General features: G+C 40.7%; 43 protein-coding genes and 5 tRNA genes (2 of these 48 only partly in view). 20 read left to right on the forward strand and 28 right to left on the reverse strand.

What is annotated here, in order from left to right:
• The 9 genes from RT138_RS09125 to RT138_RS09165 form a co-directional block, all read left to right on the forward strand.
• Nucleotides 1-542: the 3' end of a Gfo/Idh/MocA family oxidoreductase gene (locus RT138_RS09125; protein WP_313190423.1), read on the forward strand. Its footprint begins 619 nt before the window's first position; 542 of the gene's 1,161 nt are visible here — the last part of the coding sequence; its start codon lies beyond the left edge, outside the window; its stop codon occupies nt 540-542.
• An 18-nt stretch (nt 543-560) separates the two neighbouring features.
• Nucleotides 561-1,358, forward strand: coding sequence for a DUF1080 domain-containing protein (locus RT138_RS09130; protein WP_313190424.1), 798 nt, complete (start codon nt 561-563; stop codon nt 1,356-1,358).
• 19 nt (nt 1,359-1,377) lie between these two features.
• Nucleotides 1,378-2,097 carry an EboA domain-containing protein gene (locus RT138_RS09135; protein ID WP_313190425.1) on the forward strand — a complete coding sequence of 240 codons (720 nt, stop codon included), beginning with the start codon at nt 1,378-1,380 and terminating at the stop codon, nt 2,095-2,097.
• Between the two features lie 12 nt (nt 2,098-2,109).
• Nucleotides 2,110-3,090: a TatD family hydrolase gene (locus RT138_RS09140; RefSeq protein ID WP_313190426.1), complete on the forward strand. Its 981-nt coding sequence runs from the start codon at nt 2,110-2,112 to the stop codon at nt 3,088-3,090.
• Nucleotides 3,091-3,101: 11 nt separating this feature from the next.
• Nucleotides 3,102-3,974 carry a UbiA-like protein EboC gene (gene eboC / locus RT138_RS09145; RefSeq protein ID WP_313190427.1) on the forward strand — a complete coding sequence of 291 codons (873 nt, stop codon included), beginning with the start codon at nt 3,102-3,104 and terminating at the stop codon, nt 3,972-3,974.
• Nucleotides 3,975-3,986: 12 nt separating this feature from the next.
• The gene (locus tag RT138_RS09150; RefSeq protein ID WP_313190428.1) at nt 3,987-5,168 is read left to right on the forward strand and encodes a 3-dehydroquinate synthase; all 1,182 of its coding nucleotides are present in this window, start codon (nt 3,987-3,989) and stop codon (nt 5,166-5,168) included.
• The gene (gene eboE, locus RT138_RS09155; RefSeq protein ID WP_313190429.1) at nt 5,155-6,369 is read left to right on the forward strand and encodes a metabolite traffic protein EboE; all 1,215 of its coding nucleotides are present in this window, start codon (nt 5,155-5,157) and stop codon (nt 6,367-6,369) included. Before RT138_RS09150 ends, eboE begins: the two co-directional genes overlap by 14 nt.
• Nucleotides 6,370-6,371: 2 nt before the next feature.
• Nucleotides 6,372-7,757 (forward strand): alkaline phosphatase family protein, encoded by a 1,386-nt coding sequence (locus tag RT138_RS09160; protein ID WP_313190430.1) that lies wholly within the window; start codon nt 6,372-6,374, stop codon nt 7,755-7,757.
• Nucleotides 7,758-7,850: 93 nt separating this feature from the next.
• On the forward strand, nt 7,851-9,389 hold the full coding sequence (locus RT138_RS09165) for a hypothetical protein (protein WP_313190431.1): 1,539 nt from the start codon (nt 7,851-7,853) through the stop codon (nt 9,387-9,389).
• Between the two features lie 281 nt (nt 9,390-9,670).
• On the opposite strand, the gene RT138_RS09170 is transcribed toward RT138_RS09165, so the two are convergent.
• Genes RT138_RS09170 through RT138_RS09180 form a run of 3 tightly spaced genes read right to left on the reverse strand, consistent with a single transcriptional unit; the run spans nt 9,671 to nt 13,136 of the window.
• Nucleotides 9,671-11,113, reverse strand: a complete 1,443-nt coding sequence (locus RT138_RS09170) for an MFS transporter (RefSeq protein ID WP_313190432.1) — start codon at nt 11,111-11,113, stop codon at nt 9,671-9,673.
• Between the two features lie 30 nt (nt 11,114-11,143).
• Nucleotides 11,144-12,313 (reverse strand): mannonate dehydratase, encoded by a 1,170-nt coding sequence (uxuA, locus tag RT138_RS09175; protein WP_313190433.1) that lies wholly within the window; start codon nt 12,311-12,313, stop codon nt 11,144-11,146.
• 1 nt (nt 12,314) lies between these two features.
• The gene (locus RT138_RS09180; protein ID WP_313190434.1) at nt 12,315-13,136 is read right to left on the reverse strand and encodes an SDR family oxidoreductase; all 822 of its coding nucleotides are present in this window, start codon (nt 13,134-13,136) and stop codon (nt 12,315-12,317) included.
• A 141-nt stretch (nt 13,137-13,277) separates the two neighbouring features.
• Here RT138_RS09180 and RT138_RS09185 point away from each other — a divergent pair, with 141 nt between their 5' ends.
• Both RT138_RS09185 and RT138_RS09190 read left to right on the forward strand, forming a co-directional pair.
• The gene (locus RT138_RS09185; RefSeq protein WP_313190435.1) at nt 13,278-14,270 is read left to right on the forward strand and encodes a sugar kinase; all 993 of its coding nucleotides are present in this window, start codon (nt 13,278-13,280) and stop codon (nt 14,268-14,270) included.
• A gap of 1 nt (nt 14,271) precedes the next feature.
• A complete protein-coding gene (locus RT138_RS09190; protein ID WP_313190436.1) occupies nt 14,272-14,922 on the forward strand; it encodes a bifunctional 4-hydroxy-2-oxoglutarate aldolase/2-dehydro-3-deoxy-phosphogluconate aldolase in 651 nt (216 codons plus the stop codon).
• A 4-nt stretch (nt 14,923-14,926) separates the two neighbouring features.
• On the opposite strand, the gene RT138_RS09195 is transcribed toward RT138_RS09190, so the two are convergent.
• The 20 genes from RT138_RS09195 to RT138_RS09290 form a co-directional block, all read right to left on the reverse strand.
• Complete coding sequence (locus RT138_RS09195) at nt 14,927-15,607, reverse strand: MgtC/SapB family protein (protein ID WP_313190437.1); 681 nt, start codon at nt 15,605-15,607, stop codon at nt 14,927-14,929.
• A gap of 132 nt (nt 15,608-15,739) precedes the next feature.
• Nucleotides 15,740-20,017 carry a DNA-directed RNA polymerase subunit beta' gene (rpoC, locus tag RT138_RS09200; RefSeq protein ID WP_313190438.1) on the reverse strand — a complete coding sequence of 1,426 codons (4,278 nt, stop codon included), beginning with the start codon at nt 20,015-20,017 and terminating at the stop codon, nt 15,740-15,742.
• Between the two features lie 73 nt (nt 20,018-20,090).
• Nucleotides 20,091-23,900: a DNA-directed RNA polymerase subunit beta gene (gene rpoB, locus RT138_RS09205; protein ID WP_185211030.1), complete on the reverse strand. Its 3,810-nt coding sequence runs from the start codon at nt 23,898-23,900 to the stop codon at nt 20,091-20,093.
• 163 nt (nt 23,901-24,063) lie between these two features.
• Complete coding sequence (gene rplL / locus RT138_RS09210) at nt 24,064-24,444, reverse strand: 50S ribosomal protein L7/L12 (RefSeq protein WP_093098564.1); 381 nt, start codon at nt 24,442-24,444, stop codon at nt 24,064-24,066.
• An 82-nt stretch (nt 24,445-24,526) separates the two neighbouring features.
• Nucleotides 24,527-25,045: a 50S ribosomal protein L10 gene (gene rplJ, locus RT138_RS09215; RefSeq protein WP_093098563.1), complete on the reverse strand. Its 519-nt coding sequence runs from the start codon at nt 25,043-25,045 to the stop codon at nt 24,527-24,529.
• 2 nt (nt 25,046-25,047) lie between these two features.
• Nucleotides 25,048-25,746 (reverse strand): 50S ribosomal protein L1, encoded by a 699-nt coding sequence (gene rplA, locus RT138_RS09220; protein WP_093098561.1) that lies wholly within the window; start codon nt 25,744-25,746, stop codon nt 25,048-25,050.
• A gap of 22 nt (nt 25,747-25,768) precedes the next feature.
• Nucleotides 25,769-26,212, reverse strand: a complete 444-nt coding sequence (gene rplK, locus RT138_RS09225) for a 50S ribosomal protein L11 (protein ID WP_185211031.1) — start codon at nt 26,210-26,212, stop codon at nt 25,769-25,771.
• Nucleotides 26,213-26,365: 153 nt separating this feature from the next.
• Nucleotides 26,366-27,589, reverse strand: coding sequence for a VCBS repeat-containing protein (locus RT138_RS09230; RefSeq protein WP_313190439.1), 1,224 nt, complete (start codon nt 27,587-27,589; stop codon nt 26,366-26,368).
• Nucleotides 27,590-27,673: 84 nt separating this feature from the next.
• Nucleotides 27,674-28,690: a glycoside hydrolase family 18 protein gene (locus RT138_RS09235; RefSeq protein ID WP_313190440.1), complete on the reverse strand. Its 1,017-nt coding sequence runs from the start codon at nt 28,688-28,690 to the stop codon at nt 27,674-27,676.
• Between the two features lie 12 nt (nt 28,691-28,702).
• Nucleotides 28,703-29,923 carry a DUF5009 domain-containing protein gene (locus tag RT138_RS09240; protein ID WP_313190441.1) on the reverse strand — a complete coding sequence of 407 codons (1,221 nt, stop codon included), beginning with the start codon at nt 29,921-29,923 and terminating at the stop codon, nt 28,703-28,705.
• A gap of 185 nt (nt 29,924-30,108) precedes the next feature.
• Entirely contained in the window at nt 30,109-30,261 is a 153-nt protein-coding gene (locus RT138_RS09245) for a hypothetical protein (protein WP_313190442.1), read from the reverse strand.
• 148 nt (nt 30,262-30,409) lie between these two features.
• The gene (locus RT138_RS09250) at nt 30,410-30,715 is read right to left on the reverse strand and encodes a hypothetical protein (RefSeq protein WP_313190443.1); all 306 of its coding nucleotides are present in this window, start codon (nt 30,713-30,715) and stop codon (nt 30,410-30,412) included.
• Between the two features lie 77 nt (nt 30,716-30,792).
• On the reverse strand, nt 30,793-31,338 hold the full coding sequence (nusG, locus tag RT138_RS09255) for a transcription termination/antitermination protein NusG (protein WP_093098554.1): 546 nt from the start codon (nt 31,336-31,338) through the stop codon (nt 30,793-30,795).
• A gap of 20 nt (nt 31,339-31,358) precedes the next feature.
• Nucleotides 31,359-31,553, reverse strand: coding sequence for a preprotein translocase subunit SecE (gene secE / locus RT138_RS09260; RefSeq protein WP_094255409.1), 195 nt, complete (start codon nt 31,551-31,553; stop codon nt 31,359-31,361).
• A gap of 24 nt (nt 31,554-31,577) precedes the next feature.
• Nucleotides 31,578-31,648 (reverse strand) — tRNA-Trp (locus RT138_RS09265).
• 233 nt (nt 31,649-31,881) lie between these two features.
• On the reverse strand, nt 31,882-33,069 hold the full coding sequence (gene tuf / locus RT138_RS09270; RefSeq protein ID WP_093098550.1) for an elongation factor Tu: 1,188 nt from the start codon (nt 33,067-33,069) through the stop codon (nt 31,882-31,884).
• A gap of 72 nt (nt 33,070-33,141) precedes the next feature.
• Nucleotides 33,142-33,213: transfer RNA gene (locus tag RT138_RS09275), tRNA-Thr, on the reverse strand.
• A gap of 90 nt (nt 33,214-33,303) precedes the next feature.
• Nucleotides 33,304-33,376: transfer RNA gene (locus RT138_RS09280), tRNA-Gly, on the reverse strand.
• 58 nt (nt 33,377-33,434) lie between these two features.
• Nucleotides 33,435-33,518: transfer RNA gene (locus RT138_RS09285), tRNA-Tyr, on the reverse strand.
• A 25-nt stretch (nt 33,519-33,543) separates the two neighbouring features.
• Nucleotides 33,544-33,616 (reverse strand) — tRNA-Thr (locus RT138_RS09290).
• Nucleotides 33,617-33,921: 305 nt separating this feature from the next.
• Here RT138_RS09290 and RT138_RS09295 point away from each other — a divergent pair.
• Complete coding sequence (locus RT138_RS09295; protein WP_313190444.1) at nt 33,922-35,073, forward strand: BamA/TamA family outer membrane protein; 1,152 nt, start codon at nt 33,922-33,924, stop codon at nt 35,071-35,073.
• Nucleotides 35,074-35,128: 55 nt separating this feature from the next.
• On the opposite strand, the gene RT138_RS09300 is transcribed toward RT138_RS09295, so the two are convergent.
• The 4 genes from RT138_RS09300 to RT138_RS09315 are packed head-to-tail and all read right to left on the reverse strand — an operon-like array spanning nt 35,129 to nt 39,612.
• Nucleotides 35,129-35,587, reverse strand: a complete 459-nt coding sequence (locus tag RT138_RS09300) for a hypothetical protein (protein ID WP_313190445.1) — start codon at nt 35,585-35,587, stop codon at nt 35,129-35,131.
• A 24-nt stretch (nt 35,588-35,611) separates the two neighbouring features.
• On the reverse strand, nt 35,612-36,931 hold the full coding sequence (locus RT138_RS09305; RefSeq protein ID WP_313190446.1) for a HAMP domain-containing sensor histidine kinase: 1,320 nt from the start codon (nt 36,929-36,931) through the stop codon (nt 35,612-35,614).
• 2 nt (nt 36,932-36,933) lie between these two features.
• A complete protein-coding gene (locus RT138_RS09310) occupies nt 36,934-38,289 on the reverse strand; it encodes a sigma-54 dependent transcriptional regulator (RefSeq protein WP_313190447.1) in 1,356 nt (451 codons plus the stop codon).
• A gap of 15 nt (nt 38,290-38,304) precedes the next feature.
• The gene (locus tag RT138_RS09315) at nt 38,305-39,612 is read right to left on the reverse strand and encodes a TolC family protein (RefSeq protein WP_313190448.1); all 1,308 of its coding nucleotides are present in this window, start codon (nt 39,610-39,612) and stop codon (nt 38,305-38,307) included.
• A 569-nt stretch (nt 39,613-40,181) separates the two neighbouring features.
• Here RT138_RS09315 and RT138_RS09320 point away from each other — a divergent pair.
• From RT138_RS09320 to RT138_RS09345, 6 genes are all read left to right on the forward strand, one after another.
• Nucleotides 40,182-41,435, forward strand: coding sequence for an efflux RND transporter periplasmic adaptor subunit (locus RT138_RS09320; RefSeq protein WP_313190449.1), 1,254 nt, complete (start codon nt 40,182-40,184; stop codon nt 41,433-41,435).
• Nucleotides 41,436-41,817: 382 nt separating this feature from the next.
• Nucleotides 41,818-42,498, forward strand: coding sequence for an ABC transporter ATP-binding protein (locus tag RT138_RS09325; protein WP_093098540.1), 681 nt, complete (start codon nt 41,818-41,820; stop codon nt 42,496-42,498).
• Nucleotides 42,499-43,717: 1,219 nt separating this feature from the next.
• Complete coding sequence (locus RT138_RS09330) at nt 43,718-44,089, forward strand: hypothetical protein (RefSeq protein ID WP_313190450.1); 372 nt, start codon at nt 43,718-43,720, stop codon at nt 44,087-44,089.
• A 1-nt stretch (nt 44,090) separates the two neighbouring features.
• On the forward strand, nt 44,091-46,451 hold the full coding sequence (locus RT138_RS09335; RefSeq protein ID WP_313190451.1) for an ABC transporter permease: 2,361 nt from the start codon (nt 44,091-44,093) through the stop codon (nt 46,449-46,451).
• Between the two features lie 436 nt (nt 46,452-46,887).
• Nucleotides 46,888-49,272 carry an ABC transporter permease gene (locus tag RT138_RS09340; protein ID WP_313190452.1) on the forward strand — a complete coding sequence of 795 codons (2,385 nt, stop codon included), beginning with the start codon at nt 46,888-46,890 and terminating at the stop codon, nt 49,270-49,272.
• 175 nt (nt 49,273-49,447) lie between these two features.
• Nucleotides 49,448-51,859 carry an FtsX-like permease family protein gene (locus tag RT138_RS09345; RefSeq protein WP_313190453.1) on the forward strand — a complete coding sequence of 804 codons (2,412 nt, stop codon included), beginning with the start codon at nt 49,448-49,450 and terminating at the stop codon, nt 51,857-51,859.
• Nucleotides 51,860-52,387: 528 nt separating this feature from the next.
• Here the strand turns inward: RT138_RS09345 and RT138_RS09350 are convergent.
• On the reverse strand, nt 52,388-52,567 hold the full coding sequence (locus RT138_RS09350; RefSeq protein WP_313190454.1) for a hypothetical protein: 180 nt from the start codon (nt 52,565-52,567) through the stop codon (nt 52,388-52,390).
• A 293-nt stretch (nt 52,568-52,860) separates the two neighbouring features.
• Here RT138_RS09350 and RT138_RS09355 point away from each other — a divergent pair, with 293 nt between their 5' ends.
• Nucleotides 52,861-55,254, forward strand: coding sequence for an ABC transporter permease (locus RT138_RS09355; RefSeq protein WP_313190455.1), 2,394 nt, complete (start codon nt 52,861-52,863; stop codon nt 55,252-55,254).
• Between the two features lie 138 nt (nt 55,255-55,392).
• A protein-coding gene (locus tag RT138_RS09360) for an ABC transporter permease (RefSeq protein WP_313190456.1) crosses the window boundary here: on the forward strand, nt 55,393-57,671 show its 5' portion. Its footprint extends 169 nt past the window's final position; the window shows 2,279 of its 2,448 coding nt (coding positions 1-2,279); the start codon lies at nt 55,393-55,395; its stop codon lies beyond the right edge, outside the window.

The raw sequence follows: 57,671 nt of genomic DNA on the forward strand, positions 1-57,671 counted from the left end.
TCAATGGAGGTATCAAGGATGTATCGGCCATGACGGAAATCTTCGTGAAGCAGCGTATGCATGAAGAGACCGGTAAAATGGAAGATGTCAAGATCGATGATGCCTGTATATTCCATTGTCATTTTGATAATGAGTCATTAGGACTGTTTGAATCTACGCGCTATGCACGTGGTCACAAAGCCTTGTTTACCTTTGAGATCAATGGTGAGAAGGGATCCTTAAAATGGGATTTGCATGATATGAACCGACTGGAATACTTTAACAATGCCGATGATTCCATCGTCAAGGGATGGCGCTCAATCCATGTTACAGATGGCGACCAACCCTATATGGATAAGTGGTGGGTTCCAGGTCTGTCTTTGGGATACGAACATTCCTTTGTACACCAAGTAGCAGATTTTTTACAAACCCTGGAAACAGGCGAAGAATGCCACCCAACTTTTAGGGATGCACTGGAAACACAGAAGGTCTGCGAGGCTGTCATCAACTCTGCAAAAAACAGAAAATGGGAAGATACCCATGTAGAGTGGAAGAACAAATAAGCATTAGAGAAATCCATTATGAAAAAATTATTCAAATATAGCTGTATCTACCTCAGTGCTACTATTTTACTAGGTTCTTGCAATGGAACCAATGCAGAACAAAACAACAAACAGGACAGTGCAGCTACGGATACCATAGGGTTAGAAGACGGTTATATCGCGATGTTTGAGCGCAATTCCCTATCCGGTTGGGAAGGTGACACGACCTATTGGAAAATGGAAAACGGGATCCTTTCAGGCGAGATCAGGGAGGACCAAGAGCCATTAAAAAACAATACATTTTTGATCTGGAACGGCGGTGATGTTGCTGACTTTTCGCTGAAAACTAAATTTAAAATTTCCGAAAATGGAAATAGTGGTGTAAATTACAGAAGCGATCGTTTCACAGAGGTGCCGAATGCCCTAAGAGGTTATCAGGCAGACATTGATGGAAAGAATAATTACACTGGTCAAAACTATGAGGAACGAAAGCGAACAACCTTAGCATACCGTGGTCAGCGAACTGAAATATTGAACCCTGCAGATGGAAATAAAGGCGAGTCGAAAGGCAATGCCTGGACAAACATGAAGGTAATCGATTCAGTAGCTACCGATGAACAATTAAAGACCCTAGTAAAACCCAATGATTGGAATGAACTGGAAATCGTTGCTGAAGGCAATAAATTAACACATTTTATCAATGGAAAGGTAATCGCTGAGGTGATTGACAATGATCCTGAAAACCGCAAGGAGAAAGGATTGATTGGTGTTCAAGTGCATGTTGGTCCACCAATGAAAGTAGAGTACAAAGACATGCAGATAAAAGTTTTAAAGTAATTATAATATAAACCGCAATATGGAATGGAAAGAACAAGTGAGAAATACCTTATTCGAACTGCTGACCGCAGAGGAGAAAAGCTATTTAGAGGAATGTGAAAGAAATATTGCAGATAATTATTCTACAAGTTTTGTAAGGATATTTTCCTCATTGAGCAGGAAATTAAATACCAGCAAGGATAAAACAGTAAGTATGGTCCAAGAGGATAGCAATCCGCTGATTGTTGACCATTGGACCGTACTTAGACTTGCAAGAGTTTACCTATTGGGTTTGATCGAAGATCAGCAAGAACCCTATTTTACCTTTATCGAGAAGCTGTTCAACTATGCAGACATGCAGGAGCTAGAGGCCCTGTATTCGGCTTTGAACATCTTCCAGTTCCCAAGAATCTGGATCGACCGTTGCCAAGAGGGTATTCGGAATAATATTGGGCTGGTTCAAGGCGCTATCATGGAGCAGAATAAGTTTCCTGCTACCTATCTAAATGAAGAGGCCTGGAACCAAATGATTTTAAAAAGCTTTTTTACCGGCAAGGACATCGAGAAGATCTACGGTCTGTACGACCGCAACAATATCCATCTTGCAAACTCCATTGTCGACTATATTTATGAACGCGATTCTGCCAATCGAGAGATACATCCCATGTTATGGGTTTTGGCGAAGGATCACTTACCTCCTCGCGCTAAAGAAATCTTGAAGCAGCAAAACAATAGCCCAGAATTATTAGAGAAAAATTAAAAACAGACAGGAATGTGCACAGAATTAAATAGAGACCTGGCAAGCATGGGGAAACCAATGCCGCTAGACTTTGAATTAATTAAAGGGATGAAATTTGTGGACCCACATATTCATATGGTTTCACGAACGACGGATGATTACCAAGCGCTGTTTGATGCGGGAGTCCTATTACTGATCGAACCCGCTTTTTGGGTTGGACAGCCTAGAACTGGAATAGATACCTTTAAAGATTATTATAGTAGCCTGATTGGTTGGGAAAGATTTAGAGCTTCCCAATTTGGTATAAGACACTTCTGTACCATTGGGCTCAATTCTAGAGAAGCTAACAATGAAGCTTTAGCAGAACAAGTCATGGAATTACTTCCTCATTTCATTTACAAGGAAGGGGTTCTCGGAATTGGAGAAATTGGTTTCGATGACCAGACTCCTGCTGAAGATAAATATTATAGAGCTCAACTTGAGCTTGCTAAAGAAGCTGGACTTCCCGTTCAGGTTCATACCCCACACCGCGATAAAACACGTGGTACGACCCGAAGTATGGATATTGCCATTGAACATGGCCTCGATCCCCAAACGGTGATCATTGACCATAACTCCGAAGAAACGGTAAAAGAAGTATTGGACCGTGGCTTTTACGCCGGCTTTACCATTTATCCATTTACCAAGATGGGAAATGAACGCATGGTGGACATCGTGAAGGAATACGGCTCGGAAAGGATCATGGTCAATTCAGCAGCTGATTGGGGAATTTCAGACCCCTTGGCGGTTCCTAAAACTGCTGCCCTGATGCTGCAATATGGTGTTTCCAGAGAAGATGTGGAAAAGGTGACCTATCAGAATGCATTGGATGCCTTCCAAGTCAGCAAGCATCTTGACCTAAGCACTTTGGACAAGACCTTATTTGCAGATCCGAATGAGAAATTTGAAGGTAATACAATCCTTCGGGGTGGTCAACAACCTAGGTTAAATAAGGATTCTATTATTATTTCTTAATACCGTTGCGTATGTTGAAACCATGGATCCAAATCATCAGGCCGTCCAATGTTTTAACAGCCATATCTGATGTTTTAGCTGGTGTCGCTTTAGCCTGCTTGTTTCTGCAACAAGATTTGCCGCAGGTCAATCCATTGATCTGGATTACCATTTCCAGTATGTTGCTATATACTGGGGGCATAGTCTTCAATGATGTGTTTGATGCTGCACTGGATAAAGTGGAGCGTCCGGAACGACCTATCCCTTCGGGCAGGATAAAAAAATCCGCTGCCAGTATCTTGGGTACATTAGCCTTTGCAATTGGATGCTTTTTGGCCTTTCAGGTCAATATGACGGCATTCTATATTTCATTGGCCATCGTCCTGATGTGCCTACTGTACAATGGTCAAGCAAAACATCATTTTTTAGCCGGCCCAATCGTCATGGGAGGCTGTAGAGGTCTGAACCTATTATTGGGAATGGCCGTTTTACCAGATTCATTGAGCTACTGGTACATTGCCATCATCCCGATTATCTATATCGCTTCAGTAACAAACATAAGCCGTGGAGAAGTATATGGCAGCAACAAAACAGCCTTACTGGTATCCATAGGTCTATATTCTATTGTTATCTTAACACTCCTTTATTTCACCTACAGCAGCAAGAATTACTTGGCCCTGGTCTTTATCCTGCTTTTCAGTCTTATGATCGGTTCGCCGGTTTCCAAAGCCTTGAAAACCTTACAGCCACAGGATGTCAGGAAAGCCGTGAAATTTGGAGTGCTCGCACTGATTTTAATGAATGCTAGCTGGATTGCCATTGCTGGCCATTGGCTGTTAGCATTGGCCGTATGTGCCATATTACCGGTTTCGATCTTCTTAGCCAAGAAATTTGCCGTAACCTAAACCCTATTTAGAATGGAACGTGTATTAGAACAAAAATTCACTATTGAATATCAATATAACATCTTTTTCACCAAAGGTCTTTTCACTGTAGGCAATAACCTATTAAAGGACTTTCTAGCCAAGAACAGCAATCCCGGTTTCAAACAGAAGATCCTGTTTGTCATTGATGCTGGATTTATGGATAAACATCCCGGTCTGACAGAACAGATCTTTATCTATTTTATGGAAATGGAAGATTTTTTCCTGGCGAGTGAACCTTTGGTCATTCCCGGTGGTGAAATCTGCAAGAATGACACAAGCTGCTTAGACGCCATTATCCAGGCAGTGGACCAATACGGTATAGATAGACATTCCTATGTGATCGGCATTGGCGGTGGAGCAATTTTAGACCTTGTTGGCTATGCTGCTGCGATCTCACACCGTGGGATCAAGCATGTCCGTATTCCAACTACGGTCCTATCTCAAAATGACTCTGGAGTTGGAGTTAAAAACTCCGTAAACTATAAAGGGAAAAAGAACTTTTTAGGAACTTTTACACCAGCAAAGGCTGTTTTCAATGATTATGAATTCTTGCAAACTCTAGACGAAAGGTCTTGGGTTGCGGGGGTATCGGAGGCTATAAAAGTGGCCCTGATCAAGGATTTATCTTTCTATGAATGGATAGAAAAAAATGCCAGCAAGATCAAGGAAAGGAATTCCGAAGAAATGGAAGATTTGATCTACCGATGTGCCGATAAGCACCTAGAACATATCCGTAATGGAGATCCATTCGAATTAGGTTCTTCAAGACCATTGGATTTTGGCCATTGGAGTGCCCATAAATTGGAACAGATGACCGACTTCCAAGTGTTGCATGGCGAAGCTGTTGCCATTGGAATCGCCATGGACGTTTTATATTCTTATTTAATTGGCAATATTTCAGAAGAAGAGGCTACTCGAGTAGTCAGCTTGATCCGCAATCTTGGACTTCCGATTTATCACCCCATCCTAGATTCCGAAGAGGCGAGGTTTATTTTACTATCAGGTTTGCTGGATTTTCAAGAGCATCTTGGCGGAAAATTGACCGTGGTCCTTTTGGAAAAAATGGGAAAAGGCAAAGATTATCACCAATTAGATTATGACCTGATTATCCAAGCTATGGATTTCCTAAAGAACTTTAGCCAAAATCAAAACCCTTTCTATGAAGCTAGCTAATTCACATCTTTCTTATTGTAGCAATATCCATCCTGGCGAAGCCTGGAAAGACCATTTTCAAGAGCTAAAAGACAATCTACCGAAGATAAAAGCGGCCGTATCTGCTGAACAGGACTTTGGATTGGGATTGCGACTTTCCGCTCAAGCAGCCAAAGAACTAAGTCAGCCGCAAGCTTTAAAAGATTTTCAGGATTGGTTGAAACAGAACCATATCTACATCTTCACCATGAATGGGTTCCCTTATGGTGATTTCCATATCAAGGAGGTCAAGGACAAAGTGCATGCACCGGATTGGACAAGCACAGAACGCTTTGAATATACCAAGAACCTTTTCGATATCTTAGCTCAATTATTACCAGAAGGCCAGGAAGGTGGAATCTCCACTTCGCCTCTATCCTACCGTTTTTGGCATGAACAGCACACCCCGGAATGGCAACAAAAGCGGGATATCTGTACAAAACATATTCTCTTGATTGCTGAGCACCTATATCAAAAAGAAGTGAACAGCTCTGTTTATATGCACTTGGATATCGAACCTGAACCCGATGGTATGTTGGAGGATTCAAGGGAATTTATCGCTTGGTACAGCCAAGAGTTGATCCCAATGGCCAGCGAGTTCTTTAAGGAAAAATATAAACTGGATGAAGACCAAGCCAAGGCAATCATCAATCGTTATATCTGTCTATGTTATGATGTCTGCCATTTTGCCCTGGAATATGAAGACCATCAACAGAGCATGGATGAATTGGAAAAACTGAACATCAAAATTGGCAAATTCCAAGTCAGTTCAGCCTTAAAAGTAGCACTTTCGGAGGATCCAGATAAAAGAGCCATCCAAAAAAACAAGCTGAAAGAATTTAATGAGCCGATCTATTTACATCAGGTCATTGCAAAAGACAGCGAGGGTAACCTGATCAAATATAAGGATCTTCCTGACGCATTAAATGACAGCAATGATGAAAACCATGTGGAATGGAGAAGCCATTTTCATGTCCCTATCTTTTTGGAAAGTTATGGTGAGCTGGATTCTACCCAAGGGGATATCTTAAAGGTCATTGAACTGCATAAAGAAAAGCAAAGAACAAATCATATCGAGGTAGAGACATATACCTGGGGCGTATTGCCAAAATCCTTGCAGGCTCCAATTGAAGAGTCAATTGCAAGGGAACTGAATTGGTTATTGAATAAATTAAGGAATTAAATATGAAGAGAATTGCTGTAATTGATATTGTTGGGCTTTCAAGTTCCGTAATTGGAGAACATACCCCGTTCATTGAGAAATTCATAAAACAGAATAGATTACGTAAGATCAAACCGGTACTTCCGGCATTGACCACCTCGGCGCAGACCACCTATTTGACCGGGGTCGCTCCGAGTGAACATGGGATCGTTGGTAACGGATGGTATGACCATACCGATTCTGAAATAAAATTCTGGAAACAATCCAACAAATTGGTCCAAGGCGAGAATATCTGGGTTACCGGAAAGAAACAGAATCCGGCCTTTACCTGTGCACAGATGTTCTGGTGGTACAACATGTACAATGATGCAGATTTCTCGGCCACACCAAGACCAAATTACTTGGCCGACGGCAGAAAGATGCCGGATTGTTATGCTTATCCCAGCAGCCTTCGCGATGAATTGACCGAAAAATTCGGAAAATTCCCTCTATTTAACTTCTGGGGTCCCAACGCCAATATCACCTCTTCCAATTGGATAGCCGATTCGGCCATGTATGTGGAGGAGAAACATCAACCGACCCTAAATCTGATATATCTTCCACATTTGGATTATTGCTTACAGAAATACGGTCCTAAAGGAGAAAGTGTCGCAGCGGAGTTGAAACAGATCGACCAGTTGGTTGAAAAACTTACGACATTCTTCCAAAAAAGAAATGTGGAAGTAGTCCTATTATCGGAATATGGTATTGGACCAGTCGATCAACCTATCCATATCAACAGGATCTTACGTAAAGAAGGCCTGATCGATATCCGGATTGAAAGAGGACTGGAACTATTGGATGCAGGAGCTTCAGAGGCATTTGCTGTTTCTGATCACCAGATTGCACATGTATATGCCAAAACACAAGAAACCCGAGATAAACTTAAAACCTTGTTGTCCAAGGTCGCTGGTGTGGCCAAGGTATTGGACAAAGAGGAACAGAAGGCCTATAAAATCGACCATGAGCGTTCTGGTGATTTGGTGCTTCTAGCCAACCCTAATGCTTGGTTCACCTATTACTTCTGGGAAGATGATGCTGTTGCACCAGACTATGCCAGAATGGTAGATATCCACAAGAAACCGGGCTACGATCCGGTGGAAATGTTTATGACCTCCAAGTCTAGGGCAATCGGCAAACTCATCTTGAAGAAAATAGGTTTTGCAGCTGTTCTGGATATTACTCCATTAGATGCATCATTGGTGAAAGGTTCACATGGCATTGTAGATGTAGACCCTGATTACTACCCGATCTTAATTGGTGATTTTGATGGATTGGACGAAAACGTGGAACCTACTTCCATCAAGCAAATTCTCCTCAACAAGATCTTTGTAGATAAAAAAGTGCAGGAAACTGTTGTTTCTCAATAAATGTAGATAATATGTAAATAGTCTGCATATGTTTAGTTAAAGATCAATAGGATAATCTTTTGCATCTTTAATTCATACAAATACAGCGCTATTATGTCATATCATGCTATAGAAAATTTGGTTGAAGATGCAGTTCACCTTCTGGAAAGATCTGATCTTTCTGTCGCGGAACAACGTAAAATCATTTTTAATATCTATCAATTCCAAAATCGGTTTGATACGAGCTATACTGTTTTACGTTGTTTCCCGTATTTGGAAAAAATCGGCTTTATCAAGAAGCTTCCCATTGATCAACATCCTGACTATAAAAAGAACCCCGATTATTTCAAAAACCTAGAAGATTCCGACTGGCTTCTCAGTGATGTCAACAATGAGGAGGCTGATGTTGTCTTTCAGGAGGACGGCTATTTTTTCCCTGAGTATGGTTCTGAAGCCTGGAAAAGATTGCTGGCTGCTGGACAATGGAAAGAAGCTCCCGAAGAAGTAGCGCATATTTCCATTCCACAATTGATCGCTGAAATGATTGACCTATCGGAAAAGCAAGGCAACAAGCAGCTGATGCATAATTTTTATCTTGCTTTTGTCAATGCCTATCTAGAAGCAGATATTGGCACAGAGGAAGGCTTGTCAAAAGATTTCGAGCAATGGGTAAATAATCCTGATTTGATCAGGTTACATGAACTCCTCAGCCAACATGATTTACTAAAGTTCAAAAAGAAGGAAACAGATTTTGAAGTCCCTAGACTTTCAGATGAATTGTCCGGTCTGATAGACCCTGATGAAAGAGCCAAGGTCAGTATGTTGATGGACCCCAAAAAATCTGTCGAAAAAATATATGCCAGCTACCTCAAGGAAAAAAAGGCAGCAGTGGAGTTACCTCAACATATCGCGATGATCTCAACCATGGTCAAGGAGAAGATGGAAATAAGTTCATGGATATTCTTGGAGGAAATGGTTGAACAACCCTTGGATAAATACAAGTGGGTTTGGTACAAAGATCTATCAGATGGTGTTAGAACAAGTCGTCTCTTTACGGAAATATGCTTAGAGGTAAATTTAAGTTCTATTTTCGCCATCCAATATGTACAGCATGGTTTGCTACTGGAATGGCAGGAGAAGTCGCTGAGCACGAACTTGGAAGACGCTCAGTTTAAGACCAATCCTTTCGAACTTATTGACAATGATGATGTCGAAAAGAATCTCAACTTTTTAGGCTTATGGGTTCTGCCGTTAAAATCTTCAGGAAAAAGGATCGCTACATCTACCGAACATTTCTTGCAATACTTAGATGCTGTGGGGACAGGTTATTTTGACAGGATCAATAAAGAGTTTCCTAAACCTTTCTTCGCTAAGCCATTTAATTCATATATTAAAATATTTGAATCCATGGAACCGATAAGCGATTTTTTATTGTTCAATGATCTGTATTCCATTAGTGAGATATTCATCCACAACCTCATTCATCAAGGCAAGGAAAAAGAAGCTCTGAAGATCTATGATACCATGGAAGGTCGATTGACGGATCGTTTTCGGGAAAATATACCTTGGTATAAGAATGAATTTTTACCCTTTATCAAGGCCATCAAAGCAGGTAAAAAACCAGCCTTGCCAGGTTTGTTCAAAAAGGATTAGTGACCTATCAACAAATTGTTCGTGGCATTTTAAACTACTTTTTGGATGCTCCCCCTTTTCCATTCCTTCGTTTGAACCAGGATGCCCATCGGCATCGCTCAGGGTACAGGATGAGAGGATGGACCAAGATCATAGTTGAGGACCTGTTGAAACACTTCTTAAACAACGGCACTGAACCATTGAATTTCGGAGATAATTATGGCAGTCTTATTCGGGTCTTATTCGAGACACATTCGGAAAATTCGGAATGTGTCTCGAATAAGGTCAATCGAAAAAGGCAATTATGAAAGATGAATAAGTTTCATTTTTGGAACCAATATTCTCATGATGGTCCAAGCCAATAGATAGGCTATCGAACACACGGCAAAGATGATAAAGTATCCAGATTCAATTCCTTCAAATCCAAAAACTTTCATATTGGTTTGTTCTGCATAGTCAAACAGAACGCCCGAAATTTTATTGATCAAGAAAGAGCCAACCCCACCAGCTAGACCACTTATACCGGTCACTGTCGCAATCGCCTTCTTTGGAAACATATCACCTACGGCCGAGAATATATTGGCAGACCATGATTGGTGCGCCGCTGCACTGATACCGATCAGGATAACCGGAAACCAATACGAATATTCGCCCAAGGGCTGTGCAAAGAGTATCAATAAAGGGAAGAACGCAAAGATCAGCATGGCTCTCATTCGTCCTGCATAAACCTCCATACCTTTCTTTTCTACAAAATAGGTCGGTAACCAGCCTCCGATGATGGACAACATGGTAATGGCATAGAGTACAAAGATGGCAATTTGTCCTTCAATATCAGAAGATTTAATATCATATACGGAACTTAAATAGGCCGGGAACCAAAACAAAAGAAACCACCATACCCCATCGGTCAGGAACTTCCCGAAGATCAATGCCCAGGTCTGTTTGAATTTTAAGCATTCACGGATGGAGACTTTTGCTTTCACAGTTTTATCGGCCTCTGCAACCTCTCCATGATCCACATCCTGCTTGATATAGGCGAGTTCAGCTGCATTCACGTGCGGGTTTTCTTCTGGCTTCTTGTACATAAACTGCCAGAATCCCATCCAAATGAAACCTAAGGCCCCAATAATAATGAATGACATTTCCCAACCGTATTTGGCTGCAATCACGGGAATAATCAATGGCGCTAAAAGTGCTCCAATGGTCGTCCCAGAGTTAAAGATGGAAGTAGAAAATGCCCGGTCCTTCTTTGGAAAGTATTCTACACAGGCTTTCATGGCTGCCGGAAAGTTTCCACCCTCCCCCAATGCCAGGATGATGCGTGCAAAAATAAAGACAGTGACAGAAATGTTAACCACCTTGGTTACATCTTCAATCCCGGCAATGATTTCCTTGGCCTGACCAAAACTGACCAACCATTCGCCTGCGAGCACACCGGAAGTGATCATGCCACAGAAAGCATGCAGGATAGCGCCTACCGACCAGATCGCGATTGCCCATAGATAGCCTTTTTTTGTTCCTAGCTTGTCGATAAAACGACCAGATAACAACATGGAAATGGCATAGACAATAGAGAATATGGCCGCAACATTACCATAGTCATTGTTTGTCCAATGGAATTCTGGGGCAATAAAATCTTTCCAGGTTAAGGAAAGGACTTGCCGATCCAGGTAATTGATGGTCGTTGCGAAAAATATCAGTGCACAAACTGTCCACCTATATTTCGTAGGTTTACTCGTATCCATAATTTGTTGTTTATGTTGGTAGATCCTTGGTTAAGATCTCAAAATTCCTAATTCCAAACCCCTTAATTCGGCCAGACCACGAAGTCTTCCAATTGCTGAATAACCAGGATTGGTCACTTTATCGATATCATCAAGCATTTGATGCCCATGGTCAGGTCTAAATGGAATAGCCAATGCTCTGCGTTGGTTTTCTTCACTCAAGCCCTTTACGATGGCATACATATCCACATCCCCATCCAAGTGATCTGCCTCATAAAAGCTTCCAATGGCATCACGTTTTACATTTCGCAGATGGGCAAAATGCACACGATGTTTCACTTTGTCCAGGATCTGAGGAAGGTTGTTTTTTGGACCAGCGCCCAAAGAACCCGTACAGAAACAGATTCCGTTGAATTCCCGTGGTTGTTCGGAAATAATATAGACTAAATCTTCTTCGTTGCTAACCACCCTAGGAAGCCCTAGGATTGCATACGGAGGATCGTCAGGGTGAATGGTCATCTTGATTCCATTGGCCTCACAGGTGTCCGCAATGGCCCCCAAGAAATAAAGCAAGTTCTGTTTCAAACCTTCCCGACCAATACTTTTGTAGATATTGATGCTATTTTGTAGGGATTCCAAGGTAATATCACCTTCACCTGGAATTCCCATCAGGATATTGAATTGTAGATCTGTTTTCTCTTCCGTAGACATCTTGTTGTACTTCTCCTCAGCTAGCTGTTGAATTTCTTGGGAATAGTCCTGCGCAGCTGCTTCTCTCTTTAGGATATAAATATCAAAGATAGCCAGGTCGATCCAATCAAAGTACAGCGCTTTGGAACCATCCTTCATGGTTAGGTCCAACTGGGTCCTTGTCCAATCCAGAACAGGCATAAAATTATAGCAGATCGTCTTGATACCACAAGCTGCTAAATTCTGCAACGATTGCTTATAGCGCTCAATATATTGGTCAGCCTCGGCAGATCTTGTTTTGATGGCTTCGTGGACAGGAACGGATTCTACAACCGACCAAGTCAATCCTGCTTCTTCAATTATCTTTTTCCTTTCCTGTATGTCCTCCAACGGCCATACTTCACCATGTGGGATATGATGCAAAGCCGAAACTATGCCAGTAGCCCCAGCTTGCTTCACATCTTGCAATGATACCGGATCATTAGGTCCGTACCATCGCCAAGTTTGTTCTAAGAATTTTTTGTTTTCCATGTTATACGCCACACCAAGAGTTAAAGCCACCATCGACAAAAATGATCTCGCCAGAAACAAATGCCGAAGCATCGCTTAAGAGATAAACTAAGGTTCCTTCCAATTCAGACGGGTCACCCAATCTTCGATATGGTGTCCCATTGATAAACTTCTGTGCCCTGTCGGTATAACTGCCATCTGTATTGGTCAATAGGGTCTTGTTTTGCTCCGTTAAGAAGACACCCGGCGCAATAGCATTGACACGCACTTTGTCTCCATAACGCAAAGCTAATTCAGTGGACATCCATTTGGTGAAGCCATCAATGGCATGCTTGGCTACGGTATAGCCCAGCACACGGGTCAAGGGTCTTGATGCTGCCAAGGAAGAAATATTGATAATGGAACCCTTGCCCTTGTTAGCAATAAGTTCCCCAAAAATCAAGGTCGGGATTATGGTTCCATAAAGGTTAAGCTCGATTGCTTTTATGGTATCCTGGATTTTATTGTCAAATAGGTTTTGATCATCAGCGATCGTTGCACCAGGGATGTTTCCTCCCACGGCATTGATCAGGCCATCGATGCTACCATAACGGTTCACGATCTGTTGTTTGGCATCCTTGACCGACTGCTCATCCATCACATCGGCAACAATACCTATGGCTTCTGCCCCGAGGTCATTGGCCATGCTGATACGTTCATTGATTTTTTCTTGGTTTCTCCCGATAATACAGATTTTAGCGCCCGCTTCAGCTAATGCCTTTACGAAGGATTTGCCCAAAATTCCGGTGCCTCCTGTAATAACGATAACTTTATCTTTTAGGGAGAATTTATCTAGAATAGTCATAGTTTATAGTTGATTATTATCCAATAATACAGAAATTAAAGGGAAAAATCGGCATGGAAATCAGGATTATTACTTAAACGTTTTCGTAAAATCGCTGCAACAATCCATCAAAAACTATTATATTGTTGTTCAGTTTGACCTATGCCACAGATATTAACATTCGGAGAAGTATTGTATCGCCTTCAAAGCCTCAGTGAGTCGATTTTTGAGGGTGGAAATAATCGTTTAAAAATTTTTCCAGGGGGTTCGGAAGCCAATGTTGCTGTTGGCTTGGCCCAAATGGGGGATCAGGTCCAGTTCTATTCGGCCTTTCCTGAGAATACCCTCGCAAAGGAGCTGCTGGAGAGTATACAACATGTAGGTGTGGATTGTTCCAAGGCTATCCGTATTGGGGATCGCATCGGCAGCTATATCCTCCTTTCGGCAAATGGCCTGAGCAGTGGCGAGGTGGTATATGATAGAAAGTATTCTAGTTTCAGCCTGTTAAAACCTGAGGATATCGATTTTGACCTTCTTTTCCAAGATGTGGATTGGTTCCATTGGTCAGCATTGACCCCAGCACTTTCCGCAGACATGGCAATCCTGATGGAAACGGTACTGAAGGAGGCCGATCAAAGGGGGATCACGATATCTGTGGACCTCAATTTCCGGAGCAAACTCTGGAAATATGGTAAAGAACCTCTGGAAATCATGCCAGATTTGGTCGCTTATTGTGATGTTATTATGGGGAATATCTGGGCGGCACAAAACATGCTGGATAGCCCTGTGGAAATAGGACTAAATCGCCAGACAACCAAAGAAATTTATTTCAATAGTTCCCAAATCTCAGCAAAGCATATTTTTGAGGCTTTCCCGAAAGCGAAACATATCGCCAATACCTTCAGGTTCATGGACCATCCAAAACATAATCTGTTTTATGGCACATACCATAACAGAAACGAGGACAGCATTTCAGCCACTTTTGAAACAGAAGCTGTAATCGATAGGATCGGTAGTGGGGATGCGTTTATGGCGGGGCTGATCCATGCCCTAAGGCAAGGTTTGCCTGCACAGGAAACCATAGACTTCGCAACAGGAGCTGGTTATCAAAAATTATTTGTAGAAGGAGATTTTGGAAATGGAAAAGCCAACTAAGATGAAAGAAGAAATTATCAAAGAAATCATTCGAAATCCAGTCTTACCTGTTTTTTATGATGATGACGTCAATACATGCATTCAGGCCCTACAAAGCTGCTATGAAGGCGGTATTAGGGTTTTTGAATTTGTAAATCGTGGTGCGGAAGCGGAACAGAATTTCAAAGCTTTGCGTAACTATAAGGAAGAGCACTTCCCCGATCTGAAACTGGGGATAGGAACCATCATGCATGCGGATGATGCAGACCGTTTTATTGAACTGGGAGCAGACTTTTTGGTGAGTCCTATTTTTTCGGAATGTGTTGCGAGTTCTGCCAAGAAGAATAACATCCTTTGGATACCGGGCTGCATGACGCCTACTGAAATTGCGGATGCCCAATTGGCTGGTTGTACTTTCGTGAAACTATTTCCCGGCGATACCTTAGGTCCTGGATTTCTGAAAAGCATCAAACCGATCTTCCCAAATTTACGGTTTATGCCGACGGGTGGCGTAGACTGTACGCAGGAAAGCATCAACAAATGGTTTGAAGCCGGCGTCAGTGCTGTGGGACTTGGCTCGAAACTGTTCGTGAAAGTCAATGGAAAGTATGAATTTGGGCAGATTGCTGAAAATTGCAGAAACCTATTAAATTGGGCAAAAAGAGGGGCTTGATCTGCTACAGACTGATCTCGACCAATTGTTTGTTTTCAAGAATAGATCTTTCAAACTTGCGGATATTCCGCTTATCGATCAGCACCTCAAGCTCGATGGTCAATAAATCGGCAGACATGGTCTGCTTTTTTATTTTCACATGCTTAGAAAGCGGCCTGATATCTGTCAGCAACTGATCCTTGGCATCCAGGTCCTCCCTTTTCATACTGACACTCACCAAGCGCACGATGTTGTGGATCACATATTTGTTCAATAAGGGTCCCGAAACAATAATGGCAAAACATGCGAGCAAGAAAATGGCCGCAATGACATAGACTCCAAAACCGATGGCCATTCCAATGGCTGCTGACATCCAGATAATACTGGCGGTAGTCAATCCATTCACATTCACCCCATCTTTGAAGATTACCCCAGCACCTAGGAAACCAATCCCTGAAACCACGTACGAGGCTATCCGAGTGGCATCCTCCGATTCTCCAGCACCCAATTTAAAGGATAGCAAGGAAAACAGGGTACTCCCCAGACAGATAATGGAAATGGTCTTGAAACCAGCCGACTTATCCTTCCACTCGCGCTCAAATCCCAATACAAATCCGGCACAAAGTGATAATACGGCTTTCAACAAGTCATTCCAATCCCATACAAGTTGAGTGATGATAAAGTCGATAGATGCGATGTCAGTCATAATCAGAGGAACAAATATAATATGAAATTGTTAATAAAAATCTTTAATTCTCCCAAAAACAAAAAAGCTCGGCTACAGGAGCCGAGCTTTTTATATATCCTTTAGGAAGGTTAATTCCTAAATCTTTCGATATTAATCTTCTTCTTTAGAAGCCAACAACTGATCGTATTCTTCACGAGAACCTACGATGATGTTGCTGTATTGGCGTAAACCTGTTCCTGAAGGGATTAAGTGACCAACAATTACGTTTTCTTTCAATCCTAACAAGTTATCACGTTTACCTGCGATAGCAGCTTCGTTCAATACTTTGGTAGTTTCCTGGAAGGAAGCAGCAGAGATAAATGACTTCGTACCTAATGAAGCTCTGGTAATACCTTGCAACAATGGACTAGAGGTAGCTGGAATAGCATCACGCACTTCCACTAATTTCAAGTCTTGACGTTTCAAGCTAGAGTTTTCTTCACGTAATTTACGAAGGTTTACGATCTGTCCTGGACGCAATGATTTAGAATCACCTGCATCTACAACCACTTTCTTGTCGTAAAGTGAATCGTTTTCTTCCATGAAATCCCATTTGTTAACAGCTTCTTTTTCTAAGAAACGAGTATCTCCTGGATCTTCGATATTCACTTTCTGCATCATTTGGTGAACGATGGTTTCGAAGTGTTTATCGTTGATTTTCACACCTTGTAGACGGTAAACCTCTTGGATACCATTTACAATGTATTCCTGAACTGCAGAAGGACCTTTGATCGATAAGATGTCCGAAGGGGAAATCTGACCGTCTGAAAGTGGCATACCCGCTTTGATAAAGTCATTATCCTGTACCAAGATGTGTTTAGAAAGTGGTACTAAGTATTTCTTCACTTGTCCGTCACGGGACTCGATCGAAATCTCACGGTTACCACGCTTAACACCACCTAAAGTTACAACACCGTCAATTTCAGTAACAACCGCTGGGTTTGAAGGATTACGAGCCTCGAACAACTCTGTTACACGAGGAAGACCACCCGTAATATCTCGGGTCTTACCTGTAGAACGAGGGATCTTAACTAAGATCGCACCTTCTTTCACTTTTTGGCCATCAGATACCGAAACGTGTGCTCCTACTGGAATGTTGTATGAACGAATGATTTCGCCTTTGTTATCCAATACTTTGATCGTAGGGTTTTTAGTCTTATCACGAGTCTCGATGATCACCTTCTCTTTGTGTCCAGTTTGTTCATCAGATTCCTCACGGTAAGTAATACCTTCGATAATCGCATCAAATTCTACCTTACCTGCAAATTCAGAGATAATTACAGCGTTGTATGGATCCCAGTCTACCAACTTGGTTCCTTTATCCACTTTCTCTCCTTCTTTCACGTATAGGTTCGATCCGTAAGGGATGATTTGTTGGTAAAGGACTTTCTTATCGTCATTTACAACCTTAATCTCTCCTGAACGACCCAATACAACTTGGTAAGGACCGAATTCACCTTCTTTTTCTACTGTACGAACGTTCTCAAATTCGATTTTACCATCGTATTTAGAGATGATCGAAGATTCAGCAGCAATGTTAGATGCCGTACCACCGACGTGGAATGTACGAAGTGTCAACTGTGTACCTGGCTCACCGATTGACTGAGCAGCAATTACACCAACAGCTTCACCTAATTGAACACGTTTACCTGACGCTAAGTTACGTCCGTAACAACATGCACAAACTCCACGCTTAGACTCACAAGTTAATACAGAACGGATTTCAACTCCTTCAATTCCTGCATTCTCGATTGCCTCAGCAACTTCTTCCGTGATATCATCATTTGCAGCAACGATCAATTCGTTAGTCTCCGGATGAACAACATCGTTCAATGGCGTACGTCCTAAAATACGGTCGTACAATGGTTCAACGATATCATCATTATCCTTAAGCGCTGTAGTATAGATACCGCGTAAACCGTTACAGTCTTGCTCAACAACAATCATATCCTGAGCAACATCATGTAAACGACGAGTTAAGTAACCCGCATCGGCTGTTTTCAACGCTGTATCGGCAAGACCTTTACGAGCACCGTGGGTAGAGATAAAGTACTCCAATACCGACAAACCTTCTTTGAAGTTTGAAAGGATCGGGTTTTCAATAATCTCACCACCTGAAGTACCAGATTTCTGAGGTTTCGCCATCAAACCACGCATACCGCATAACTGACGGATCTGCTCTTTCGATCCACGAGCTCCAGAATCCAACATCATGTATACAGAGTTGAAACCTTGGTTATCGTTCGAAAGGATATCCATAACGTGCGCAGTCAACTTGTTGTTGATACGTGTCCAGATATCGATGATTTGGTTATAACGTTCGTTGTTCGTAATGAAACCCATGTTATAGTTGTTCATTACTTCTTCAACTTCGTTTGTAGCTTGAGTGATCAAATCAGCTTTCGCAGCAGGAATGTTCAAATCTTGAAGGTTGAACGATAGACCACCTTTGAATGCTGTTTGGAATCCTAATTCTTTCATGTCATCCAAGAATTTCGCTGCACGAGCCATACCCGTGTTCTTCACGATCTCTCCAATGACATTACGAAGTGACTTCTTGGTCAATAGTTCATTGATGTATCCTACCTCTTCTGGAACGATTTGGTTGAAGATCACACGACCTACAGTCGTTTCAATGATTTGATCTTTGAACTCTCCTTCTTTAGTCTTAACGCGAGCTTTAACCTTGATAAAGGAGTGAAGATCTACTTTTGCTTCGTTCAAGGCAATGATTACCTCTTCTGCTGAATAGAAAGTACTTCCTTCACCTTTCATCACAAGCTTGTCATCAGTCTTACGGCCTTTGGTAATATAGTAAAGACCCAATACCATGTCTTGAGATGGTACTGTAACTGGTGAACCGTTTGCAGGGTTAAGAATGTTGTGTGCTGCCAACATCAAGATTTGGGCTTCCAAAATTGCAGCATTACCTAATGGTAAGTGAACTGCCATCTGGTCACCGTCGAAATCGGCGTTGAACGCTGTACACACTAATGGGTGTAATTGGATCGCTTTACCCTCAACTAAGGTTGGTTGGAAAGCCTGAATACCCAAACGGTGAAGCGTAGGTGCACGGTTTAGTAATACTGGGTGACCTTTCAACACGTTCTCAAGGATATCCCATACTACTGGATCTTTGCGATCTACGATTTTCTTCGCTGACTTAACTGTCTTTACGATTCCCCTTTCGATCATCTTACGGATGATAAACGGTTTGTAAAGCTCAGCAGCCATATCTTTAGGAAGACCACACTCGTGTAATTTCAAGTGAGGACCAACGACGATTACCGAACGAGCCGAGTAGTCAACACGCTTACCTAATAAGTTCTGACGGAAACGACCTTGCTTACCTTTAAGGATATCCGATAAAGATTTTAAAGCACGGTTACCTTCAGTCTTAACAGCATTTACCTTACGTGAGTTATCGAATAACGAGTCAACAGCTTCTTGAAGCATACGTTTCTCGTTACGTAAGATTACCTCTGGAGCTTTGATCTCGATCAAACGCTTCAAACGGTTGTTACGGATAATTACACGACGGTAAAGGTCATTTAAGTCTGAAGTCGCAAAACGACCACCATCCAAAGGAACTAAAGGACGTAACTCTGGTGGGATAATAGGTACGATCTTAACGATCATCCATTCCGGACGGTTTTCGATATGATCATTAGCACCACGGAAAGCCTCAACAACATGAAGACGTTTCAACGCCTCATTCTTACGTTGCTGTGAAGTTTCGTTCGCTGCTTGGTGACGAAGATCGTATGACAATTGGTCTAAGTCTAGACGTTTCAACAAATCTTCCAATGCCTCTGCACCCATCTTAGCGATGAATTTCTGAGGATCATTGTCATCCAAGTATTGGTTTTCTTTTGGAAGGGTATCCAAGATATCTAGATATTCCTCTTCTGTCAAGAAATCCATGTATGAAATACCATCTTCTTCTTTGATACCAGCTTGGATAACCACGTATCTCTCGTAGTAGATGATCATATCCAACTTCTTCGTTGGAAGGCCTAATAAATAACCAATTTTGTTAGGTAGAGAACGGAAGTACCAGATATGAGCAACCGGAACCACCAAGTTGATGTGTCCCATACGCTCACGACGTACTTTCTTCTCTGTAACTTCAACACCACAACGGTCACAAACGATCCCTTTATAACGGATACGCTTGTACTTACCACAGTGACATTCGTAGTCTTTTACTGGACCGAAAATACGCTCACAGAATAGACCATCACGTTCTGGTTTATAAGTACGGTAGTTGATAGTTTCTGGTTTAGTAACCTCACCACTTGAACGCTCCAAAATAGTTTCTGGAGAAGCTAAGCTGATCGTAATCGATGTAAAGTTACTTTTGATTTTGTTATCTTTTTTGTAAGACATACTTAGTAAAAAGTTAAAGCTGTATGTGAAAGCTTAAGAAGGTTATGCACCTTCTTAAGCTCAATTTGCTTGATTAATCTAATGTGATATCTAAACCTAATCCGCGTAGCTCGTGTACCAATACGTTGAACGATTCTGGTACCGATGGAGTTGGCAGGTTGTTTCCTTTTACGATTGCCTCGTAAGTTTTCGCACGACCTACAACATCATCAGATTTAACAGTCAAGATCTCTTGTAGGATGTTGGAAGCACCGAATGCCTCTAACGCCCAAACCTCCATCTCACCGAAACGCTGACCACCGAACTGTGCCTTACCACCTAATGGTTGTTGAGTAATCAACGAGTATGGTCCAATTGAACGTGCGTGCATCTTATCATCAACCATGTGTCCTAATTTCAACATGTAGATTACTCCAACTGTTGTAGGTTGGTCAAAACGATCACCTGTCAATCCATTATATAGGTAAGTACGACCTGACTTAGGTAATCCTGCTTTCTCAACCCACTCTTCTACTTGGTCCATTTCTGCACCGTCAAAGATCGGAGTAGCGAATTTAACACCTAATTTTTGTCCTGCCCAGCCTAATACAGTTTCATAGATCTGTCCAAGGTTCATACGCGAAGGTACCCCTAGTGGGTTCAACACGATATCAACTGGAGTTCCGTCTTCTAAGAAAGGCATGTCCTCATCACGTACAATACGTGCAACAATACCTTTGTTACCGTGACGTCCCGCCATCTTATCTCCTACTTTCAGCTTACGTTTTTTGGCAACATATACCTTCGCCATCTGAACGATACCCGATGGAAGCTCATCACCGACAGAGATTGCAAATTTCTCACGCTTGAATGCACCTAACTCCTCATTAACTTTAATGTTGTAGTTGTGCAATGCAAGTTTGATCATGTCATTCTTGTCATCATCAGTAGTCCATCCTGTAGGATTAACGTTGTTATAGTCAAGATCAGTAAGGATCTTTTGAGTAAACTTAGCGCCCTTAGCTACCAATAATTCTTTGTAAACATTGTAAATACCTTGAGAGGTCTTACCATTTACGATCGTGAATAATTTCTCAACCAAACGATCTTTAAGAATCTTGATGTTTCTATCGTGAGCAACTTCTAGTTTCTCTAAAGCTTTACGTTCAACTTCTTTAGACATTTTCTTCGCACGAGAGAATAACTTCGTATCGATAACCACACCTTTGATTGATGGTGGAGTTTTCAATGAAGCATCCTTCACATCACCAGCTTTGTCACCAAAGATTGCACGTAATAACTTCTCTTCTGGTGAAGGGTCAGATTCTCCCTTAGGAGTGATCTTACCAATTAAGATATCACCTTCGCCAACCTCAGCACCAACACGGATAATACCGTTTTCATCAAGGTCTTTCGTAGCTTCTTCTGAAACGTTAGGAATATCAGCTGTTAATTCCTCTTCACCACGTTTAGTATCACGAACTTCAAGTTCGAATTCTTCAATGTGTAATGAAGTGAATAAATCCTGAGATACTACACGCTCAGAGATTACGATCGCATCCTCAAAGTTGTATCCTTGCCAAGGCATGAATGCCACTTTCAAGTTTCTACCTAATGCCAATTCACCATCTTCGGTTGCATAGCCTTCACATAATACCTGACCTTTTTCAACTCTTTGTCCTTTCGTAACGATCGGTTTCAAGTTGATACAGGTATTTTGGTTGGTTTTCTTGAACTTGGTCAATCTATATGCTTTCACATCATCATCGAATGATACCAAACGATCGTTGTCGTTTCTATCGTAACGGATGTGAATTTCTTGTGCATCTACATATTCTACTGTTCCGTTTCCTTCTGCGTTGATCAACGTACGGGAATCTTTCGCTACACGAGCTTCCAATCCAGTACCTACAACCGGTGCTTGCGGACGCAACAAAGGAACTGCTTGACGTTGCATGTTGGAACCCATCAATGCACGGTTGGCATCATCATGCTCCAAGAAAGGAATCAATGAAGCCGCGATTGATGTAATCTGGTTCGGAGAAACGTCCATATAGTCTAATTTCTCAGGTTCAATAATCGGGAAGTCACCCTCATATCTAGCTTTTACTTTAGCGTCTAAGAAATTACCTTTATCATCATAAAGAGCATTTGCTTGCGCAATTGTCTTATCGTCTTCATCTTCAGCTGACAAATAAACAACTGGCTTATCCACTACCACCTTACCATCAGAAACGATACGGTATGGAGTTTCGATAAATCCTAGGTTATTGATTTTCGCGTGAACTGACAATGAAGAAATCAAACCAATGTTTGGACCCTCTGGAGTTTCAATTGTACACAAACGACCGTAGTGCGTATAGTGAACGTCACGTACCTCGAAACCGGCACGCTCTCTTGAAAGACCACCTGGACCTAAAGCTGATAGACGACGTTTGTGCGTAATCTCAGCCAATGGGTTGGTTTGATCCATGAACTGTGATAACTGGTTCGTTCCGAAGAATGAGTTGATCACTGATGACAATGTACGCGCATTAATCAAGTCAGTAGGCGTAAACACCTCGTTATCACGAATGTTCATACGCTCACGGATGGTACGAGCCATACGAGCTAGACCTACACCGAATTGCGCATATAATTGCTCACCAACCGTACGAACACGACGGTTAGATAAGTGGTCGATATCATCCACCTCTGCTTTCGAGTTGATCAGGTTGATCAAGTACTTCACGATAGCGATGATATCTTCACGGGTCAATACTTTTGTATCCGACGGAGTATCAAGTTTCAATTTACGGTTGATACGGTATCTACCCACATCACCTAAATCGTAACGTTTATCCGAGAAGAACAAACGGTCAATGATACCACGTGCAGTTTCCTCATCAGGTGGTTCTGCGTTACGCAATTGACGATAGATATGCTCTACCGCTTCTTTCTCTGAGTTGGAAGTATCTTTTTGTAAAGTGTTATATATAATCGAATAGTCCGCATTGTTTGACTCATCTTCCTTGGTCAGGATAATGGATTTCACTCCAGCGTCGATGATCAGGTCAATGTGGTCTTCTTCTAATATGGTTTCACGTTCAAGGATGATCTCGTTACGGTCGATGGATACTACTTCTCCTGTATCTTCGTCCACGAAATCTTCTGTCCATTTGTTCAATACCCTAGCCGCTAAACGACGACCAACGTATTTCTTCAATCCAGATTTACTAACTTTTACTTCATCTGCAAGGTCGAAAAGTTCTAAGATTTCCTTATCCGAATCGAAACCGATTGCACGTAACAAGGTAGTAACTGGGAATTTTTTCTTACGATCGATGTAGGCATACATCACGTTGTTCACGTCTGTTGCAAACTCGATCCAAGAACCTTTAAAAGGAATAACCCTAGCAGAATAAAGTTTAGTACCATTGGTATGTCTACTTTGACCAAAGAACACACCAGGGGAACGGTGCAATTGAGAAACGATAACACGTTCAGCTCCATTGATTACGAAAGTACCTTTTGGAGTCATGTACGGAATAGTTCCTAAGTACACGTCTTGTACAATGGTTTCGAAATCTTCGTGTTCTTCATCATTACAAGACAACTTCAATTTAGCCTTTAAAGGTACGCTATAAGTCAATCCACGTTCAATACACTCTTGGATATCGTAACGCGGTGGATCAATGAAATAATCCAAAAACTCTAGCACAAAGATGTTTCTTGAATCAGAAATAGGGAAGTTTTCTGCGAAAACCTTGTAAAGCCCTTCCTGATGGCGGTTGTCAGAAGTAGTCTCTAATTGAAAAAACTCCTTGAAAGACTCTAATTGTACGTCCAAGAAATCCGGATAATCAATTACCTTCTTACTTGTCGCAAAATTTACTCTTTCTTTTTGAATATTATTGTTTGCCAAGGGAATAAGAATTTAGTTTTAAAAAACTGAGCTAACATCTGCTGATTCCGTCTTCCGATCAAGCATCAGCAGGGGCTTGATCCATACACTATATTTATAAACAGGAATAGACTCTGATAGATTTGGACTATCAGAGTCTAAGTTTTTGGTGCCTTATGCGAGATTACTTAATCTCAACAACAGCTCCAGCTTCTTCTAATTGTTTTTTCAAAGCTTCAGCTTCGTCTTTAGAAACACCAGTTTTTAATTCTTTAGGTGCACCGTCAACTAAGTCTTTTGCTTCTTTCAAACCTAAACCAGCTAAATCTTTAACTAATTTTACGACAGCTAATTTCTGGCCACCAGCTTCTTTCAAGATTACATCGAAAGATGTTTTCTCTTCAGCAGCAGCAGCACCGTCACCAGCACCAGGAGCAGCAGCAACAGCTACAGCAGCAGCAGCAGGCTCAATACCGTATTCGTCTTTTAAGATATCAGCTAATTCTTTAACTTCTTTTACTGTTAAGTTAACTAACTGTTCAGCAAGTTGTTTTAAATCTGCCATTTTATTTTGAATTTTTGAATGTTCTTTTAAAAAAATTGTTAATTAAAATTTAACGAACGTTTGTTATTAAACTGAGGGTTCGTTAGCCTCTTTCTTCTAAAGCTTTTACTAAGCCTGAAATTGTATTTCCGCCTGATTGAAGCGCAGAAATAACATTCTTCGCAGGAGATTGAAGTAAAGCAATAACGTCTGCAATAAGTTCTTCCTTAGATTTAAGGGTCACTAATGCGTCAAGTTGGTTGTCGCCTACAAAAGCAGTCTCTTGTATGTATGCTGCTTTTAATACTGGCTTGTCACCTTCTTTACGTAATTGTTTGATCAATTTCGCTGGAGCATTCCCTGTTTCGGAAAACATAAGGGTTGAAGCTCCTTTTAATACGCCAAAGATCTCTTCTGAATCTACACCCGCCTCTAACAACGCTTTCTTAATCAAGGTGTTTTTCACAACCTTAATCTCGATTCCCTGCTCGAAACATTTACGACGAATATTATTCACCTTTTCTACAGTCAGATTAGCAGTGTCAGCAATATAAAAATTACCGTAAGATTTAATCTGTTCTGCTAAAGCTTCAACAATTTCATGTTTAAGTTCTTTTCTCATGATTAAATTCCTGCTACTGATTTAGTTTCAATATGAATACTAGGACTCATAGTTGAAGAAATGTGAATACTCTTGAAGTACGTTCCTTTTGCTGCAGACGGTTTCAAACGTGAAATTGTTTGTAACACTTCTAATGCGTTGTCATAGATTTTATCTGCGTCGAAAGACACTTTACCAACTGAAGTGTGGATGATACCTGTTTTGTCAACCTTGAAGTCGATCTTACCAGCTTTTACCTCAGTCACAGCTTTTCCAACTTCTGGAGTTACTGTTCCTGTTTTAGGGTTAGGCATTAAGTTTCTTGGACCTAAAATACGACCCAATTTACCTACTTTCGCCATAACACTAGGCATTGTGATGATAATGTCAACGTCAGTCCAACCACCTTCGATTTTGCTGATATAGTCATCAAGACCTACGTAGTCTGCACCTGCCGCCTTAGCTTCTTCTTCCTTGTCAGGAGTACATAAAACTAATACACGTACCGTCTTACCAGTACCGTGTGGCAATGTTGCAATACCACGAACCATTTGATTTGCTTTACGAGGATCTACGCCCAAACGAACGTCGATATCCACAGAAGCATCAAATTTGGTGTTGGTGATCTCTTTTACTAAAGCCGCAGCTTCTTTCAAAGAGTATGCTTTACCAGCTTCAATTTTGGATAGTGCCGCTTTTTGATTTTTTGTTAATCTAGCCACTTTCTTAAACTGATTTCGTTAATTAATTTTTCCAAGGAGCATCACCAGATACAGTGATACCCATACTACGCGCTGTACCAGCAACCATTCTCATAGCTGATTCTACAGTAAATGCATTCAAATCTGGCATCTTATCTTCCGCAATCTGTTTTACTTGATCCCATGAAATGGAAGCAACTTTCTTACGGTTAGGCTCTCCCGATCCACTCTTAAGCTTCGCTGCATCTTTTAACTGAACAGCTACCGGTGGAGTTTTAATGATAAAATCAAAAGATTTGTCGGCATATACAGTGATCACAACAGGTAATACTTGACCTGGTTTGTCTTGCGTACGAGCGTTAAATTGCTTACAGAAATCCATAATGTTCACACCTTTAGCACCTAATGCAGGTCCTACCGGTGGAGATGGATTCGCAGCTCCGCCCTTCACTTGTAATTTTACTAACGCACTGACTTCTTTTGCCATTTTTTCTGTGATTTAATTTGTTAAATGTTTGTTAGTAAGTTGGAAGCAATAACGTAACATTTAATTCTCGATGGCAACAAAACATAGTTTTGCAACCAAACGAGGTGCAAAGATAACTAAATATCTGATAATAAAAAAGTATTTTTTCTTTTTTTATTTACCTAGTAATAAGCGCACTTGGTCCCCCCAAGCCCCGATCATCAGGTCCGGAATCTTATCCCCATTCACGTCCCCCACATCGATCCCCCAAGCTCGCTCCACCGTCACCTTCGGAATGGCCTCCTCCGTGGCAAAACTGAACTTGCCCGAACCATCATTCTTCAAGGCCTGAACCTGCATCGCCTCAAATGGCGGAATCTTCAAGGCACTTAATATAATATCTAGATCTCCGTCGCGATCAAAGTCGATCACATTACAGGCATAAGTTGAAAATTCATAGGCGGGGATCCTTGCCTCCGTTTCATCGACAAATTTCCCATCGCCTTTATTTATAAATAGGCGTCCCGTAGGGTTCCGCTCTTTCTTACCCCCATTGCTAGTCAGGTTCGCAAAGAAAATATCGTTCTTTCCATCCTTATCGGCATCAAAAACGATGACCTCCCTACTGTGCAATGGTTCGCTAGTCTGCAATGCACCTTCCTGTTCGGTAAACTTTCCCTTCCCGTCATTGAAATACAGACGGCTTGGCGGAGCCTCCGTTGCCAGTACCATATCCAGGTCTCCGTCTCCATCGGCATCAAATAACTTAACCGACTGCACCTCATCCATGTTGTCAGGGATACTGCCAGGAGGAGAATCAACCAAATATCCTGGTTTGTTAGGGTCATTTAACCAAACCAAGGTCCTTGCCCCTTCTCCCGTATTGCCGATGACCACATCGGGCAATCCATCTCCATTGACATCACCTATATCCAAGCCATTCCCTTCACTCTTGCCCAATAGGCGGTCCGAAACATTCCGGAAGGTTCCATCCCCATTCCCAAGATAGTATTCATGGGTCTTATTGTCCTCTGCGACAAAAATGACATCTGCAAAACCATCATTGTCCATATCAGCTACACGGACATGCTCTGTATCATTGTTCTCATTGGCAAAGACATCCTTCATCCAGGTAAAGTTGCCATTACCATCATTGATATAAAGGCGGTTAGGCAACATTTCCAGTGCAAATATGGCATCCAATGCGCCATCTCCATTCACATCGACCAAAGCTACATCCAAAGCATGCGTTTTTGGATCCAAAGGTATGCTGCCTTCCGTAACATCAGAAAAATAAGCGGTCTCATTATCTTGTGCAAAAACATGATTTCCTGAGCTCAGGCCAAGGAAAATCAATGCAAGTCCCAAATATTTGGGTTTAAAATCTTGAATAATCATAAGCTTATTTTTTATAAGGTTTACAGAAATTGTGTCTATAACTACTTAATATCAACAGTTTACAGCAACATTTGTTTGTATAGCCTATTTCAGGCCTTCATACAGCGCCTTGCTCAAGGTCAACTGATCATCATCACCCTTAAATTCCCAATACATGGCTCCAAGGATACCTTGGGATTTTATATAAGCAGCTTTTTCCCTGATGGATTTCTCATTTTCAAAGGTCAGGACCAACTTCCCGGTGCTGTCCACGAGATAAGGTACTTTCGATTGATCATCCCATTTTTCTTTAAACTGGGTCAACTTCGGTATGTTGCGGAACATCACAAAATCACTGACCTGAACTTTATCTCCCCTTCCATAGAATGGAATACCCATCACCAATTTGCTTTTTGGAACACCGGCATCAATATGCGCCTGCAGGGCTTCAACTAAGGTAATACGCCCAGCCAGATCCGATTTATACAAACTGTTATGCTGCAATGGAGGTTTCGAAACATCATACATCATGATATTTACAAAATCAATATCCTTATCGATCGCTCTAAAATCAATATACTTTCCATCAGCAATCGTCGCCAAGGTCAATAGCTTTTTCGGTCCGATAGCCTTGCGGATATCATGCATCAAAAGCGTAAAGTTCTTGGTGTCGTCAGGAGAAGAAGAGATCCCAGCTTCATCACTGGTTGGGTACTCCCAATCAATATCGATCCCATCCAGATCAAATTCCTTCACGATCTTTTGGCAATCTTTCGCAAAGCCCAATCTATTGTTCTTGTCTGCCGCCATTTCACTGAAACGTCCCGAGGTCCAGCCACCGATCGACAACAGGATCTTCAGGTCCGGATGCTTCTTCTTTAAGGTCACGATCTCCTTCAGTCTAGCTGGATTGTCCACTTTTACACCATTGAAGGTCTCGTTTACATGGCCAAAGGCATAATTGATATGGCTGATCAGGTTAGGATCAGGCAGCGGACCTTTCCCCGAAGTAACATAAGCGATGATTACAGGCTTCTTACCCTGTGCAACCAAGGTAAATGGAACTGCAAACAGCATAATCAGAGCCATTAGGATCAGCTTGTTCGTGTGGTTTCTTTTCATGGTAATATAATATTATAGTTTAAGTTTTATTCCAAAACGGTTCAATAAGATACCAAACCATAGCATGGCATAAGCCCATAGTAAGGAGCCTGATACAGCTAACCACATGTGATCAGCTTGTTTGTAGAAAAACAAGGGAATTCCGAATCCCCAAACCAAGAAATAGATCAGGTCTGGAGCCAAATAGGTAGTTAGTGAATTTTGACCTGCCAACTCAAAAAGTCGGCTATAACGGCTATTGCCCCTTACATCAATAAAATAATAGACCAAAACAAAAAGCAGGATACTGATGCCATTGCAAAGCAGGCCCCAGGAAGGAGTCGCTTGAATCTTGGAGACGATGAACCATTGATGGAATATCAAGCCTGCAATCAAGCTAATAAGGCCGTACATAGCTAAATAAATGGCCAACTTCTTCCAATCCGTGGCATATTTCTTAACAATCAGGGTTGCTGCCATTCCGGAAAGGACAATCATCGGCACATTGCCATGCAGGACAACGTCAAAGAACTCCTGGAAAGAGAACATTTGCGGAATCCAACCGCTCAAGGAGGCTACATTCAGAAAAAGGAAAAAGACAATTGCCAAAAATGCTGCCCATAATTTATCCCTAAGGAGGAGATAGACCGAACCTGCCACCAGATATCCCCATCCGATCTGCCCCAAAATGCCCCACCAACTCTTCTCAAACCATGCTGGAGATTCGGGAGTTCCAGCCCGGAATACATAGGCCAAACCAAGTAGCCCTACAATCCCCAACAATTTCAGTCCAACAAAAAGGTTCTTATTTCTATCCTTCGGATAGTTGTTCCAGATCAAAAAGATACAGATGTAGACCAGCCCAAGCCATAATAGCTTGTTCATACCGGTCATTTGCGGGTTCAAGCTGCTGGAATTAACCACCAACAGACCAATGATGATCAAGCTGATCGACCTACTGATGATATGGAACCAGATCTGCCAAGTAGGCTCTCCAATTTTCCGTCTTGCCGCAACGGCATAGGGAATAGCCATACCCACCATAAATAGAAAACCTGGGAATACCCAATCAGCCAGTCCCATGCCATCGACCTCCGCTTCCGTGTGCAAAAGCCATTTCGGCACCCCCGGCATAAAAAGATCATTGACAAACAACATCAGAAAAAGGGTAAGGCCCCGCATGATATCAATAGCACGGACCCGTAATTTCTTAGGCTCCGCTGGGAAAGAAGGAATAGATGGTGACTTCGACATCTTTAATTTAGGTAATTCAATTCCTAAATATACAAAATTGAATCGGACTTGAGTCTTGTACTGGATCTCGATGGTTATCGAGCGGAGCAGAGCAATCCTTCCGTTACTTTTGAAGCCCAAATTAACCAAAACCGACGAAGGAGCTCACGGATACCATAAACAACTCGAATCCGTAACGCTTCGGCTCATTTAAGATGGCTTTTCGCGCCATCCACTACACATGAAAAGAATGCCTGGATGTCGAGGATGCTTTCAAGAAATTCTCCCCTTAGATGGGAGAATTTCTTGAAAGCATCCAAGGCCAATCCCATCGCACATGGCAACGGCATTCTTTCCATTTTTCCGCCATTGGAAATGAGCCGCCGGCTAAAGGGCTTCCTTCGGAAGGATTGATGTATACAGAAAACCCCTAGCAGGGGTGGAATCTTTGTAGAAAGTGTATGTTCTTATGACGAACCCACAGCGTGGATGAAATATTTTTCAATCTCAGGACACTTCCAATTCTGAACGGATAGTGAAGAATCTGTACGGGTATATATTTAAAATACATGTCATCCATAATCTTCGATTATGGAACCGTACGCCAATGCAATCCGTAATAATAGTTATGATCTTGGTCCATCCTCCCATCCCGTTTGGCGAGCGCAGTCGAGCCACATCCTGATACATTCCATGATCTTGGCCCATCCTCTCATCCTCGTGTGGCGAGCGGAGTCGAGCCACATCCTGGTTCAAAATCCAGATCTTGGCCCATCCTCTCATCCTCGTGTGGCGAGCGGAGTCGAGCCACATCTTGGTTCAAAAAAAAGCCCTATCCAAATGGATAGGGCTTCTTATGTCTATGTCTTTTGTCTACTGACTAAAAGAGCTTACTCTTTTTCAACCTGCATATAGTTCAGCTCGAGTGGAGTTTTACGACCGAATACTTTTACCATTACGGTCAATTTCTTCTTGTCTTCGTGTACCTCTTCGATTTCACCTGTAAATCCGTTGAAAGGACCGTCGTTTACTTTTACGGTCTCACCAACGTAATAAGGAACGCTGATTGATTCACCTTGTTCAGCCATTTCGTCAACCTTACCTAAAATACGGTTAACTTCAGCTGGACGTAGAGGGATAGCATTACCTGCTTTATCACCTAAGAATCCAATTACACTATTTACGTTTTTGATTGCGTGTTCGATCTCACCGTCCAAAGCCGCTTCGATCAAAACATACCCAGGGTAGTAGTTACGTTCTTTGGCAACTTTCTTGCCATCGCGCATTTGGTAGTATTTCTCCATCGGGATTAATACTTGGGTCACCAAATGTTGTATGCCTAAGCGGTTAATTTCAGCTTCAAGGTATTGCTTAACCTTTTTCTCTTTTCCGCTAACAGCACGCACAACGTACCACTTTAAACTTTGATCTGCCATAATACTGTTGGATTAGAAAATTAAGACGCTGTATTGTACAGCAGTTCCATTACATTGCTTGATGCTTTATCCATTATGAAAATTACCAACGCAATAATAACAGATGCAACAAGTACAATAACCGCATGACTTTGTAGTTGCGCCCATGTAGGCCAAGTCACTTTCTCAGTAACCTCTGTATAAGAGTCCTTAATAAAATCAAGTACTTTTGCCATTTTTTAAGTTTCTATTTTTATTAGCACGGGCACTAGGATTCGAACCCAGATCGAAGGTTTTGGAGACCTCTATTCTACCATTGAACTATGCCCGTGTAGATTTTTTTGATGATGCAAATATAGGCTTTAGACCCCATTGCAGCAAATATTATTTCAATTTATTTGCGATTTCCGCAAGATTTTTTTCTGGTCAATCTATTCCTATTTTGCCCTGGAACTCCCCTACTTCGCTAAGTGTTTGAGCCTCAACAAAAATGAATAATTAGAAAAAATAAGCTAATTAGCCGGAGCTAATTAGCTTATCTTTTATTTAGATAATCCCTAAGGACTATTTAATGATTTCAGTTACCTGACCAGCACCTACTGTTCTACCACCTTCACGGATAGCGAAACGTAGACCTTTTTCCATAGCGATAGCGTTGATCAACTTAACAGTGATTGTTACGTTATCACCTGGCATAACCATCTCAGTACCTTCTTCTAGAGTGATCTCTCCAGTTACGTCAGTTGTACGGAAATAGAATTGAGGACGGTATTTGTTGAAGAACGGAGTGTGACGACCACCTTCTGCTTTCGACAATACGTAAACCTCAGCTTTGAAGTCTGTGTGTGGAGTTACTGAACCTGGTTTACAGATAACCATACCACGACGGATATCAGTTTTCTCAATACCACGTAACAATAAACCTACGTTATCACCAGCCTCACCGTAATCTAAGATCTTACGGAACATCTCAACACCTGTTACTGTAGATTTCAAGTTTTCAGCACCCATACCTAAGATCTCAACTGGATCACCAGAGTTGATTACACCTCTTTCGATACGACCTGTTGCAACTGTACCACGACCTGTGATCGAGAATACGTCTTCAATAGGCATCAAGAAAGGAAGATCTGTCAAACGTGGAGGGATTGGAATGTAGTTATCTACAGCATCCATCAATTCCATGATTGAATCAACCCATTGAGTCTCTCCGTTCAATGCACCTAATGCAGAACCTTTGATTACTGGAACATCGTCACCTGGGAATTCGTAGAATGATAATAATTCACGAACTTCCATCTCAACTAAGTCTAATAACTCAGCGTCATCAACTAAGTCAACTTTGTTCAAGAAAACTACTAACGCAGGAACACCTACCTGACGAGCTAATAGGATGTGCTCGCGAGTTTGAGGCATAGGACCATCTGTAGCAGCAACTACGATGATAGCTCCATCCATCTGTGCAGCACCAGTTACCATGTTCTTAACGTAATCGGCGTGACCTGGACAGTCAACGTGTGCATAGTGACGGTTAGCTGTTTGGTATTCTACGTGTGAAGTGTTAATTGTGATACCACGCTCTTTCTCTTCAGGAGCAGAGTCAATTGAATCAAATGAACGAGCCTCTGAAAAACCTTTATCAGCTAAAACTTTAGTGATAGCAGCTGTTGTAGTTGTTTTACCGTGGTCAACGTGACCGATAGTACCAATGTTTAAGTGGGGTTTACTACGGTCAAATTTCTCTTTTGCCATGTTTATGCGAATTAGTAATTATAAAATATTTCTTTTAATTAATCTTACAAAGTTACAAAACTTATGTATTCGAGCCAAAGATGGGATTTGAACCCACGACCTCTTCCTTACCAAGGAAGTGCTCTACCCCTGAGCTACTTCGGCTTTCAAAAAGCTTATTTACAGATATAAGCCTCTACCCTTTCAAAAATAAATTGTTAAGAAGACAGAGACTTAGATTTGTTTTATAAATTGAGCGGAAGACGAGGTTCGAACTCGCGACCTATAGCTTGGAAGGCTATCGCTCTACCAACTGAGCTACTTCCGCTTTTCAGTTTTACACTCAGGAACTCCTGCCTTTCACAACCGGAAGAATGAAAACTTTTTGGTGGAGGGAGAAGGATTCGAACCTTCGAAGCCGAAGCAACGGATTTACAGTCCGTCCCATTTGACCGCTCTGGAACCCCTCCAGACCTACAACTTGCGTTGTTTTTGAGCCTCCTATCGGAATCGAACCAATGACCTACTGATTACAAGTCAGTTGCTCTACCAGCTGAGCTAAGGAGGCGTGCTTTATTTAATAAAACTTTCTGTTTTAAAGAACGGCTATCTTTGGATAGCGAGTGCAAAAATCTAATATTTATCTGATATTCGCAAGTTTTATTTTTAATTTTTTTTCTACTTAAAGAACAATCTCATTTCGGTACTCATTTTCCCGATTTGATGATGCAAAGATAGCTACTCCATGAACATATCAAAAATATTTGGTCATTTTTTTTACTCCTGAAAACCATATCATTGATATGCAAGTAAATAATTTTCATATTCCATTTCAAAGGATACCCTATATTTGCACAAATAAATGGAATTGCTTTGAAAAATTATTCGCTCGTAGTATTGTTCTTTATTAACCTTTGCATCTTCCCTGAGCTTGGAAACGCTCAAGAAAAATCCGGAATCATCCAAAAATTGATGCAAAAGTTCGTCTCCTCCAAAAAAGATTCTTCCCGCTCAGGTAGCTTTGTCGTCCTGCCTGCCATCGGTTATGCCCAGGAAACGGGCTTCGAATACGGGATCGCTAGTACCTATAATTTCTATATCGACAAAGAAAACCTCGATAGCAGAACCTCCAACGTAACCCTGATCGGTACCCTGACCACCAAAAAACAAAAAAACATCAAACTGACCTCCGATATCTGGACTAAAAACAACGACTACCATATCCTTACGGAAATGCGATTCAGGGATTGGCCTTTCAATTTCTACGGCCTTGGTAATGATACCTGGAAAGCTGATGAGGATTATTTAGACCAAAAACTCTACCGCATCAAACTGGATGGTGAAAAAAGATTCGCCCCTAATTTTTATGCCGGTGTCAATTTAAATTACGAACACTTCGAGTTCAATGACATGGAGGCCGGTGGCATCTTCGAATCCCCAGAGGTTTATGGTAAAGATGGCGGTCAATACCTTGCCCTTGGCGTTTCTGCCCTGTATGACACCCGTAACAACACCACATATTCTACCAATGGTTTTTATAGCAGGCTAAAATATAGCTATGCTCCCAATTTCTTTGGAAAGGACAATTTCACGGGAAACCAGCTTGAACTGGATGTGCGCGGCTTCTATCCCATCAACAAAAAACTCACCGTCGCCGCCCAAGGGCTGTACCGTGGTACTTACGGAAAAAATGTGCCTTTCTATGTCATGCGTGAACTGGGTGGGGATATGACCATGCGTGGTTATTATCTGGGTCGTTATAAGGACAAGAATTACTTAACTGCTCAAGCAGAACTTAGATACCGCTTCATCCCCCGCATAGGAGTCAATGCATTCCTAGGCACCGGTAGCACCTTCTCCAAGCAACATGACATGCGCCTTATCCCATCCTTTGGTGGCGGACTGCGCTATTTCTTCAGCCTAGAACACAACAGCAGCATCCGTTTTGATTATGCTTATGGTGAACAAAGACCTGGTGAAAAAAGACAGTCTGGATTTTACCTCAGTATCAGTGAAGCTTTTTAATGGGATAAAATAATAACCGAATCTGGAAACTTGTTTGCTTTTTGCAGGAAGGATATTAAAGATATCGTAGGAGAAAATCTTGTTTTCTTTGCCCCTCCCTTTTCAAAAGGATGCCAAAATGAAATAAATTGATGGACACGGTCACCCGTTGATCGGCAATCAATTCTTTCCATAGCCATTTTTGCTTATAAGGCTCATGGAAAACTATGATTTTCCCTGCATCAATTAACGGCAGGATGACTTCGGAATCCTCCTTCCCATCGATCCAATAGGACTGTGCGTCCATATCCTGTAGGTCTTTACTCAAGGCATTGACCTCCCAAAAACTCCATATCTTCTTTAACAATGAAAAATAATTTGGATTGAAGCCTTCGGGAAACTCAACAAAATTTTGGCTTTTATAGCTGGGATTGTAGATTACCTTTTCCGTCAGTGCATACACAAAAGGGGAATGTGTACCATGTCTGCTATTGGAAACCAAAAAATGATAGATATAGTCGAAGTAATACCGCATTGCAGCACAAAAATACAAATTGCTTTAGAATTGCAAGGTAAATGTACTTCCCTCCCCTTCAATGCTGTCCACAGAGATATTGCCACCATGCATTAACATGATCTGCTTACTGAGGGTCAAGCCAACACCGGTACCCGTCTTTTTGGTCGTAAAGAATGGCGTAAAGATCTGTTCCTGGATCTCGGGAGACATTCCTGCCCCATTGTCCTGGATCTTTAATTGGATATGGTCCTTAGTTTCAATCGCTGACAAACTGATATAGGGCTCTTCCTCACCCTTCACCGCTTCGATGGCGTTCAACAACAGGTTGATGATGACCTGTTCCAAAAGATTCCCATCCGCCCGGAGAATCATGCGGGTATTCTTGATGATAATATCCACATCAATGTTCTTTTGGATCAGGGTAGGTTCTAATAATTGATAAATGTTTTCAAAAAGCTGTACAACCTGGATTTCCGAAAACTGAGGTTGGTCAACCTTATTGATCAATCTATAGCTTTTCGCAAACTGCAACAGTCCTTCACTTCTTCGCTTGATCGTAAAAATCCCAAGCTTCAGGTCTTCGATATCCTGCTCACCTTCCCAATGTTCCAGACGGTCATGTAAGGTTTCCGCCAAGGAGCTGATCGGACCGATGGAGTTCATGATCTCATGGGTCAATACCCGCAACAGTTTATGCCAGGCCCTAGTTTCAGTTTCGTCAATGGCTTCGTTGATATTCTGATAGACGATAATGCGAAAGGAACCATCCTGTGTTTCAAAGCCAGAGCTTTGCATCAATAGCTTGATCTTGCCTTTACTGGAATGAGCTGTTTCCATCTGATGCTTGCCGACCTGCAACTGCATGGTCTTGATATAAAGTTCAGGATGTCGTTTTTCCATCCCCGAAATATTCCCTAGATGTGGAACTTGAAAAAGGTCCTTAAAAGCTTCATTCAACCAGATTACCTTCCCTGATTCGGCATGATAAAAGATGATGGCGGTATCCAGCATATTGATCACCTTATTCAGGTACTGATGTTGCAGGGCCTGATCGATACTGATATTCTTATAGACATCATTGATCTGATTAAATGCAGCATACAACTGCCCTTCAACAGATTTCTCCCTTTTCACCACAAATCTCCTTGTGAAATCACGATATTTTACCGCTTCCGAAAATTCAACCATCTGTCTCAACAGAAATCGATGTTTGGAGAACATCCTATAGGAAAGTACCAACAAAAAGAAAAAACCTAAACCGGCATAGAGATAAAAACCCTTAAATATCAAAAATGCTATACCTACAGCCAAAGCCATAAGGAACAGCATCTTAAAAAAATCTGCTATAGCCAGTTTGGTCATTATTAAAGATTATATTTTTCCAATCGACGGTACAGTGCTGCACGGGTCAGTCCCAATTCCTTGGCCGCCTTGCTGATATTTCCATTATAGCGCTCAATGGCAGACTTAATGGCCTTACGCTCCATCTCCTCCAAATTATGGGATGAGAAATCGTCGACAATCGGTTTATCGGGCAACTGCTGTTCAATGGGAGAGAACAAGATGTCTTCAGCACGGATACTCTGCTGATCGGACATGATCACAGCGCGTTCAATACTATATTGCAATTCGCGAACATTCCCTGGGAAATGGTAGCCTTTTAGTTTATTAATAGCATCGGCTTCCAATCCGCCAATGTTCTTATGATACTTTTCGTTATAGAATTTCAGAAAATGCTCTGCCAGAAGCGGGATATCACCAACACGTTCCCTTAATGCGGGAACCTGGATTTCCAAGGTGTTTATCCGATAGACCAAATCCTTCCTAAAACGGCTCTCATCAGCCAGGACTTTTAGGGGTACATTCGTAGCCGAGATCAATCGGATATCTACTGGAATCGCTTGACTGGAACCTAAAGGAACCACCGCTCTGTTCTGAAGTACACTTAACAATTTTGCCTGTTGCTGTAGACTGATGTTACCAATTTCATCCAGAAACAAAGTTCCAGAATCCGCATGTTCGAAGCGACCTTTACGATCCTCCCGAGCATCCGTAAATGCACCTTTCTTATATCCAAAAAGTTCAGATTCAAAAAGGGTTTCTGTCAGGGAACCCACATCCACCTTTACAAATGCCTTTTTTGATCGTAAGGAACGTTGATGGATGGCATTCGCGATCAGATCCTTACCTGTACCGTTTTCCCCTAAGATCAAGATATTAGCCTCAGTAGGCGAAACCTTGTCCAACTTAAACTGCAGGTCTTCCATAATGGGAGAATTCCCAATGATCCCATGATGTTCACGGGGACTGACGATCTGCTTTTCCTTTTGATTGGGTTTGTTTTCTTCGTATATGCTGTTCAGGGTATTGAGCAACTGTTCATTCTGCCAAGGTTTGACAATAAAATCAGAGGCTCCTTGTTTCAACGATTTCACGGCAAGGTCAACCGCACCGTAGGCGGTGATCATCACCACGTTGACTTTTGGAAAATGGGTCTTGATCTTAGACAACCAGAACAAACCCTCATTGCCTGTATTGATGGCACTCTTGTAGTTCATATCCAGCATGACAATATCAACTGGATTCTTTTCCAGGATATTCATTAACCTTTCCGGATTATGTTCTACCAGTACTTCTTTGACGTTAGGTCTTAATAATATTCGTGTGGCGGTTAATAAATCTTGATCATCATCAACAACTAGAATGGTCGCTTTTTTCATTTAAAGCTAAGTTAATTATAAATTCAATGAACCTGCATAATAATCATTCACATATTTTTGCATCAACCATTCATATTGCCTGATGATCAATTGACTGCGCGTAGCATCTAATTTATTCTTCGCTGTTAAATAAATAACCGAGTTGCTATTGCCTGCCTCAAAATGAACTGTGGCAATCCGAAAGGACTCCGCATAGCTAACTTCTTGGTCACGCAGATTCAGCACATTCTTTTGCGTAATGTTCAAATCGAAAACCGCTTGGGCAGTCTTCATGCGTAGATCATTACGCATGATATCCCTACTTAAATTCGCATCATCCAAAGACACCTGGGCCAAACGGACCTGGGTTCTATTCTTGAACTGGTTAAAGATTGGAATGGACAAGGTCAATCCCACACCTTTACTCAGGTTATTCTTGATCTGGTTAAAGATTGCTCCACCTTCTTTACTGTAGTTGGAGCTCATTCCACCGCTTAAAGAAAGACTAGGCCAATAATTAGATTTTGCCACCTTAATGCCTTCTTCCATTTCTTTGATTCTCCAATCCAAGGCCTTATACTGCGGCAGGATATTTAAGGATTGTTGAAATAACTCCTCCGAACTTTTGGCCTGAATTTCTGTTGGAATATCGATTTCCTCTAAGGTACCTAGCGTATTGACATCCACATTCATCAAACCCGCCAAGGTTACCCTGGCGTTATTTAAAGTCTGTTTAGTTAATTCAACCGTATTCAGGTCACTGCTATATTGGCCTTTGATATCATATAGGTCTCCCGGATTGGTAGCACCTTCCCTATTCAGTACCTCATTCCTGTTTAATTGCTCTTTGGTCACTGCCAATTGTCCTTCGGTCTGGATCAACATGTCTTGTGCAGTTAACACTTTGACATAAGCTTCAATAACGTCCAATTTCAGTTCATTGACAAAGCCTTCATATTCCAGTTTGCCAGCATCAAGCGCATTGGACCGCATTCGGATATTATGGATAATATAGAAACCATTAAAGATGGGAACATTTAAGCTCAGGGACTGTCGCCCTGAGCTATTGTTCTGATCTATATATTGATTGGTAGTCGGATCGATGGACCTACCTTGAGAAATGTCATGACCGATATTGGCATTCAATGATGGCAAACGGTCATACTTGGCCTGTTTGTACTGAAGATCTGTACGATCGATAACCAATTCATTTCTTTTAAGGGTAGGATTGTTCTGTATCGCTTGCTGAATGCAATCGGCCAAAGACAGAGAGCTACTCTGTCCTTTTGCCGTGCTAACTAAACAACAAACAATTATGATTACGTATAGGTAATTTCTTTTCATCTAAAAACATATTTCCCACTGCATTCCACAGGCTGTGCCAAATAATTAAAACATTGTTTATCAGCAATTTAATAATTAAAGAAGGCATTAGCTGTTCGAAGCCGAACATGAAAGTGTTCGCTTATGAACACTGAAACCGTACAATAGACCCGCTTTAATGAAGAACTTCAACTCTTCTATCAAATTTTATAAGAAGTAGAGTTCCAAAGTAGATTAGTTCTCGACCTTATTCGGGACATATTCGGAATTTTCGCAAAATGCCTTGCATGAGGTTCAATTTTTTCTCGAAGCTGCCTCGAACAAGGGTAGAATGAAACCAATTAATTGTAGAATATTTAACAGTACAAAACTAAGCTCCAACATTTTTAAGCTTTTTAATTAAGTACTTGAAATCCCAAACCAGTCCTAGCATTTATTAGCCTGCTTTTTTATTGTTCAGCATCGCACAATTACTGTTCGCTTTCGAACAGTCAAATCCAGCATATTTTATTTAAAACATTGATTTACATTTATTTAAAACTTTGGCACAACCTTGTATATGCATATTGCAAATTTGAACATAGAATTACATGGACAGACCAATTGAACAAAAGAAGTGGAATAGCAAACGAATCCTAACTGTAGCTGGAATTGCAGGTATTGTTGCGCTGATCGGTGCGAGTTATTACTATACCAGTGGAAACAGCAAGTTGAATGTGGATGCAGAGCGTATTTCCATCTTTGAAGTTAAAGAAGATACATTTCAAGAATTCATCCCTATAAATGGTACCGTACTTCCTATCAGCAGTATCTATCTAGATGCTTCCGTTGGTGGTCGTGTTGAAGAGAAATATGTAGAAGATGGAGCGCATTTACATAAAGGGGATCCCATTATGCGTCTTTCCAATACAGATATGGAATTGAGTTTAGTTCAGAATGAAACGCAGGTCTTGAACCTTTTGACGCAGGCCCAGATTGCGCAGACCAATGCACAACAAGCTTCCATTTCCAACAAGAACCAAATGGCCGATGTAGAGCAGGCCTACAAGGAATCAAAACGTATATATGAATTGAACAAAAAACTTTTGGAAGAGAAAGCAATCGGTTCACAGGAATATCAGAAATCGCTGAACGAATATAATTACCAAAAGGAAAGGGTAGAATTGACCAAGCAGATCTTGAAACAGGATGAAATTTCCAACAACCAAAAATTGAATCAAGATCGCAAGACATATCAAAGTACCCAACAGGCTTTGGATCTAATGCGCAAGAAAGTTGGAGATTTGATCCTCCGTGCTCCAGTGGACGGCCAATTGACATCATTTGATGCAGAAGTGGGACAAAACAAGAACCCAGGGGAACGACTAGGTCAGATAGACGTATTGACTGGTTTCAAGGTCCGTGCAGAAATTGATGAGCACTATATCAACCGTATCTTCCCAGACCTGAAGGGACAATTCAGCATAGGTAATAAAACCTATGAGCTCAGGATCAAAAAAGTGTACACCCAGGTAAAAGACGGAAGGTTCCAAGTGGATATGGAGTTTATTGGTGAAAGGCCGGAAGGCATACGCCGAGGTCAGACCTTAACCATCCGCTTAGCTTTAAGCGATGAAACCAAGGCAGTATTGTTGGCTAAGGGAGGCTTTTACCAACAGACCGCCGGAAACTGGATTTTCAAACTGGATAAGGATGGAAAAACAGCTTACCGTACTGATTTACAATTAGGAAGGCAGAATCCTGAATATTACGAAGTATTAAATGGATTGAAACCTGGGGATAAAGTGGTGGTTTCGAGTTATGAGACCTATGATAAAATACAGGAATTAAATATAAAGCAATAAGGTGTTTGCCTATTAACCGTCGTCATTGATCTGCTAATTCGAGGGCGACGGTTATGGAAGATAAAAATCCGAATGAATAAATAAAAAATAAAGGCATGTCGAAGTGCTGTGATGGCTAGGAAAGCCTCACAGTAATTCGGCATAAAGACAAAACAACCAAAAATAGATTATGATCAAAAATTTTATTAAATCTGCCTTTAGAAACCTCTGGAAAACCAAGGGATATAGCTTTCTGAATATTTTTGGTTTAGCATTGGGAATAACCGTAACTGCCTTAATTTTCCTTTGGGTTCAGGACGAGCAACCCTACGAAAACATTGAGAAACGAATAACATTAACCTATTATAAAACTGAAATTTATTTATTTTAAACAAAGAAACTCATGATAAAAATAACCAATCTTCAAAAATTCTACCGTACCGAGGAGGTAGAGACCGTTGCCTTGAACAATGTGAATATCCATGTTAAGGAAGGTGAATTTGTTGCAGTGATGGGACCTTCGGGATGTGGAAAGTCTACCCTTTTGAACATTATCGGTCTTTTGGATGATTTGGATGAAGGTAGTTATCTTTTCAACAATATTGAGGTGGCACACTTCAAGGAAAACAAACGCTCGGATTTGCGTAAGCACAATATTGGATTTGTCTTCCAAAGTTTCAACCTGATCGATGAGCTGACCGTATTTGAAAACGTGGAACTTCCATTGGTATACACCAATGTTCCTCCTGCAGAACGTAAGAAACGTGTGGAAGAGGTATTGGAGAAAGTACAGATTATGCACCGTCGCAATCACTTCCCACAACAGCTCTCCGGTGGTCAGCAACAGCGTGTTGCTGTTGCCCGTGCGGTAGTCAATAATCCCAAACTAATCCTTGCCGATGAGCCTACAGGTAACTTGGACTCCAGCAATGGTAATGAAGTCATGCAGCTGTTGACCGAGCTCAATGAAAGCGGCACAACAATCGTTATGGTTACCCACTCTGAGCATGACGCAAAATTTTCGGACCGCGTAATCCGGATGCTGGATGGTCAGGTAATATTGGAGACTACGACGGCATTGTAAAGGAGTATTTAGTAGAAAGTATTTGGAAAAGAGTATTTAGTATTAAGTATTTAGTATTTAGACTTTGTTAAACTTTTGATATAGGAGCTGGCCCAAAAGGCCGGCTTTTTTGTGTGAGGTTTGGGGATTTGAACCAGGATGGATTGGATGGGAGGATAAACCAAGATCTGGGTATGAACCAGGATTAAAGGGATGAGAGGATAGACCAAGATCTGGGTATGAACCAGGATTAAAGGGATGAGAGGATAGACCAAGATTATTGGCGGATTGCCTATCAACCATATATTCATCATGGTTGGTATTGACTTATCGGATACGCCCGCCGTTGATCTGTCCATGAATATTACCGCAATTTAGGGTGTTATTCATTGAAAATATATATAATAGATTCTTCATTTTACTCTGAATCCCTCTTTAGAAACTTCCAATTCTGAACGATTAGTGAAGAATCTGTACGGTTCTCTAACACAATTGCCTGTCATCCATAATCGAAGATTATGGAACTGTAAGTCAATGCGTTCTTTTTTGCTTACAAAATAGGATTTTTGAATAGTCTCGAGTTGTGGAAATTTAATTCATGAGAATATGAAAACCGAGGAAATTCTTTAATCTGAAAATAATGTTATTTTAGGTTTGTATAGGACAGGCGTATTCAATACGCTCCTACACAATGCGGGACTTTCAAGCTATATTTGACCATAATCTTGGTCCTTCCTCCCATCCTTGTTGGGTGAGCGGCGTCGAACCCCATCCTGGTTCAAACCATTGTCCCAAGGTCTTTCCTTCGTATCAATGACAGGTTGAACCTTACATGATTTTCTTCGTTACTTTTTCACGTAAAAGTAACGAAGAAAATAATTGAAAAACATTTCATGTCCAATGGAGATTGAGTTGTGGAATTTTTACACACGAGAATTTGAAAATCGAAGAATTTCTTTAATCTGAAAATGATAATAATCTAGGTTTGTATGGGGACTTTCAAGCGATAATATGTAACCTAATCCTGGCTCAAGGTCTAAATACTAAATACTCTCTACTAAATACTATAACTGCCCGTCCATTAACGAACAAATAACCGTCCGATAACGGACAATTAGAATACCTGAATAAACAACAATCGATTGACAATGAGTTATTTGTATTTTTGGCAAATGAATTGGATATTGATTTTTGGATTGAAATAATTATGGTTTCATAACCTTATCACTAATCAAAGGCCATGCATAATCAATATTTAGATAAAACCTTTACGCTTCTGAAGAAGATTAAAGGATTAAAGGGCAAAAACTCAGTTTGGGGCATCTGTTGCCTATCAAGCTTGATGGTTTTGTTGATGTTAAACCTGCAATATGGATTTAATAAAAACATCCCTGCAGATGGGGTTTGGTATGCTGCTGAGTCGAAAGAGTTTTCAATTAAGAAGCAAGTTGTTGCTGGAATCGAACGTTCGGAAATGGAACTGAGCAGATTATGCAAAAAGGAAACCATTATAAGAATAAAACCACTTGCAAGTGGAAATAAGGTAATTGTTGTCTTGCGTAAGGCTTCAAACCTTCCGCAGTTCATTAAACAAATCAATTACCTGATCTGATATGCTAAAAAACTATTTCAAGATAGCCTTTCGTAATCTTAAGAAGAACAGGGGTTTTACGGCAATTAATATAGTAGGATTAGCCATTGGTATGGCAGCAGCCATGCTGATTTTATTATGGGTCAATTTTCAATTTGGGTTCAACAAGAATTTCCCAAAAATCGAAAATCTTTATAGTGTAGGTTCTAAAGAAGCGACAGATCAGGATTCCGCAACATGGTTTTCTACTCCAAAACCTATGGCAGCCGTGGTGAAGGAGGAAATTCCAGAAGTAGTGAATGTTTCTAGGTTAAGTGGAACCAGGGGTTTTTTATTTACAATCGGCGATAAAAAAGTTCCGGCAGGAATCGGTGTATTCGTAGATTCAGCCTTTTTGAACATGTTTGAATTACCCTTATTGAGCGGGAATAGAAATACACTGTTAAAAGCCCCGAATAGCATTGTCTTATCTGAGAAACTGGCCAACAATCTCTTTGGAACTACAGATGTACTGGGGAAAACGATCAGACTGGATAGTACCAATGTGCTAGCAGTTACTGGAGTCATAAAGGAAACAGAATCTAATTCTATATTCCAAGGCTATGAATATTATGTTCCTTGGACCTTAATGGAAAAACTAGGGTTTTCAGATAGCCAATGGGGAAATAGTTCCGTGGATCTATACGTAGAAATAAATGATAAAAAGCATCTTCCTAAAATCCAAGAACAAATCAAAGACTTGATCCCAAGGCACTCCGATGTAAAGACAGTCAGTTTTCTGACCGCCTTTGCTGATAGATACCTTTACAATAAATACGAGAACGGAAAAGTAATTGGTGGAAGGATAGAAATGGTGAAAACATTTACCCTTATCGCTGCTTTAATCCTGTTGATTGCCTGTATAAACTTTATGAACCTCAGTACAGCCCAAAGTGAAAAGAGGGCGAAGGAAGTAGGGATCCGAAAGGTAGTTGGAGCGCAAAAAAAGAGTTTGGTGTTTCAATTCCTTTCAGAATCATTATTACTGGCTTGTTTTTCAGGTCTGATTGCCTTTATACTTGTCATCTTGGTTCTACCGGCCTTTAATGATTTGGTGGGCATGAAATTCAAAGTGCCATTTCAGGATTTCAGGTTTTGGATCCTATTTGTTGGCTTTGTTTTGTTCACAGGCTTTCTAGCTGGCATATACCCTGCATTCTTTCTGTCTTCTTTTAATCCGGTCAAGGTGTTAAAGGGACGTTTGCATAGCATACAGCAAAAAATCAACCCCAGGAAAGTACTTGTTGTTACCCAATTTAGTATAGCCTTGATATTGATCGTGAGTACCGTAGTGATCCAAAAGCAAATCAAACATGCCCAGGATCGCGACTTTGGATTTGAAAAAGAGAACCTGATCTATGTTCCAGAGGTCGGTGAGATCACTAAGAATGTGCAACTGATCAAGCAGGAACTATTAGACCAAAATGTGGCGCAATCAGTTAGTCGATTAATGTCTCCATTAACAGAACGTTGGAGCGGCTGGAATGGCTTCACTTGGGAAGGAAAAGACCCCAATAGCATTATCGATTTCAATCGCCAAACAGGTGATGATAGAGTTGTTGAAACCATGGGCTTTACCCTAATAGCAGGTCGCGATTTTAATCTGACCAAATTCCCGACTGATTCGATGGCTGCCATTATCAATGAATCCGGAGCAAAAGTCATGGGCTTCCAAGACCCCATCGGCAAAATCTTCGATGATGGAGGAAGGAAATTTCAAATCATCGGCGTGATTAAAGATTTCATCCAAGAGTCTCCATTTGAACCGGTCAAACCATTGGTTATTGAAGGAGCTAGTGGCTGGATGAACAATATCCATATCCGCTTCAATCCAAGCTTGACAACAACAGATGCTCTAAAAAAAGCAGAGGCTATCTTCAAAAAATACAATCCTGATTTTCCTTTTGACTACAAGTTTGTTGACGAGGCCTATGCCTTGAAATTTAAGGAAACCCAAAAAACTGGTAAACTGGCAGCGTTATTTGCTGGCCTTACCATCATTATCTCTTGTCTTGGTTTATTTGGACTAGCAGCCTATATGGCAGAAAGCAGAACCAAGGAAATTGGGGTCCGTAAAGTCCTCGGCGCTTCGGTATTCTCTGTTACCAGGTTATTGTCTAAGGAGTTTATTTTATTGGTAGGAATCGCCTGTCTGATCGCCTTCCCTATCGCCTATTGGGCCATGAATAAATACCTCAACTCCTATACTTATAGAATCAATATCAGCTGGGAAATCTTTGCATTTACAGCCGTACTGGCTTTGCTGATCACAATCTTGACTGTGAGTTATCAATCCATTAAAGCTGCAATTGCAAATCCTGTGAATAGCTTGAGGGATGAGTGATTCAAGGGCTTTGCCTTTGAATGGATATGAGATCTGAGATATGAGATTTGAGAGAGTGGAAAGACTGCATGGCTGCATGGCTGTAGACAATAGACACAAGACAACAGAAATTTCCGACGGACTCTTGTTGGGCATTAACAGATTAGTAAGAAGAGGGATTCAGAGTAAAACGAAGAATCTATTTTTATAAAGAATAAGAGCTGCTGTCATCGTGAGCACAGCGAACGAACTGTTTTTTGATAAGTCTTAAGACAATAGACATAAGACACAAGACAATAGAACTTTCTAGTTGGATATTGCTTCGCAGAGACAAACAACGATAAAAAAACAGTTTGCTCATCTTGCGATTCGCAATGAAAGCAAGTTGCAAAAAAGTAAGGAAATAGATTCTTCGGCGAGCCACTGAATCTGTTTCTAACCATTAAATAAGAAATTTATGCTTAAGAACTATATCAAAATAGCGTGGAGAAATCTCTTAAGGAATAAGGGGTTTACGGCCATAAATATTATCGGATTGGCGATTGGGATGGCTGGCGCTTTAATGATTATGCTTTGGTTGCAGAATATGCTGACCATGGATCGCTTTCATGAGAAAAGTGACCGCTTGTATATCATGAGCAATAGGGATGAGAATCAAGGATCAAAATATGCTTGGGTTTACACCCCAAAGATCCTTGGTCCTTCCATGAAAGAAGAATTTCCGGATATTGAATCGTATTCTAGATATAGCGATCAGAATTACTTTTTGACCAGCTATCAAGATAAAAAATTAAAAACCAATTTATCATTTGTAGACCCTGGGTTCTTTAATATGTTCAGTTTTCCTATAATAGCTGGAGAAAAGAGTAATTTACTGAATGACCTAAAATCCATCGTCTTAACAGCCAAGAAAGCCAAAGACCTGTTTGGTAATGAAGATCCAATTGGCAAGATCATAAAAATTGATTCTGTGGACCAAGTCAGAGTACAAGCGGTTATCGCGGATATTCCCTCGAATTCAAGTTTTGATTTTGAAGGCTTAATTTCTTGGGAATATCCCAAAAGTATCAATTATTATGATGAGAATTGGTCTAACAATTCTATTTTCACTTATATCTTATTGAAAAATGGAATATCACTTTCTGATTTCAACAATAAGATAAAGAGTTTTACAAGGGACCATATCAATGGTGACAACAATACATCAGTTAATAGAAGTACCGTAGATATTTTCGCATTTCCCTATAAGGATCAGTTTTTATATAATAATGGGAAAGGTGGCGAATTCAAAACAGGGAGGATTGACCTAGTTAATCTGTTTGCGTGGATCGGTGGTTTTATCCTATTAGTTGCCTGTATTAATTTTATGAACTTAAGTACGGCAAAATCAGAAAGAAGGGCAAAGGAAGTTGGCGTAAGAAAAGTTATTGGAGCAGACAAAAAAAGTTTAATACTTCAGTTTTTGACAGAAAGTATCCTCATCAGTCTGCTCGCAGCTGTACTTTCGATTATCATCATAATAATTGCTCTTCCTTACTTTAATGAGTTAGTTTCTAAGAATATCTCAATTTCATTTTTAACAGCCTCAACCTGGTTGTTTTTATTGGGTTTTGCTTTATTTACAGGCTTATTAGCTGGTGCATATCCTGCATTTTTTCTTTCAGCGTTTAAACCAATCAGTACGCTGAAAGGGAAGTTTAAGGCAACCACTAAAGGTGTAAGTATGCGCTCGGTTTTAGTTATCGTTCAATTTACCCTAGCCATCATCTTGATTATTGCAACCGTAGTTGTTTATCAACAGATCAACCATAGCAAAGAAAGAGATCGTGGATACCAAGAAAATGGTTTGGTTTATACTGAAATTGAAGGAAAAATTGAGAAGAACTTCAAAAGCATAAAAAATGACCTTCTCAGTAGCAATGCAGTGGTTTCAGTTTCCAAAAACATGTCTCCAGTTACTGATCGTTATAGTTCCGGCTGGGGATTTTACGCTGATGCATCCCTAGATGAAGATAAAAGAATAAATTTTAACCGTTTCAGTTCTGATGCTGATGGTATAAAAACCTTAGGCTTTACCTTGATCAATGGGCGAGATATTGACGCATACAAATTTCCTACAGATAGCAATGCTGTACTTATTAATGAGGCTGCCGCTCAGGTATTGAAGTTAAAGAACCCGGTAGGAAGCATTATCAATGGTGATGGCAGGAGGCTGACAGTGGTGGGGTTAATCAAGGATTTCGTGATGGCATCTCCATTTGGCAAAAAGGAACCAACAGTAATTTTAGGTCCATCATCTTATTTTAGTGTTGTTCATTATCGCCTAAATCCAGCATATTCTACTAGCGACAACTTAAAAACCATTGAAGGTATATTCAAAAAGTATAACCCTGAATATCCATTCTCTTATCACTTTATTGATAAGGTATTTGAAAACAAGTTCAAGGAAGCTCAGGCTATTGGTACAATTGCCATGCTCTTTGCTGGACTGACCATCTTTATTTCCTGTTTGGGACTGTTAGCCTTGATTGCCTATATGGCGGAAACTAGAATGAAGGAAATTGCCGTAAGAAAGGTGTTAGGTGCTTCGGTTCCTCAGATCACTTCTCTCCTATCCATGGATTTTATCAAACTGGTGTTAATATCCATCTTAATCGCTTCACCAATTGCTTGGTGGGCAATGAACAACTGGCTGCAGGATTTTGAATACCGCATCCATATTGAATGGTACTATTTTGTGATCGCAGGAGCAGCAGCCATCTTTATTTCTCTGGCAACTATTAGTTTCCAATCTATAAAAGCCGCACTTGCAAATCCGGTGGATAGCTTGAGGGATGAGTAATTCAAGGGCTTTGCCCTTGAATGGATATGAGATGCTTAAATGGATATGAGATGTGAGATATGAGATTTGAGAGAGTGGAAAGGTTTTAAGACTTAAGATATAAGACAACAGAAATTCTGGTGGGGTATTGCTGGGGGGATTAATAAAGAAGACATTAAATTAAATATTGACCAAAATGTTAAGAAATCATTTTAAAACGGCTTGGAGATTTTTAAAGAAAAATATACTGGTAACCTCTATTAGTGTAATCAGTTTGGCCATTGGGATCTGTGCGACCTTGATCATTTTTCTGATGGTGCGCTATGACTTTAGTTTTGACAAGCATCTGCCCCATGGGGACCGTGTTTATAAGGTTGTAAGTGATGGAGGTTATAAAGGAGATGCGGTATTGGTTCCATTGATACGGGCAATGCAAACGGAATTGACAGGTGTAGAGGCAGTGGTCCCAAATTTGGAATTAGGCAGATCGAAGTTGAAAATCCAAAAAGAAGCTGATCAGGAAGAAAGGGTGTTTCCAAATGAGGAAGGTTTGACCTTTAGCAATGAAAAATACTTCAGCATATTTCCACATGTATCACTAGCGGGAAATATCAACTCCCTAAAAGAGCCTAATACTATTGTTCTTACCCAAAGTAAGGCCGAGATTCTATTCCCAAAGGCTAATGCTAGTGATGTGCTAGGGAAAAATATCTTATTTGCTGATAGCATACAATTGACTGTTGGAGCTGTCGTAGCTGATATGAAAGAGAATTCTGATTTCAAGTATGATGGAATAATTTCAGTTTCTACGGTTGAAAACAATGCTTCCTTGAAAGTGATAAAATCTTGGGATCAATGGAGTAATTATAATGGTGGCAATCAGTGTATTCTCTTATTAAAAGCTGGAACTTCGCCTAAAAATATTGAAAAGGTAATTGCTGGGATCTTAAGTAAGAACAAAGAGCAAAATGATTATGAATGGAAGGATAATTTTATCCTTCAACCTTTAAAGGATGTCCATTTTGACATTAAATTCAATTACAATGCTGTAAAAGAATCCACCTTAAGAAACTTAATCTTGTTAGCGGTCTTCCTACTGACTTTAGGAGCTATTAATTTTATTAATCTCTCTACGGCTCAATCTACAGAGCGTGCTAAAGAGATTGGAATCAGGAAAACATTGGGTGGAAAGAAGTCAAATTTGGTAAGACAATTTCTATTGGAGACATTTTTAGTTGCAGGATTTGCTACGATATTATCCGTAATATTAATTCCTATCCTGACTCAGGCCTTCGCAGGATTTCTTCCTAAAGGATTTACCGTTTCGTCCATTCCAGTTTTGGAAATCATAGGTTTTTTGGTTCTTCAACTGCTGGTTATTACCTGTATCGCAGGTTTTTATCCGGCATGGGTACTAACGGGATACTCTCCTATTATGGCCTTGAAAAACCAAGCCACAAAAAACAGTAATCTAAGCAGAAGCGCCTGGGTAAGAAAAGGATTGACCATTTTCCAATTTGTTTTGGCGCAAGTCTTTTTGATTGCCGTTTTAGTGGTATCCAAGCAGATCCATTATGCTGTTAATATGGATATGGGTTTCAATAAGGATGCTGTAGTGACCTTTTTTGTTCCAAATTTCGACAGTGAGCAAAAGGGAAAGGTCCTAAAGACTGAATTGGAAAATTTAGCTGAAGTAAATGCGGTTAGTTTTGGCAATCAATCGCCGGCATTCAATGGTTACATGAGCTCAGGAATGGCGTATGACCAAAACACTTCGGACAAGAAAATGGTCACCTTCGATGCTAGAAACGGCGATGAGAATTTTATTAAGGTTTATAATATTCCGCTAATAACTGGTAGAAACGTCCGAGTCCTTGACTCTGTTTCGGAAAGTATTATCAATGTCAAGATGTTGGAACTTCTTGGTCTAAAAAATCCTGAGGACGCCATTGGCAAAACATTCAATAATGGCCAAACAACCATTGTAGGTGTAATGAAGGATTTTAATATTTCTTCTGCCCGCGAAGCCGTAAGACCTACGATGTATTGGAGCAGCAATTCGGGTTATATGATGCATGTGGCTTTGGATAAAAACCACCCAGAAACTTGGAAAAATGCGATTAGTAAAATCGAAAGCAAGTTTAAAAGCCTCTACCCTGAGGAAACATTTGACTATAAATTCGTCGATGATATTATTGCCAATTTCTATAAAACAGAACAGAACCTATCTAAGCTATTGAGTTGGGCTGTATGGCTTTCCATCAGCATTGCTTCATTGGGATTGTTTGGTTTGGCTGTATTCATCACCAACCAGCGTGTAAAAGAAATCGGCATCCGTAAAGTTCTAGGTGCATCGATCAGCCAGATAATATTCTTATTGTTGAAAAACCTTATGCTCCTTGTCATTATCGCTTCTGTCATCGCATTCCCTATTGCCTGGTATTTTATGCATGAATGGCTGAACGATTTTGTCTATAAAACAGAGCTCTCATGGTGGATTTTTGTTATCGCCGGAATTGGACTTTCGGCAGTGGCAACCCTGGTCCTTACGTCCAGGACCTACTTCGCCGCCAAAGCAAATCCTGTGGATAGCTTGAGGGATGAGTGATGATTCAAGGGCTTTGCCCTTGAATGGACATGAGATGTGAGATATGAGATTTGAGAGAGTGGAAAGGGTTTAAGACTTAAGACCAAAGACACAAGACAATAGAATTTTCCGGCGGGCTAATGCCGAGAATTTAAAGTTTTGAAAGTAGAGGGATTCAGAGTACAATGAAGAATCTATTTTTTATTTTTTTTGGATAGGGGTCATTTCGAAATCGTAAGATGAGAAAACTATTTCAAATGAAGTTTGGATAGTTCCGAGATCCTTCGGCGGAGCCATCAGGATGACACCAAAAGGGTATAGAAAAATATTTCACCCCTGCTAGGGGTTCGCCTATATAACAAATCATTTTCTACAAAGATTCCACCCCCTGCTGGGAGTTTTATTTTGTCTTATTTTTCAGTTAAACCTTCATATTGAGGTCTATCCGAATTAGCTTGGATCATCCATAATCTATATTATTATTTTAAAAGCAATAATGATTGCATTGGCGAACAGTTCCTTGACCTTCGGTCAAGGATGACAGGGTCGTTAGGTATTTAGAAGTTGATCCCCATCCAGGTTCAAATCCAGATCTTGGTCTATCCTCTCATCCTCGTTGGGTGAGCGGCGTCGAACCCAATCCTGGTTCAATTCCAGATCTTGGTCCATCCTTCCATCCTCGTTGGGTGAGCGGTATCTCGACTTCGCTCGATAACCGTCGAACCCCATCCTGGTTCAAATCCTGATCTTGGTCTATCCTCTCATCCTCGGTGGGTGAGCGACATCTCGGCTTCGCTCGATGACCGTCGAACCCCATCCTGGTTCAAATCCATTACGTTCATTTGCGAACAACAAATCGTCCGATAATGAACATATCAATCTTTATTGATATATACAAACAACAGACAATCAACATCTTACAATTATGGCAAATGAATTGAATCGCTATTTATAGCGAAAAAAAAAATGATATGGAATTTACTATCTCCATATCTCAATACTCAAATCTCAATACTACTAAAATGCTTAAAACAGCTTGGAGATCGATATTAAAGACCAAATCCTTAAGTGCTATTCACATCATAGGATTGGCTATTGCCATTGCAGCATCAACGGTTTTGTTTTTGACAGCAATGTTTGAGTTGTCGTATGATAATTTCCATCCCAATGGGGAAAGAATTGCGCTACTTTATAAAAGTTCAGAACCTGAAACTGGAAAAAGAGAGGATTCTTCGATGCCTTCACCTTTAGCGCCACAGTTGAAAAAGGATATTCCAAGTATTGAAAGTATTACGCGCTATGCCAATAGTAAATTGGTACTGAAAAATGGAGAGAAAGAATTTACTTCAACCAATAGATTTGTGGATGAGGATTTTTTCAAGATTTTCGATTTTCCTTTTATTTCGGGTAATAAGAATGTCCTTTCTGGTCTTGACAATATGGTCTTGACGGAGAATATGGCAAAGAATCTGTTTGGCAACACAGATGTAGTTGGAAAACAGATTGAGGTTAATTTAAATGGAGTTTGGAAGGCAGCAACCATTGGCGCGGTACTGAAAGATATACCCAGCAATTCGAGCCTTCGTTTTAACTCGCTCTATAGGTTTGAAAACAGACCTGGTTACCTTGAACAGACGCAAGTCTGGGACAACTCAGACCATGAGGTTTATGTAAAAATGAAAGCTGAAGTCAACGATGCGACCTTCAGCAAGGAAACCAAAGCATTTACGGAACAATTCTTTAAAAATGATATAGACCGGTTGAAACGTGATGGCGGAAAAGCAGATGTTAATGGTAGTTATTTCAGTTTTCACTTATTGCCAATGGCAAAGGTTCACCTCAATGATTTTGGGCCTTCGGCCTCCTTATCATCCAACTATCCCTGGATATTATTGTTGATCTCGGGTTTAATCATGTTTATCGCATCCTCTAATTTCATCAATCTTTCATTAGCCAATGCTATCAGTAGAAATAGAGAGATCGGCACCCGCAAGACATTAGGTGGAACGACCTGGGATATTGTTAAGCAATTGACCCTAGAGTCTTTTATCTTATGCCTTATTGCTTTGTTGGTAGGGTTACTCATCGCCTATTTGGTTTTACCGCAGTTCAATGCCAATATGAATTATCAATTGAAAATAACAGATCTATTTAATATCAAGAACCTCGTTATCTTCCTATTGGCATTCCTGCTAATCTCCCTTCTTGCCGGAGGATTACCGGCGTTTAAAGCAGCACGGACAAATATTATCCAATCCCTAAAGGGATCCAATAAAATAAAAACATCAAGTCTTAGAAGTTCATTAACGGTATTGCAATTTGTGATCGCCATTATTTTGATCATAGCGACCATTGTCATCAGCACCCAGTTGAATTATATATCTAATAAGCCATTGGGATTTAATAAGACTGAAGTCATCAGTATTCCAATTGGTGCTGGAGTCAATAAAGAAGATATGGTGCAAAGGATGCGTGTGGAATTAAGCCAGCAAACCTGGGTAAAGAATGTCAGTGCAGCGGATGTAAATATTGGTAAGGGTCGTGACGGCACTTTACAAAGGAGCATTTTTGGATTTGAACATGAAAACAAGGAGATCCAAACCAATTTCATCCGGGTTGACTATGATTACCTAAATACGTTAGGCATCAAATTATTGGGAGGTAGGGATTTTGACCGTTCCTTTGGTACCGATACGAATGCTGTGGTTATCAATAAACAGATGGCAGCTCAATTTGGCGGTGCTGATAAAATATTAGGAAAGGAAATCGAACTGAACGGTAAAAGTATCGTAATCGGCATCATGGATGATTTCAATTTTCAAGATCTAAGGGCCCAGGTCGAACCCTTAACCATTTCAGTGAATCCAAATGTTTTCACCGTGGAATATATCTTTGTCCGTGTCGAAACGCAACAGCTTGCTGAAACCTTGGATAAGATAAATGCGATTTGGAAAAAGGTAAATCCAAAGGCGAAGGTCGAACCATCCTATCTTGATGAAAATACGCAGAACCTGTATCAATCTGAGCGGACATTTTCAAAAATTGTCATTAGCGGAACGAGCATAGCTATTATTATATCTTGCTTAGGCTTATTCGCTCTAGCTTTATTAACTATAAACACACGTGTAAAAGAAATTGGCATCCGCAAGGTCTTAGGGTCTTCGGTATCCAGTATCATTATCCTCCTTTCAAAAGACTTTATTAGACTAGTCCTTATCGCCTTTTTGCTGGCAGCACCATTGGCTTGGTGGATTATGAATAACTGGCTACAGACCTATGCCTACCGCATCGATATACAATGGTGGATGTTTGCCCTAGCAGCAGGTCTAGCCGTTGCCATTGCCTGGTCTACTATCGCATGGCAAGCCTTTAGAGCTGCCAATGCGAATATTGTGGATAGCTTAAGGGATGAGTAATTCTTTTTAAAGTATTTAGTATTAAGTATTTAGTATTTAGACCTATGGGTTCTATGAAACTAAAGCTTTTAATACGTTAATAAAATTGATACATAAGAGTCTAAATACTAAATACTAGCTACTAAATACTTAGAAAAAATGTTTCAAAACAATATAAAAATCGCTTGGAGGAACCTTAAGAATCAGAGGTTTTATTCCATAATCAAGATTGGGGGATTTGCATTTAGCATGGCTATTTGCTTATTGATTGTGCTTTATATACAGCATGAATTGAGTTATGATAAGTTCTATAAGGACTCGAATCAGATATTCAGGGTTGTAGGAGTAATTACAAGGGATAATGTGGTACAGAAGGGCGTTTCTATGCCTGCTCCTGCTGGGCCTGAATTGAAGGAGGAGTTCCCTGAAATTACAGCTTTTGGTCGCGTATTATCGAATCCGCTTTTTGGTGCAGGCAGTAATCAGGTTGCAACAAATGAAAACCCGGAACTGTTTAGTGAGGAAGGCTTTTGTTATGCTGATCAGGGCATTTTGGACATGTTTCCTATAGCAACGATATATGGTACTTTAAATCATGCTTTGGATAATCCCAATACGATTGTCATTACCAAAAGTAAGGCTGAGAAGTTATTTAAAGGGGATCCTATTGGAAAGATTATTTATCTAAATAATGATAAATCTAAGGGCTATAACATAACCGCTGTAATCGATGATATCCCAACTAACTCGAACTTTTACGGCTTTGATTTCTTTATGACCTTAAGTGGTCATGAACCTTACCCTGGGGAGAAACAGAACTGGTTAGCCTCCAATTATTCGACCTATTTCAAAGTAAAAGATGGAACAGATATTTCTCAACTAGAGAAAAAACTAACCAGGTCGTATATTGATGATCATTATCGACCTGCAGTAGTACAGGCTGGTATGGCGGTCAATGAAGAAATATGGAAGTCTGCGAAAATGACCTTACAGCCTTTGAAAGATATTCACTTGCATTCAAAGGGAATCCAAAATAATAAGATTGAAAACCAGAATCGAGGTGATGCCCAATTGGTCTACATCTTTGCCGGAATAGCAGCTTTAATTTTGATTATTGCCATCATTAATTTCATCAATCTTTCCACTGCCAATGCTAATACGCGTGCTAAGGAGGTTGGTGTAAGAAAAACGATTGGTTCTGACCGCAGTTCACTGATTTGGCAGTTTATTACCGAATCGTTATTATATTCCCTAATATCGATATTGATTGCCATTGCCATTGCTTATCTTTTATTGCCTTATTTTAATGGCATAGCTGGCAAATCCCTGACTTTCCCATGGAAGAATTTAGTCTATATTCCTTCACTCTTATTTTTTGGATGTTTTATAGGCGTAATTTCGGGTGTTTATCCTGCACTTTATCTTTCTTCCTTTAAACCAATTGCCGTACTCAAAGGAAAACTCCATTTAAAATCGGGGAACAACTGGTTTAGAAATGGATTGGTGATCTTTCAATTTTCTACATCAATTATCCTGATCATAGGAACATTAATCATCAATCAACAGGTAAAATATATTCTCCACAAAGATTTAGGTTTTAATAAGGAACAGGTCTTGGTTTTACGCGGGACAGGAACTTTGGATGGAAATCAAAAAGCGATGAAAGAGGAACTGAAAGGTATTTCGACTGTTTCCTCGGTTTCGGTTGGTGATTATTTACCGGTCATGATGGATGGGGTAAGACGGAATGGCAATGCCTATTGGATCGATGGCAGGCAGAATGAGGATGTAGGAATTGGCGGGCAAAATTGGTTGGTCGATGTAGATTACCTAAAGACATTTGGTATCAAACTGATTGAAGGCAGGAATTTTAATATGGAGATGCCGACCGACTCAACAGCAGTCGTCGTCAACCAAAGCATGGTTAAGGAACTCGGCATAAAAAATCCCATCGGAGCCAAGATCCGGAATTTCGCAACCTTTACCATCATCGGGGTGGTTGAAGATTTTATTTTTGGCGATATGAAAGGCGAGGCGGTAAAACCATTGGCATTGATGATAGGTGGTAGTCCTAATATGATTTCCATCAAGCTTAATACGAATAACCTCGAACAGACCCTTGCTGAAATCAATAAAGTTTGGAACAGTTTCTCTCCAAATCAGAAAATTCAATATACTTTCTTAGATGAAGGATTTGAGAATCTCTATGCTGACGTTCAACGCACTCAAGCGATCGTTTCAACCTTCGCCCTGTTCGCCATTTTTATTGCCTGCTTGGGATTGTTTGGCTTGGCAGCATTTGTCACTCAACAGCGGACAAAAGAAATCGGTATCCGAAAAGTATTAGGTGCAAGCCTTCCAGGGATTATCAAATTGCTTTCTACAGATTTTATAAAACTGGTTTTTATTGCCATTATTATCGCTTCACCAATTGCATG

Source organism: Sphingobacterium sp. (genome assembly GCF_032065005.1).
GTDB lineage: Bacteria > Bacteroidota > Bacteroidia > Sphingobacteriales > Sphingobacteriaceae > Sphingobacterium.

Coding starts and splice junctions, on each gene's coding strand:
- nusG (WP_093098554.1), bottom strand. CDS start 31,338: ATGGCAGATCAAAGTTTAAAGTGGTACGTTGTGCGTGCTGTTAGCGGA.
- RT138_RS09140 (WP_313190426.1), top strand. CDS start 2,110: ATGTGCACAGAATTAAATAGAGACCTGGCAAGCATGGGGAAACCAATG.
- RT138_RS09355 (WP_313190455.1), top strand. CDS start 52,861: ATGCTTAAAACAGCTTGGAGATCGATATTAAAGACCAAATCCTTAAGT.
- RT138_RS09310 (WP_313190447.1), bottom strand. CDS start 38,289: ATGAAAAAAGCGACCATTCTAGTTGTTGATGATGATCAAGATTTATTA.
- RT138_RS09320 (WP_313190449.1), top strand. CDS start 40,182: ATGGACAGACCAATTGAACAAAAGAAGTGGAATAGCAAACGAATCCTA.
- RT138_RS09130 (WP_313190424.1), top strand. CDS start 561: ATGAAAAAATTATTCAAATATAGCTGTATCTACCTCAGTGCTACTATT.
- RT138_RS09195 (WP_313190437.1), bottom strand. CDS start 15,607: ATGACTGACATCGCATCTATCGACTTTATCATCACTCAACTTGTATGG.
- RT138_RS09170 (WP_313190432.1), bottom strand. CDS start 11,113: ATGGATACGAGTAAACCTACGAAATATAGGTGGACAGTTTGTGCACTG.
- RT138_RS09150 (WP_313190428.1), top strand. CDS start 3,987: ATGGAACGTGTATTAGAACAAAAATTCACTATTGAATATCAATATAAC.
- RT138_RS09185 (WP_313190435.1), top strand. CDS start 13,278: ATGCCACAGATATTAACATTCGGAGAAGTATTGTATCGCCTTCAAAGC.
- RT138_RS09340 (WP_313190452.1), top strand. CDS start 46,888: ATGCTTAAGAACTATATCAAAATAGCGTGGAGAAATCTCTTAAGGAAT.
- RT138_RS09345 (WP_313190453.1), top strand. CDS start 49,448: ATGTTAAGAAATCATTTTAAAACGGCTTGGAGATTTTTAAAGAAAAAT.
- RT138_RS09350 (WP_313190454.1), bottom strand. CDS start 52,567: ATGGGGTTCGACGGTTATCGAGCGAAGTCGAGATACCGCTCACCCAAC.
- rplK (WP_185211031.1), bottom strand. CDS start 26,212: ATGGCAAAAGAAGTCAGTGCGTTAGTAAAATTACAAGTGAAGGGCGGA.
- RT138_RS09235 (WP_313190440.1), bottom strand. CDS start 28,690: ATGAAAAGAAACCACACGAACAAGCTGATCCTAATGGCTCTGATTATG.
- RT138_RS09245 (WP_313190442.1), bottom strand. CDS start 30,261: ATGGAAAGAATGCCGTTGCCATGTGCGATGGGATTGGCCTTGGATGCT.
- secE (WP_094255409.1), bottom strand. CDS start 31,553: ATGGCAAAAGTACTTGATTTTATTAAGGACTCTTATACAGAGGTTACT.
- RT138_RS09335 (WP_313190451.1), top strand. CDS start 44,091: ATGCTAAAAAACTATTTCAAGATAGCCTTTCGTAATCTTAAGAAGAAC.
- RT138_RS09165 (WP_313190431.1), top strand. CDS start 7,851: ATGTCATATCATGCTATAGAAAATTTGGTTGAAGATGCAGTTCACCTT.
- RT138_RS09325 (WP_093098540.1), top strand. CDS start 41,818: ATGATAAAAATAACCAATCTTCAAAAATTCTACCGTACCGAGGAGGTA.
- RT138_RS09190 (WP_313190436.1), top strand. CDS start 14,272: ATGAAAGAAGAAATTATCAAAGAAATCATTCGAAATCCAGTCTTACCT.
- RT138_RS09250 (WP_313190443.1), bottom strand. CDS start 30,715: ATGTGGCTCGACTCCGCTCGCCACACGAGGATGAGAGGATGGGCCAAG.
- RT138_RS09330 (WP_313190450.1), top strand. CDS start 43,718: ATGCATAATCAATATTTAGATAAAACCTTTACGCTTCTGAAGAAGATT.
- rpoC (WP_313190438.1), bottom strand. CDS start 20,017: ATGTCTTACAAAAAAGATAACAAAATCAAAAGTAACTTTACATCGATT.
- rplL (WP_093098564.1), bottom strand. CDS start 24,444: ATGGCAGATTTAAAACAACTTGCTGAACAGTTAGTTAACTTAACAGTA.
- RT138_RS09160 (WP_313190430.1), top strand. CDS start 6,372: ATGAAGAGAATTGCTGTAATTGATATTGTTGGGCTTTCAAGTTCCGTA.
- uxuA (WP_313190433.1), bottom strand. CDS start 12,313: ATGGAAAACAAAAAATTCTTAGAACAAACTTGGCGATGGTACGGACCT.
- RT138_RS09240 (WP_313190441.1), bottom strand. CDS start 29,923: ATGTCGAAGTCACCATCTATTCCTTCTTTCCCAGCGGAGCCTAAGAAA.
- eboC (WP_313190427.1), top strand. CDS start 3,102: ATGTTGAAACCATGGATCCAAATCATCAGGCCGTCCAATGTTTTAACA.
- rplJ (WP_093098563.1), bottom strand. CDS start 25,045: ATGAGAAAAGAACTTAAACATGAAATTGTTGAAGCTTTAGCAGAACAG.
- RT138_RS09230 (WP_313190439.1), bottom strand. CDS start 27,589: ATGATTATTCAAGATTTTAAACCCAAATATTTGGGACTTGCATTGATT.
- tuf (WP_093098550.1), bottom strand. CDS start 33,069: ATGGCAAAAGAGAAATTTGACCGTAGTAAACCCCACTTAAACATTGGT.
- eboE (WP_313190429.1), top strand. CDS start 5,155: ATGAAGCTAGCTAATTCACATCTTTCTTATTGTAGCAATATCCATCCT.
- RT138_RS09315 (WP_313190448.1), bottom strand. CDS start 39,612: ATGAAAAGAAATTACCTATACGTAATCATAATTGTTTGTTGTTTAGTT.
- RT138_RS09305 (WP_313190446.1), bottom strand. CDS start 36,931: ATGACCAAACTGGCTATAGCAGATTTTTTTAAGATGCTGTTCCTTATG.
- RT138_RS09135 (WP_313190425.1), top strand. CDS start 1,378: ATGGAATGGAAAGAACAAGTGAGAAATACCTTATTCGAACTGCTGACC.
- RT138_RS09300 (WP_313190445.1), bottom strand. CDS start 35,587: ATGCGGTATTACTTCGACTATATCTATCATTTTTTGGTTTCCAATAGC.
- RT138_RS09180 (WP_313190434.1), bottom strand. CDS start 13,136: ATGACTATTCTAGATAAATTCTCCCTAAAAGATAAAGTTATCGTTATT.